This is a genomic window from Rhodococcus sp. NPDC003382 (genome assembly GCF_053589135.1).
Window position 1 is genome coordinate 227,025 of the sequence record NZ_JBSFRH010000001.1, and the last position, 52,890, is coordinate 279,914.

General features: G+C 66.0%; 80 protein-coding genes (2 of these 80 running past the window's edge). 63 read left to right on the forward strand and 17 right to left on the reverse strand.

Features of this window, described 5'->3' with window-relative positions:
- The 3 genes from ACWDUD_RS01105 to ACWDUD_RS01115 all read right to left on the reverse strand — a co-directional run.
- Positions 1-593, reverse strand: partial view of a hypothetical protein gene (locus ACWDUD_RS01105; protein ID WP_450108091.1) — the 5' portion only. Its footprint begins 286 nt before the window's first position; only the first 593 of its 879 coding nucleotides appear in the window; it begins with the start codon at positions 591-593; its stop codon lies beyond the left edge, outside the window.
- A 24-nt stretch (positions 594-617) separates the two neighbouring features.
- A complete protein-coding gene (locus tag ACWDUD_RS01110; protein WP_197257805.1) occupies positions 618-1,055 on the reverse strand; it encodes a hypothetical protein in 438 nt (145 codons plus the stop codon).
- 84 nt (positions 1,056-1,139) lie between these two features.
- Positions 1,140-1,673 carry a hypothetical protein gene (locus ACWDUD_RS01115; protein ID WP_450108092.1) on the reverse strand — a complete coding sequence of 178 codons (534 nt, stop codon included), beginning with the start codon at positions 1,671-1,673 and terminating at the stop codon, positions 1,140-1,142.
- Between the two features lie 231 nt (positions 1,674-1,904).
- Between ACWDUD_RS01115 and ACWDUD_RS01120 the strand changes: the two genes are divergently transcribed.
- The 18 genes from ACWDUD_RS01120 (at position 1,905) to ACWDUD_RS01205 (ending at position 10,383) form a co-directional block, all read left to right on the forward strand.
- On the forward strand, positions 1,905-2,189 hold the full coding sequence (locus ACWDUD_RS01120; RefSeq protein ID WP_197257802.1) for a hypothetical protein: 285 nt from the start codon (positions 1,905-1,907) through the stop codon (positions 2,187-2,189).
- A gap of 32 nt (positions 2,190-2,221) precedes the next feature.
- The gene (locus tag ACWDUD_RS01125) at positions 2,222-2,476 is read left to right on the forward strand and encodes a hypothetical protein (RefSeq protein ID WP_197257800.1); all 255 of its coding nucleotides are present in this window, start codon (positions 2,222-2,224) and stop codon (positions 2,474-2,476) included.
- Entirely contained in the window at positions 2,473-2,877 is a 405-nt protein-coding gene (locus tag ACWDUD_RS01130; RefSeq protein ID WP_450108093.1) for a hypothetical protein, read from the forward strand. Before ACWDUD_RS01125 ends, ACWDUD_RS01130 begins: the two co-directional genes overlap by 4 nt.
- Position 2,878: 1 nt before the next feature.
- Entirely contained in the window at positions 2,879-3,130 is a 252-nt protein-coding gene (locus tag ACWDUD_RS01135) for a hypothetical protein (protein ID WP_197257796.1), read from the forward strand.
- Between the two features lie 187 nt (positions 3,131-3,317).
- Complete coding sequence (locus ACWDUD_RS01140) at positions 3,318-3,662, forward strand: hypothetical protein (protein WP_450108094.1); 345 nt, start codon at positions 3,318-3,320, stop codon at positions 3,660-3,662.
- 114 nt (positions 3,663-3,776) lie between these two features.
- Positions 3,777-4,019 (forward strand): hypothetical protein, encoded by a 243-nt coding sequence (locus ACWDUD_RS01145; RefSeq protein ID WP_197257792.1) that lies wholly within the window; start codon positions 3,777-3,779, stop codon positions 4,017-4,019.
- Positions 4,016-4,525, forward strand: a complete 510-nt coding sequence (locus ACWDUD_RS01150) for a hypothetical protein (protein ID WP_197257790.1) — start codon at positions 4,016-4,018, stop codon at positions 4,523-4,525. Before ACWDUD_RS01145 ends, ACWDUD_RS01150 begins: the two co-directional genes overlap by 4 nt.
- The gene (locus tag ACWDUD_RS01155; RefSeq protein WP_197257788.1) at positions 4,522-5,424 is read left to right on the forward strand and encodes an ATP-binding protein; all 903 of its coding nucleotides are present in this window, start codon (positions 4,522-4,524) and stop codon (positions 5,422-5,424) included. The genes ACWDUD_RS01150 and ACWDUD_RS01155 overlap by 4 nt, the downstream gene beginning before the upstream one ends.
- Before the next feature lie 100 nt (positions 5,425-5,524).
- Complete coding sequence (locus ACWDUD_RS01160) at positions 5,525-5,866, forward strand: hypothetical protein (protein WP_197257786.1); 342 nt, start codon at positions 5,525-5,527, stop codon at positions 5,864-5,866.
- Positions 5,863-6,237 carry a RusA family crossover junction endodeoxyribonuclease gene (locus ACWDUD_RS01165; protein WP_307846662.1) on the forward strand — a complete coding sequence of 125 codons (375 nt, stop codon included), beginning with the start codon at positions 5,863-5,865 and terminating at the stop codon, positions 6,235-6,237. Before ACWDUD_RS01160 ends, ACWDUD_RS01165 begins: the two co-directional genes overlap by 4 nt.
- Positions 6,238-6,553: 316 nt before the next feature.
- Positions 6,554-6,676 (forward strand): hypothetical protein, encoded by a 123-nt coding sequence (locus tag ACWDUD_RS01170; RefSeq protein ID WP_269437725.1) that lies wholly within the window; start codon positions 6,554-6,556, stop codon positions 6,674-6,676.
- Entirely contained in the window at positions 6,669-7,019 is a 351-nt protein-coding gene (locus tag ACWDUD_RS01175; protein ID WP_197257784.1) for a hypothetical protein, read from the forward strand. The genes ACWDUD_RS01170 and ACWDUD_RS01175 overlap by 8 nt, the downstream gene beginning before the upstream one ends.
- Positions 7,016-7,213: a hypothetical protein gene (locus ACWDUD_RS01180; RefSeq protein WP_197257781.1), complete on the forward strand. Its 198-nt coding sequence runs from the start codon at positions 7,016-7,018 to the stop codon at positions 7,211-7,213. Before ACWDUD_RS01175 ends, ACWDUD_RS01180 begins: the two co-directional genes overlap by 4 nt.
- Positions 7,210-7,419, forward strand: a complete 210-nt coding sequence (locus ACWDUD_RS01185) for a hypothetical protein (RefSeq protein WP_197257779.1) — start codon at positions 7,210-7,212, stop codon at positions 7,417-7,419. The genes ACWDUD_RS01180 and ACWDUD_RS01185 overlap by 4 nt, the downstream gene beginning before the upstream one ends.
- On the forward strand, positions 7,416-7,925 hold the full coding sequence (locus ACWDUD_RS01190) for a hypothetical protein (protein ID WP_197257777.1): 510 nt from the start codon (positions 7,416-7,418) through the stop codon (positions 7,923-7,925). The genes ACWDUD_RS01185 and ACWDUD_RS01190 overlap by 4 nt, the downstream gene beginning before the upstream one ends.
- Positions 7,922-8,329, forward strand: coding sequence for a hypothetical protein (locus tag ACWDUD_RS01195; RefSeq protein ID WP_197257775.1), 408 nt, complete (start codon positions 7,922-7,924; stop codon positions 8,327-8,329). Before ACWDUD_RS01190 ends, ACWDUD_RS01195 begins: the two co-directional genes overlap by 4 nt.
- Positions 8,330-8,471: 142 nt before the next feature.
- Complete coding sequence (locus ACWDUD_RS01200; RefSeq protein WP_450108095.1) at positions 8,472-9,500, forward strand: hypothetical protein; 1,029 nt, start codon at positions 8,472-8,474, stop codon at positions 9,498-9,500.
- A gap of 118 nt (positions 9,501-9,618) precedes the next feature.
- Positions 9,619-10,383, forward strand: a complete 765-nt coding sequence (locus tag ACWDUD_RS01205) for a phage antirepressor (protein ID WP_197251779.1) — start codon at positions 9,619-9,621, stop codon at positions 10,381-10,383.
- 86 nt (positions 10,384-10,469) lie between these two features.
- Here the strand turns inward: ACWDUD_RS01205 and ACWDUD_RS01210 are convergent, their stop codons facing one another.
- The gene (locus ACWDUD_RS01210) at positions 10,470-10,814 is read right to left on the reverse strand and encodes a DUF7882 family protein (RefSeq protein WP_450108096.1); all 345 of its coding nucleotides are present in this window, start codon (positions 10,812-10,814) and stop codon (positions 10,470-10,472) included.
- A gap of 346 nt (positions 10,815-11,160) precedes the next feature.
- On the reverse strand, positions 11,161-11,370 hold the full coding sequence (locus ACWDUD_RS01215; protein WP_450108097.1) for a hypothetical protein: 210 nt from the start codon (positions 11,368-11,370) through the stop codon (positions 11,161-11,163).
- A gap of 261 nt (positions 11,371-11,631) precedes the next feature.
- Between ACWDUD_RS01215 and ACWDUD_RS01220 the strand changes: the two genes are divergently transcribed.
- Complete coding sequence (locus ACWDUD_RS01220; RefSeq protein WP_450108098.1) at positions 11,632-11,895, forward strand: hypothetical protein; 264 nt, start codon at positions 11,632-11,634, stop codon at positions 11,893-11,895.
- Entirely contained in the window at positions 11,892-12,575 is a 684-nt protein-coding gene (locus ACWDUD_RS01225) for a hypothetical protein (RefSeq protein ID WP_450108099.1), read from the forward strand. Before ACWDUD_RS01220 ends, ACWDUD_RS01225 begins: the two co-directional genes overlap by 4 nt.
- Here ACWDUD_RS01225 and ACWDUD_RS01230 read toward each other — a convergent pair.
- On the reverse strand, positions 12,556-12,885 hold the full coding sequence (locus tag ACWDUD_RS01230; RefSeq protein WP_450108100.1) for a hypothetical protein: 330 nt from the start codon (positions 12,883-12,885) through the stop codon (positions 12,556-12,558). The two genes, ACWDUD_RS01225 and ACWDUD_RS01230, sit on opposite strands and share 20 nt — an antisense overlap.
- Positions 12,886-13,144: 259 nt before the next feature.
- On the opposite strand from ACWDUD_RS01230, the gene ACWDUD_RS01235 reads away from it, so the two are divergent.
- The 25 genes from ACWDUD_RS01235 to ACWDUD_RS01355 all read left to right on the forward strand — a co-directional run bounded on the left by ACWDUD_RS01235 (position 13,145) and on the right by ACWDUD_RS01355 (position 35,363).
- Positions 13,145-13,687, forward strand: a complete 543-nt coding sequence (locus ACWDUD_RS01235; protein WP_450108101.1) for a helix-turn-helix domain-containing protein — start codon at positions 13,145-13,147, stop codon at positions 13,685-13,687.
- Complete coding sequence (locus ACWDUD_RS01240; RefSeq protein ID WP_450108102.1) at positions 13,684-14,958, forward strand: phage terminase large subunit; 1,275 nt, start codon at positions 13,684-13,686, stop codon at positions 14,956-14,958. Before ACWDUD_RS01235 ends, ACWDUD_RS01240 begins: the two co-directional genes overlap by 4 nt.
- Positions 14,955-16,574 (forward strand): hypothetical protein, encoded by a 1,620-nt coding sequence (locus tag ACWDUD_RS01245; protein WP_450108103.1) that lies wholly within the window; start codon positions 14,955-14,957, stop codon positions 16,572-16,574. Before ACWDUD_RS01240 ends, ACWDUD_RS01245 begins: the two co-directional genes overlap by 4 nt.
- Positions 16,575-16,845: 271 nt before the next feature.
- Positions 16,846-18,039, forward strand: coding sequence for a phage minor capsid protein (locus tag ACWDUD_RS01250; protein ID WP_450108104.1), 1,194 nt, complete (start codon positions 16,846-16,848; stop codon positions 18,037-18,039).
- A gap of 307 nt (positions 18,040-18,346) precedes the next feature.
- Positions 18,347-19,021 (forward strand): hypothetical protein, encoded by a 675-nt coding sequence (locus ACWDUD_RS01255; protein WP_450108105.1) that lies wholly within the window; start codon positions 18,347-18,349, stop codon positions 19,019-19,021.
- Positions 19,022-19,036: 15 nt separating this feature from the next.
- On the forward strand, positions 19,037-20,236 hold the full coding sequence (locus ACWDUD_RS01260) for a P22 phage major capsid protein family protein (protein WP_197251788.1): 1,200 nt from the start codon (positions 19,037-19,039) through the stop codon (positions 20,234-20,236).
- A gap of 152 nt (positions 20,237-20,388) precedes the next feature.
- Positions 20,389-20,805: a head-tail connector protein gene (locus ACWDUD_RS01265; protein ID WP_248676367.1), complete on the forward strand. Its 417-nt coding sequence runs from the start codon at positions 20,389-20,391 to the stop codon at positions 20,803-20,805.
- Entirely contained in the window at positions 20,802-21,131 is a 330-nt protein-coding gene (locus ACWDUD_RS01270) for a hypothetical protein (RefSeq protein ID WP_450108106.1), read from the forward strand. Before ACWDUD_RS01265 ends, ACWDUD_RS01270 begins: the two co-directional genes overlap by 4 nt.
- A gap of 9 nt (positions 21,132-21,140) precedes the next feature.
- Positions 21,141-21,455 carry a hypothetical protein gene (locus tag ACWDUD_RS01275; protein WP_450108107.1) on the forward strand — a complete coding sequence of 105 codons (315 nt, stop codon included), beginning with the start codon at positions 21,141-21,143 and terminating at the stop codon, positions 21,453-21,455.
- Between the two features lie 118 nt (positions 21,456-21,573).
- Complete coding sequence (locus tag ACWDUD_RS01280) at positions 21,574-22,011, forward strand: minor capsid protein (RefSeq protein ID WP_450108108.1); 438 nt, start codon at positions 21,574-21,576, stop codon at positions 22,009-22,011.
- A 12-nt stretch (positions 22,012-22,023) separates the two neighbouring features.
- Positions 22,024-22,773, forward strand: coding sequence for a phage tail tube protein (locus ACWDUD_RS01285; RefSeq protein ID WP_450108109.1), 750 nt, complete (start codon positions 22,024-22,026; stop codon positions 22,771-22,773).
- A gap of 74 nt (positions 22,774-22,847) precedes the next feature.
- Entirely contained in the window at positions 22,848-23,270 is a 423-nt protein-coding gene (locus ACWDUD_RS01290) for a DUF7426 family protein (protein WP_450108110.1), read from the forward strand.
- Between the two features lie 5 nt (positions 23,271-23,275).
- Complete coding sequence (locus ACWDUD_RS01295) at positions 23,276-23,512, forward strand: hypothetical protein (RefSeq protein ID WP_197251795.1); 237 nt, start codon at positions 23,276-23,278, stop codon at positions 23,510-23,512.
- The gene (locus ACWDUD_RS01300; protein WP_450108111.1) at positions 23,512-23,904 is read left to right on the forward strand and encodes a DUF7426 family protein; all 393 of its coding nucleotides are present in this window, start codon (positions 23,512-23,514) and stop codon (positions 23,902-23,904) included. The genes ACWDUD_RS01295 and ACWDUD_RS01300 overlap by 1 nt, the downstream gene beginning before the upstream one ends.
- A gap of 3 nt (positions 23,905-23,907) precedes the next feature.
- Complete coding sequence (locus ACWDUD_RS01305) at positions 23,908-28,248, forward strand: phage tail tape measure protein (protein ID WP_450108112.1); 4,341 nt, start codon at positions 23,908-23,910, stop codon at positions 28,246-28,248.
- On the forward strand, positions 28,249-29,058 hold the full coding sequence (locus ACWDUD_RS01310; protein WP_450108113.1) for a hypothetical protein: 810 nt from the start codon (positions 28,249-28,251) through the stop codon (positions 29,056-29,058).
- Complete coding sequence (locus tag ACWDUD_RS01315) at positions 29,055-30,608, forward strand: Gp37-like protein (protein ID WP_450108114.1); 1,554 nt, start codon at positions 29,055-29,057, stop codon at positions 30,606-30,608. The genes ACWDUD_RS01310 and ACWDUD_RS01315 overlap by 4 nt, the downstream gene beginning before the upstream one ends.
- A gap of 9 nt (positions 30,609-30,617) precedes the next feature.
- On the forward strand, positions 30,618-31,352 hold the full coding sequence (locus tag ACWDUD_RS01320) for a peptidoglycan-binding protein (protein ID WP_450108115.1): 735 nt from the start codon (positions 30,618-30,620) through the stop codon (positions 31,350-31,352).
- 113 nt (positions 31,353-31,465) lie between these two features.
- Positions 31,466-31,882, forward strand: a complete 417-nt coding sequence (locus ACWDUD_RS01325; RefSeq protein WP_450108116.1) for a hypothetical protein — start codon at positions 31,466-31,468, stop codon at positions 31,880-31,882.
- Positions 31,882-32,187, forward strand: coding sequence for a hypothetical protein (locus tag ACWDUD_RS01330; protein ID WP_248676378.1), 306 nt, complete (start codon positions 31,882-31,884; stop codon positions 32,185-32,187). The genes ACWDUD_RS01325 and ACWDUD_RS01330 overlap by 1 nt, the downstream gene beginning before the upstream one ends.
- 1 nt (position 32,188) lies before the next feature.
- A complete protein-coding gene (locus ACWDUD_RS01335) occupies positions 32,189-33,160 on the forward strand; it encodes a glycine-rich domain-containing protein (protein ID WP_450108117.1) in 972 nt (323 codons plus the stop codon).
- A gap of 12 nt (positions 33,161-33,172) precedes the next feature.
- Positions 33,173-33,448 carry a hypothetical protein gene (locus ACWDUD_RS01340; RefSeq protein ID WP_248676777.1) on the forward strand — a complete coding sequence of 92 codons (276 nt, stop codon included), beginning with the start codon at positions 33,173-33,175 and terminating at the stop codon, positions 33,446-33,448.
- Positions 33,445-33,789 (forward strand): LtfC-like domain-containing protein, encoded by a 345-nt coding sequence (locus tag ACWDUD_RS01345; protein ID WP_450108118.1) that lies wholly within the window; start codon positions 33,445-33,447, stop codon positions 33,787-33,789. The genes ACWDUD_RS01340 and ACWDUD_RS01345 overlap by 4 nt, the downstream gene beginning before the upstream one ends.
- A gap of 16 nt (positions 33,790-33,805) precedes the next feature.
- Positions 33,806-34,144 (forward strand): phage tail fiber protein, encoded by a 339-nt coding sequence (locus ACWDUD_RS01350; RefSeq protein WP_248676760.1) that lies wholly within the window; start codon positions 33,806-33,808, stop codon positions 34,142-34,144.
- A 1-nt stretch (position 34,145) separates the two neighbouring features.
- Positions 34,146-35,363, forward strand: a complete 1,218-nt coding sequence (locus ACWDUD_RS01355) for a hypothetical protein (RefSeq protein WP_450108119.1) — start codon at positions 34,146-34,148, stop codon at positions 35,361-35,363.
- A gap of 156 nt (positions 35,364-35,519) precedes the next feature.
- Here ACWDUD_RS01355 and ACWDUD_RS01360 read toward each other — a convergent pair whose 3' ends face one another.
- The 9 genes from ACWDUD_RS01360 to ACWDUD_RS01400 all read right to left on the reverse strand — a co-directional run bounded on the left by ACWDUD_RS01360 (position 35,520) and on the right by ACWDUD_RS01400 (position 43,245).
- Positions 35,520-36,317 (reverse strand): DUF2510 domain-containing protein, encoded by a 798-nt coding sequence (locus ACWDUD_RS01360; protein WP_450108120.1) that lies wholly within the window; start codon positions 36,315-36,317, stop codon positions 35,520-35,522.
- Between the two features lie 1,212 nt (positions 36,318-37,529).
- The gene (locus ACWDUD_RS01365; protein ID WP_450108121.1) at positions 37,530-38,054 is read right to left on the reverse strand and encodes a hypothetical protein; all 525 of its coding nucleotides are present in this window, start codon (positions 38,052-38,054) and stop codon (positions 37,530-37,532) included.
- A complete protein-coding gene (locus ACWDUD_RS01370) occupies positions 38,047-38,553 on the reverse strand; it encodes a helix-turn-helix domain-containing protein (protein ID WP_450108122.1) in 507 nt (168 codons plus the stop codon). The genes ACWDUD_RS01365 and ACWDUD_RS01370 overlap by 8 nt, the downstream gene beginning before the upstream one ends.
- Positions 38,554-38,591: 38 nt before the next feature.
- A complete protein-coding gene (locus ACWDUD_RS01375) occupies positions 38,592-39,044 on the reverse strand; it encodes a hypothetical protein (protein WP_450108123.1) in 453 nt (150 codons plus the stop codon).
- Positions 39,045-39,180: 136 nt separating this feature from the next.
- The gene (locus ACWDUD_RS01380) at positions 39,181-39,852 is read right to left on the reverse strand and encodes a DUF2637 domain-containing protein (protein ID WP_450108149.1); all 672 of its coding nucleotides are present in this window, start codon (positions 39,850-39,852) and stop codon (positions 39,181-39,183) included.
- 306 nt (positions 39,853-40,158) lie between these two features.
- Positions 40,159-41,283 (reverse strand): tyrosine-type recombinase/integrase, encoded by a 1,125-nt coding sequence (locus tag ACWDUD_RS01385; RefSeq protein WP_197257809.1) that lies wholly within the window; start codon positions 41,281-41,283, stop codon positions 40,159-40,161.
- Positions 41,284-41,286: 3 nt separating this feature from the next.
- The gene (locus ACWDUD_RS01390; RefSeq protein WP_450108091.1) at positions 41,287-42,165 is read right to left on the reverse strand and encodes a hypothetical protein; all 879 of its coding nucleotides are present in this window, start codon (positions 42,163-42,165) and stop codon (positions 41,287-41,289) included.
- A 24-nt stretch (positions 42,166-42,189) separates the two neighbouring features.
- Positions 42,190-42,627 (reverse strand): hypothetical protein, encoded by a 438-nt coding sequence (locus ACWDUD_RS01395; RefSeq protein WP_197257805.1) that lies wholly within the window; start codon positions 42,625-42,627, stop codon positions 42,190-42,192.
- Between the two features lie 84 nt (positions 42,628-42,711).
- A complete protein-coding gene (locus tag ACWDUD_RS01400; RefSeq protein WP_450108092.1) occupies positions 42,712-43,245 on the reverse strand; it encodes a hypothetical protein in 534 nt (177 codons plus the stop codon).
- A gap of 231 nt (positions 43,246-43,476) precedes the next feature.
- Between ACWDUD_RS01400 and ACWDUD_RS01405 the strand changes: the two genes are divergently transcribed.
- From ACWDUD_RS01405 to ACWDUD_RS01490, 18 genes are all read left to right on the forward strand, one after another.
- Complete coding sequence (locus ACWDUD_RS01405; RefSeq protein WP_197257802.1) at positions 43,477-43,761, forward strand: hypothetical protein; 285 nt, start codon at positions 43,477-43,479, stop codon at positions 43,759-43,761.
- A 32-nt stretch (positions 43,762-43,793) separates the two neighbouring features.
- On the forward strand, positions 43,794-44,048 hold the full coding sequence (locus ACWDUD_RS01410; protein WP_197257800.1) for a hypothetical protein: 255 nt from the start codon (positions 43,794-43,796) through the stop codon (positions 44,046-44,048).
- A complete protein-coding gene (locus ACWDUD_RS01415) occupies positions 44,045-44,449 on the forward strand; it encodes a hypothetical protein (RefSeq protein ID WP_450108093.1) in 405 nt (134 codons plus the stop codon). The genes ACWDUD_RS01410 and ACWDUD_RS01415 overlap by 4 nt, the downstream gene beginning before the upstream one ends.
- 1 nt (position 44,450) lies before the next feature.
- Entirely contained in the window at positions 44,451-44,702 is a 252-nt protein-coding gene (locus tag ACWDUD_RS01420; protein ID WP_197257796.1) for a hypothetical protein, read from the forward strand.
- Between the two features lie 187 nt (positions 44,703-44,889).
- Positions 44,890-45,234: a hypothetical protein gene (locus ACWDUD_RS01425; RefSeq protein ID WP_450108094.1), complete on the forward strand. Its 345-nt coding sequence runs from the start codon at positions 44,890-44,892 to the stop codon at positions 45,232-45,234.
- 114 nt (positions 45,235-45,348) lie between these two features.
- The gene (locus ACWDUD_RS01430; RefSeq protein ID WP_197257792.1) at positions 45,349-45,591 is read left to right on the forward strand and encodes a hypothetical protein; all 243 of its coding nucleotides are present in this window, start codon (positions 45,349-45,351) and stop codon (positions 45,589-45,591) included.
- Positions 45,588-46,097 carry a hypothetical protein gene (locus ACWDUD_RS01435; RefSeq protein ID WP_197257790.1) on the forward strand — a complete coding sequence of 170 codons (510 nt, stop codon included), beginning with the start codon at positions 45,588-45,590 and terminating at the stop codon, positions 46,095-46,097. The genes ACWDUD_RS01430 and ACWDUD_RS01435 overlap by 4 nt, the downstream gene beginning before the upstream one ends.
- Complete coding sequence (locus ACWDUD_RS01440) at positions 46,094-46,996, forward strand: ATP-binding protein (RefSeq protein ID WP_197257788.1); 903 nt, start codon at positions 46,094-46,096, stop codon at positions 46,994-46,996. Before ACWDUD_RS01435 ends, ACWDUD_RS01440 begins: the two co-directional genes overlap by 4 nt.
- A 100-nt stretch (positions 46,997-47,096) precedes the next feature.
- Complete coding sequence (locus ACWDUD_RS01445; RefSeq protein ID WP_197257786.1) at positions 47,097-47,438, forward strand: hypothetical protein; 342 nt, start codon at positions 47,097-47,099, stop codon at positions 47,436-47,438.
- Entirely contained in the window at positions 47,435-47,809 is a 375-nt protein-coding gene (locus tag ACWDUD_RS01450) for a RusA family crossover junction endodeoxyribonuclease (protein WP_307846662.1), read from the forward strand. The genes ACWDUD_RS01445 and ACWDUD_RS01450 overlap by 4 nt, the downstream gene beginning before the upstream one ends.
- A gap of 316 nt (positions 47,810-48,125) precedes the next feature.
- On the forward strand, positions 48,126-48,248 hold the full coding sequence (locus ACWDUD_RS01455; RefSeq protein ID WP_269437725.1) for a hypothetical protein: 123 nt from the start codon (positions 48,126-48,128) through the stop codon (positions 48,246-48,248).
- Positions 48,241-48,591: a hypothetical protein gene (locus ACWDUD_RS01460; RefSeq protein WP_197257784.1), complete on the forward strand. Its 351-nt coding sequence runs from the start codon at positions 48,241-48,243 to the stop codon at positions 48,589-48,591. Before ACWDUD_RS01455 ends, ACWDUD_RS01460 begins: the two co-directional genes overlap by 8 nt.
- A complete protein-coding gene (locus ACWDUD_RS01465; RefSeq protein ID WP_197257781.1) occupies positions 48,588-48,785 on the forward strand; it encodes a hypothetical protein in 198 nt (65 codons plus the stop codon). Before ACWDUD_RS01460 ends, ACWDUD_RS01465 begins: the two co-directional genes overlap by 4 nt.
- Positions 48,782-48,991 (forward strand): hypothetical protein, encoded by a 210-nt coding sequence (locus ACWDUD_RS01470; RefSeq protein ID WP_197257779.1) that lies wholly within the window; start codon positions 48,782-48,784, stop codon positions 48,989-48,991. Before ACWDUD_RS01465 ends, ACWDUD_RS01470 begins: the two co-directional genes overlap by 4 nt.
- Entirely contained in the window at positions 48,988-49,497 is a 510-nt protein-coding gene (locus ACWDUD_RS01475; RefSeq protein ID WP_197257777.1) for a hypothetical protein, read from the forward strand. Before ACWDUD_RS01470 ends, ACWDUD_RS01475 begins: the two co-directional genes overlap by 4 nt.
- On the forward strand, positions 49,494-49,901 hold the full coding sequence (locus ACWDUD_RS01480) for a hypothetical protein (RefSeq protein ID WP_197257775.1): 408 nt from the start codon (positions 49,494-49,496) through the stop codon (positions 49,899-49,901). Before ACWDUD_RS01475 ends, ACWDUD_RS01480 begins: the two co-directional genes overlap by 4 nt.
- A 142-nt stretch (positions 49,902-50,043) precedes the next feature.
- On the forward strand, positions 50,044-51,072 hold the full coding sequence (locus tag ACWDUD_RS01485; protein WP_450108095.1) for a hypothetical protein: 1,029 nt from the start codon (positions 50,044-50,046) through the stop codon (positions 51,070-51,072).
- A 118-nt stretch (positions 51,073-51,190) separates the two neighbouring features.
- The gene (locus ACWDUD_RS01490; protein ID WP_197251779.1) at positions 51,191-51,955 is read left to right on the forward strand and encodes a phage antirepressor; all 765 of its coding nucleotides are present in this window, start codon (positions 51,191-51,193) and stop codon (positions 51,953-51,955) included.
- Positions 51,956-52,041: 86 nt separating this feature from the next.
- On the opposite strand, the gene ACWDUD_RS01495 is transcribed toward ACWDUD_RS01490, so the two are convergent.
- Together ACWDUD_RS01495 and ACWDUD_RS01500 are read right to left on the reverse strand one after the other, a co-directional pair.
- The gene (locus ACWDUD_RS01495) at positions 52,042-52,386 is read right to left on the reverse strand and encodes a DUF7882 family protein (RefSeq protein WP_450108096.1); all 345 of its coding nucleotides are present in this window, start codon (positions 52,384-52,386) and stop codon (positions 52,042-52,044) included.
- A 346-nt stretch (positions 52,387-52,732) separates the two neighbouring features.
- Positions 52,733-52,890, reverse strand: the 3' portion of a protein-coding gene (locus ACWDUD_RS01500) for a hypothetical protein (protein ID WP_450108097.1). It continues 52 nt past the right edge of the window; the window shows 158 of its 210 coding nt (coding positions 53-210); the start codon falls outside the window, past its right edge; its stop codon occupies positions 52,733-52,735.

The following is a 52,890-nucleotide window of genomic DNA, read 5'->3' on the forward strand; positions in this document are numbered from 1 at the left end:
ACGAACTTGACATGTTCTCGCGACGGGAAGGTCGAGGTGACAGCTTCGAGTTCCGGAACCGGGGTCCCGGCGTAGTCGCTGCAATTGCTCATGTCGATGGAGGATGCTGCGATCGGCGCCGGCGAGCACGAAGCGCGATTGGGAAGTGGTTCGAATTCATATCCGCCGACGGTTAATCCAGTGCGGGCTGCTCCCAGTGAGTCCAGGGCGAATTTGCCGTTGGCTTGGCGCGCGCCGCCCTCTGCTTTCTGGCTGTCCCCACAGTCGACCTGGACGTGCCATCCGCCCACGTCAGAACTCTTGTACAGACGTCGCACTTCTTGAAAGGCGTTGCGCAGCTGCTGATCTGTGTAGTCCTGGGCGACGATCATTACGAGGTAGCCCTCGCGCTCCTCGCGCAGCCAGTATTCGGCGACGTCAGTATTGACGGCTGTCGTTGATGGACGTTCGGAGGTCGTGCTGGGATTGGCCGCTTCGGACGCAACGGCGGTGGCTGTGGTGCTGGCAGGAGTGGCAGTGGGCTCGGCATCGGACGAGCAAGCTGTAAGCGTGAGCGCCCCAGCGAGTGTGGTGGCGAGCGCGTATCTACGCATGGTCTTCCTTCCAGGGGTGATCATTCAGTTGGTCCGGCGAGCGATCTGGCGTTCGACCCACTTCCGTTCGCCGGCGGTCAGGGTGCGTATTCGGGTCAGGAGGATGTCGTGGTCGACCCACAGCTCCTCGGCGGCCTCGTCGTCGGCGCGCCCCTGGCACCACATGAGCGCGTCGACGAGCTCGGGCAGGCGGATCATCCGGCGGGCGGTGAGCTCCTCGACGACGTGTTCCTCGCGGGCCGCGAAGAACGGGTGCGGGGGTACGGGTCCGCGTTCGAGGTGGTTTATCTCGTGTGTGAGGGTGGAGCGCCGTTCTGTCTGCGAGCTGGTCTTGTCGATCTCGATGCCGCCTCGGGTGAGACGGCCGAGATTTCCGTGGGTGGGGCGGTCGACGAAGTGGACGTCAACGTGCGGAAAGTGTTGGTGCAGATGCCTCCATGGATTCCACTTGCGGCGGGACATGGAGGGATTAGAACACTTGTTCGAAGTAACTTCCACGTAACACGCTGATCTTGTAGCAGGTTGCTACACGGGAGATGGCGGTGATTAAGCGCCATCCTCCGGTCCGTCCGGGTCGGGGTGATCCCACGGTTCGCCTTCCAGTCGCCGGCGCTTCCGTTCCCGCGTCTCGCCCTTGCGTGCCGCCAGCTCGTAGCCCTCGGGCTCCTCGACGTCTTCAGGTCCCTCAGCGTCCTCGGGCTCATCGTCGACAAGGCGCAGGCCTGGATCCTCGGCGGGCAAGTCTCCACCCCTGGTGTCGTCTTGGTCGTCACGCCCTTCAAGCATTCCGTCGATGACGCGGAGGATCGCTTCTCGTTGACTACGTGACAGTCGGTGCGCCTTCTGGGGGAGCTTGAAGGGCTCGCGGACAGGTTCGCCGCGGAGCTCCCATGCCTTCTTGACGGTGATGCCGAGTGCATCCGCGATCAGTTCGGCGGTGCCCTCTTCGACGCCCTCGCCCTTCACGAATCGGCTCACGCGGTCGGCGTAGATCCCCGCGGATTCGGCGACCTTTCGCATGCTGCGGCCGGCGAACACTTCTTCCCATTGGGGCGGTAGTCCCGCTCGTTTCTTCGTCACGTCTACGAACCCTGCCTGTAGCTGTCGGTGTTGCCCAACTTCTTGTGTAGACAACGTGTCTACAAATTACCTGGCACAACGGACAACAACCTGGAGCTTCTGTGCCTCGACAGACTCCCGACTTGTAGACACCCCCGTCTACATGTTGTACTGTCGCACACAACGCACAACAAACCGTCTACACTTCGAAAGGCAGGGGAAATGCAGCACTACACAGACGGGAGGTTCTGGGTGAAGCTCATCAGCTCGAAGGCGTTCAGCCAGTACGTCGAGCACCGCGGATTCACGGTCCGTTCCCTTGCGGCGGCAACGGACAAGGAGCTCAAGAAGGCGAAGGCCATGCGCGGCGACAAGCCTGCTGGGTGCTCCCGGTCCCTCATCGGCCACCTGATGTCCGGGCATAGGAACACCTGCTTGCCGCATACCGCTCGCGCGATCGAAAGGGTTCTCGATGCGCCCGCAGGCTCTCTTTTTGTGCCCCAAGTGTTGCCCGTTGTTCGCAACACTGCTGCATAGCTTCCGATCCACTCAACCGAAAGGAGCAGTACGTGACGTCGACTCTCACCCGCGAGATCCCGCTGTCGATCGAGGACACCGCGCGGATGCTCGGCTGGCAGGGGCCCGGCACCCACACCTCGCCCTCGTACAACACCGTCCTCAAGGCCTGCCAGCGCGGCGATCTGCCCGCCTATCAGGCGGACGGACCAAACGGAAAGCGCAAGTGCCGCTGGATGATCCTGCCCTCTGATGCCATCGCATGGCGCAGCGGCAGGCTACCCGCCCGTACGAAGTCGCTCCGATGAGCACCTCGACCGACAAGCGCCCAGCAAAGGAAAAGGCCGCCCCGTATGCGGCGGGACGGCCTGACATCGAAACCCTGGAAGGAAATCGGATGCCTTACAACCTTACCTCAGACGATCTCGAAGTCGAGATCGGCGAGCTGATCGACCACTACCGAGTGGGCGCCCGCAGCACCAACTTCGGAGTTCTCTCCATCCAGCGATTCGCCTGCAACGGCAGCTGGTCGGTGCGCTTGCTCGTCGACGGCCGCTTCACGGGCGAGCACGTCGACATCTGGATCGACACCGACGGGCGCGCCTGGCATGCGATCAACGCCGATGGCCCTGAGCTGGCGACTGCATTGCTGAACGCCCGCAATCGTTTCGTCGAGTCGGCTCCGGTCGAGATGGCGAAGGGGGCCTGACATGTCGATCCTCACCCGGCCTCTCACCGACGCCGAACTCAAGGCCGCCGGCATCGAGCCCGCTCCGATCGCGCACGAGACCTTCACGCAGGTGTTCGCTGTCCACGACGGGGAACTCGAGATCGTCGACGAGGACAAGGGCGACGACACTCCTCCTGGCCCGGCGCGTATCGGTCTCGCCGTGTGGGCCTGGGCGATCACCTTCGGTGGCGCAGTCGGTGCTCTGATCTTCGCCGCGGAGGTGGCGTCGTGACCATCTTCATCGACAGTCCGGTCCGGTCGACGAACCGCGAGCGCCGCACCTGCACCTGCGCAGGCACGGCCCCGGGATTCCCTCAGCACGAGATCGGCTGCGGAACCACAGCCTTCGAGCCCGTGGGCACGCGGTGCTGCGGTTGGGCAGACGGCATCTGCGACGGTTGCCCGAAGGCGGTGGCCTGATGGCGAAGCGACAGAGCGTCCACATCCTTGAGTCTGCGCAGTTCGGTGACACCACGATGCCGGAGTACGTCATCGAACCGGCACGCCGCACCGTCGCCGCCAACGCCCGCAGCGTCGAGGATGCACGCCGGCTCCTTGAGATGCTCGGCCTCATCGAGCCTGTCATCACCGCAGAGGTTGCCGCTGGGCCGGTGAAGTGCCAGCGCCGCTGCGAGCAATGCGGGAAACCGATGCGGAACCAGGGCGAGGACCCGGGCATGTGGCCTGGGACTGTCGCCATCCGCGCCAAGGGCATGTGCGGCCCCTGCTACGACCGCGACCTGCAGGCACGCAATGCGTCGTGAGTGCACCTGCGGTGCAGCCGGGTTCGGGCATGAGCCCGGCTGCACCACGAGGCAGGACACCGACACCGACAACCACCTCGAGCTGTTGCTCGACAACGACCGAGAGGAACTGACATGGCCGTTGCCATGAGCCGGGCGCAGATCGTCGAGACGGCCCGCACCCGCGGTTGCTACCTGCGTATCCGTCACGGCAAGCACATCTCCCAGCCGCTGCCCCCGGGCCGTCCGTGGGCCGTGCAGATCGCCTTCCGCAACGTCATCAACCGTGAGGCGCTGGCAGGTTCGTTTCCCACCCACGAGCAGGCTGTCGAGTTTGCACTCGGCCGGCTCGCCGAGCTGAAGGACTTCGCACGATGAGTGCCGTCGAGAAAACTGTCCGCAACCTTGCCGCGATCGCCGCTGCGAAGAAGTTGCTGGCCGAGGCGGAGGACCGCGAGAAGGCCGCGCTGGCATCGCAGGTCACCCGCGGCACGAACTACGCGTACACGCTGGCAGGGGAGGAGCTCGGGTACGCGACGGTGCCGAAGCCGACGCAGCCGAAGCCGGTCGTGACGATCACCGATGAGGCGCAGGTGTTCCCGTGGCTGGTGGAGGCGTTCGGGCCGGACGTGATCGAGGAGCGTGTGGTGCTCACCGACCAGGGGCGCGCCTCGCTTGAGGCGTACGTCCTCGAGGCGCACAAGGCCGCCGGGTCGGAGGACTACTTCGACCTGCCGGGCGTCTCGGTGTCGGTGCCGCCCGCGAAGGCCCCGACACCGCGGTTCACGCCCGCGAAGAACGTCGTGGAGCTGGTGCGTGGCATGGCCGCCGCCGGCGAGTTGAACCTCGGCGAGGTGCTCGCACTCGAAGGTGGTGCGCAGTGACCGCTCTCAGCTTCGCGCCCGCCACCAAGGAGGCCAGCAAGGCCAGGATCGCCCTCTGCGGTCCGTCGGGTTCCGGCAAGACGTACACCGCCCTTGCGCTCGCGACCGCACTGTCGGATCGCGTCGCGGTGATCGACACCGAGCGAGGTTCCGCCTCGAAGTACGTCGGGCTCAACGGCTGGGCGTTCGACACCGTTCAGCCGGACTCGTACAGCCCACGGTCGCTGGTGGACCTGCTCGGCTTGGCGGCCGGCGGCGGGTACGGCGTCGTCATCATCGATTCGCTCTCGCACTACTGGGAGGGCGCGGACGGGATGCTCGAGCAGGTCGACCGTAAGTCCGGTGCCAACAAGTTCACGTCGGGATGGAAGGACATGCGACCTGAGGAGCGTCGCATGATCGACGCCATCATCTCCTTCCCTGGGCACGTGATCGTCACGCTCCGCACGAAGACGGAGTACGTGATCGTCGAGAACGAGAAGGGCAAGAAGGAGCCGCAGAAGGTCGGTTTGAAGCCGATCCAGCGGGACGGCATCGAGTACGAGTTCGACCTGATCGGTGAGTTGGATGTGCAGAACACGATGCGAGTGACGAAGTCCCGCATTCACACACTCACCAACGTGGTCATCCCTCTGCCCGGTGAGGAGCTTGCCCACCAGATCGACGCTTGGCTGTCGGATGGTGTGCAGGTACCGACGGCGGCCGAGTTCCGCAAGCGCGCTCTGGATCTCACGGGAAACAAGGCTGGTCTGCTCGCGCTGTACGCGGAGGTGAAGGGGCATCGGATGCTCGGTTCTCCGACGACCGACGCCGAAGGCCGGCCGGGTGTGCTCGGCGATCTGATCACCTACCTGGGTTCACAGGCTGCCGCGAAGCTCGCCGCGGTGCCGAACGACTGAACACCTGATCTTGCCGGGTGGCGGTGTGCCGACGGAGTCCTGATCCGGCGCACCAGATGTGCGCACCACACCGCCCCCGGCATCCCTTTGGAGGCAAGGAATGAACCAATCTGAACTGAAGGGGCTGATCGCCGCGGCGCTGATGCCCGGCGCGCCGGAGCTGGTTGCCGACACCGCCGCGAACCTCGCGCGCACAATCCTCGAGCGGCACGAGGTGGTCGAGCTTCCCGCTTCGTCGTTCGAGGATGAGCACGGCGTCACCTGGTCCGACTCGTCCGGTGGCTTCCAGCTCGCGACGGTCGCAGGGCCGGAAGTCTGGGTGGCGGGGGAAATCCTGTCGCCTGACGAGCTGCAGGAGACTGCCGCTGCGCTGCTGGCTGCTCGCCGCCTGGTGCTTGCCGAGCGTGCCGAGGTGCGCAAGACGGCGGGGGTCGTCTGGTGAGCGTCGACATCGTGCTCGAGCTGCCGTACGAGAAGCCTCCGCTGTCGATGAACGACCGCCTGCACTGGCGAAAGAAGGCCGTGATCACCGCGTCGATCCGCGAGGTCACACACATGCTCGCCAGGCAGGCGAAGGTGCCGACCGGCCGCGGCCGCGTCACGGTGTGCCTGCACTACCGGCCGCGCGACAACCGTCGGCGCGACGCCGACAACCTCATGCCGGTGCTCAAGGCAGCATGCGACGGTCTCGTCGACTACGGGCTCACCGCCGACGACACGCCGGAGCTGATGCAGAAGCTCATGCCCGTAATCCACGCAGCAGAGAAGGGCCGCCCCGGCTCCCTCTGGCTCACGATCGGAGATCCCCAGTGACCCAACCCATCAGCGCGTACACCGGAGGAGATCCGGGCGCGGACCCGGCGCACGAATGGAAGCACCACACCCAGGCGAGTGAGACCGCTGCGGATCCGCCTGGTGAAGCTTCCGGTTCGCACCGGCTGACGGTCACGCGCACAACTTCATCGACAGTGGTGAAGTCCGGAGCGGTCGCCGATGCAGTGCGGCGGCGCTGCGATCGTCTCCGCGAGACGGGGACTGTGGCGACGGTCGCTGAGAGCCTGGACGGCTATGTCGTGCGGTTTACCGACGTCGACGGGGCTCGTGTCGTCCTGACCTACCAGGAGGGGAAGTGAAGTCCGCCGTGCGCATCGCCGGTGTCGCTGGCCTGTGCATCGCCGGGTGGCTCACCGTCGCCGCCTGGACCATCGACCGAGCCTCACAAACCCTCTACGAGTGGAGCGACCATGAGTGACCGAGACGAACTTCTCGCTGCGATGAAGGCGCACTCGATGCGGTCCTGGACTGATGGCGTCGGATCTGTATGCGCGTGCGGCTGGGAGGGACGCCTCCTCAGCGCTCACACCGTCGACGAGCTCCTCGCCGCCGGCTACCGCAGGGCCCGCGTAATCACCACCGTGCAGGAGCTCGCCGACATGCGTGACGGCACGGTGATCATCGGCCCGGACGGGCTCGTCGGCGAAAAGCGGGACTTCCCGCTCGATCTGGCCGTCCGCTACGTCAACGGCACCACGGAGACGAACGCGGACATTCCGATGCCCGTCACGGTCCTCTACACCCCCGAGGAGTCACGGTGAGCGACTACTGCCCAGCCCGCCACGACGACACACCCGGCCACGCCTGCCTCTGCGTGAAAGACACCGGCCACCGCCGGGAGCACCTGTGCCTGTGCGGCTACGAGTGGGACGTCTCCCGGAAGATCAGGACCGGCTCGAATCACTGGCAGCTCATCGGCGACACCTGGCGATGGATCACCGGGGAGGCGTCGTGAGTCACGTCGAAACCGTCGAAACCGCCCTCGACCACGCCATCCACGAAAACGACGAACTCCGCGCTGTCATCGACAGCATCCGCGACTACGCCCAGCTCCTGCGGGCGATGGCCGACGAGGTACGGCAACTCGATGCGGTCTACCAGGCCCGCGTATACGACGACATCGCCACAACCCTCGAACGCAAGATTGGAGACAAGCTGTGAGTGATCCGACGACACCCGAAGGCCGCGCCGAACTGCGCGACAAGATCCGCGCCGCATGGCCCGCCCGAGCGCTCACTCACGGCCGCGGAATGCACGTACCGCCCGTGCGCGACGGAGGCAACACAGCGGCGTGCATCGACCTCGCAGTCGAACTCGCCGTCGAACACTTCGCCCCGGCGCCGTGCGTCATGACGCACACCCCGCCGTTCGACTTCGCGCAGTGTGAAACCCACGACGAGACGTTCCCCCTCGGAGAGTCTTGCCGGTTCGATGGGCGCGACATGGTTGAGGTCTTGTTCGAGGCTGTCGACGAGCAGCGCGGCCGGGCCGTGCGCGCCGAGCTCGAGCGGGACCGCGCCGAGGCTGCACTCGCCCGGGTGCGCGAGTACGTCGACGACCTAGCGAACGTGCCGAACGTCGGCTACGACAGCAGCGAGCAGTGGGAGTTGGACACCAGGCGAGAGGTTGCCCGCGAACTACGTGCAGTGCTGGACGGTGACCGGTGACACCCGATCAGCTCCGGCTCCTCGCCGAACTCCATCCCCGCCAAATCCTCGGACTCGCCGACGCACCCGACTACTGGTGCCCACAAATCCGCGACACCCGCGGCGGCGGAACCCCAACCGACCCGGAATGGCACGCCGCCGGCCTCTGGCGCAAAACCTACACATGGGGCATCGCCATCACCCAGCCCGGCGACTACATGGAAGAACGCGGCATCACCGCACCCGAACACACCGTGACCCTCACCTGGCGGCAAATCACGGCCTGGGCAGAAGCGCTGCCCGAGGAACGCCGCATCGCAGCGCGGAAGGCACGCATGTCGATCCACGCCGCCGACGAGAACACCGCGGTCGCAGAGCTCTTCGCGCCAGCCGTCGGGGCTGAACCGGAGATGACGTTGTGGTGACCGAGTGCCCGGTGTGTCGCCGGAGGGTGCACGCGTCCGAGTACACCGGCCGCGTCACCCGGCACGACGACACCGCGGGAAGTACCTGCCCGATGAGCGGGCACCACATCCCGCTCGAACAGCTCGAAAGGAGGGCCGCCTGATGGCGTCCACCGGGAAAGACCACGCCCGCATGAACCTCGGGATCTGGGGCGACGACGACTGGCTCGACTGCACCCCACCCGCGCAGCACCTGTACTTCGTGCTGTGGAACTGGCCGACTCTGTCGTACTGCGGTGCGGGGGACTGGCACCCGGGCCGCATCGCCTCGAAAGCGAAGGGATGGACGCCGGCTGCGGTCGAGCGTGCCGCCGCCGAGTTGTCCCGGGATCTGTTCCTGCTCATCGACGAGACGACAGGGGAGTTCCTGTTGCGGTCGTGGATCAAGCACGACGGCCTGTGGAAGGTGCCGAACATGGCCGTGTCGATGGCGAACGCGCGTGCCGAGTTGGCGTCTCGGACGTTGCGAGGGGTGATCGTGCACGAGGTGTCGAAGGTGCGTGCCACGCATCCGGGGTTGTCGTCGTGGGAGCGGGCCGCGGTGGTGTCGATGCTGGAGCAGAAGGCAGTGGATCCGGCGTCTCTGGAGCCGTTCACCCCGGCCGGTAACCCCAGCTCCAACCCCATTGCTAACCCCTCCGCTAACCCTTGGCCCAACCCCTACGCCAACCCTTCGGTTAACCCCACGCCCAACCCCCCGGCTAACGAAAACCCAAGGGATGGGGTTAACCCCGCGTCCAACCCCGGCCCTACTCCTGCTCCTGCTCCTACTCCAGAAAGAAAGAGTGGTTACGTAAGTACGGAAGGAGACAGCGCGCGCGAAGACGAACCACCCTCCCTGAATTGCATCGACCATCCGGACGGCACCGAGCGGCCGTGCTTCGCCTGCGGCGAGGCCCGCCGCCGGCGCCGCACCTGGGAGGACGAGCGGAAGCGTGTGGCTGCCGAGGCTCGCTCGGAGCAACTCCGTGCTGCGGCCCAGAAGCGCGCCAGAGCGATCGCGGAGTGCTCCCTGTGCGACGAGGACGGTTACGTCGATACGGCCGTCTGCGGACACGCTCAGGCCCCGGAGCGGCGTCCGAGCCTCAAGGACCTGTATCAGCAAGCGAAGGCCGAGAAAACACGCGCCTAGATGAGCGTTGTTGTGTTGCGAACAACGCACAACATTCGCGTATGCTCGAAGCCTGACCGCGAAAAAGCCCCGCCGGAGCGCGAACTCCGCGGGGCACGAACACCGAGGAGACCGCTCGATGTCACTCGCAAACGTTACCGGAGACCTGGTCCCGTTCGCATACGGTGCGACCACGGTCCGGACCATCACCATCGACGGCGAACCCTGGTTCGTCCTGCTCGACCTCTGCGCAGTCCTCGAGATCGCGAACCCGCGCAACGTCGCGGCGCGTCTCGATCCGGATGCCGTCCGCCAGGCGGACGTCACCGACTCGCTCGGTCGCAGGCAATCCACGACGATCGTCAACGAGTCCGGCATGTACGAGGTCGTCATCCGCAGCGACAAACCCGAAGCCGCCGCATTCCGCCGGTGGATCACCACCGACGTCCTCCCGACCATCCGCCGCACGGGCAGCTACAGCACCCAGCCCGCACTCGCCGGCGCCGAGCTCCTCGCGCACGCCGTCATCGAGGCACAGCAGATGCTCGCCGCCAAGGACCAGCGCATCGCCCAACTCGAACCCAAAGCCGAGTTCTACGACGAACTCATGGACGCCGACGGCACCTACTCGATGGCCGCGACCGCGCGCATCCTCGGCTGGGGCCGCAACGTCATGATGGCCCAGATGCGCCGCCTCGGCGTCCTCCAGACCAACAACCTCCCGTACCGGCGATACGACCACCACTTCAAGGTCACGCCCGGCACATACACCAACCGGAAGACCGGCGAGACCGTGCCGACCGCGACCACCTCGGTGCGCCCCAGCGGGCTGGAGTTCCTGCGGAAGAAGCTCGACTCCGTGCGCGAGCCTGTGCAGCGCGAGCTGAACGGAGCGCAGGCATGAGGCTGACCATCACCATCGGCCGCAACACCCCCGCACCCCTCGCGCACGACGACATCCGCGCCATCGTGCGCGAAGAGCTCACGCGACTACTGCGCGTCGACGCCTGCAGGCATCCGCTCGAATGCGAACGGGAGCCAGCCCTTCGCATCACCGATCACCACCACAGCGACACTCTCGATCGCCTCCAGGTGAAGGGCGATGACACTCTCCTTCACCTTGGCCGTCTCGCTCTCGTCGTAGACGAACTCCAACGGGATCGACGGATGCATCCACAAGAAGTCTCGGAACACGTCTCCGTCGCCATCAGTGCCGACGAGGCCCATCGAGAAGCACTTTCCGGTAGGGAACGCGACCGTTACGAGTGCATGAACTTCCGCAAGCACGTGCGGAGCCAATCCGATGCGCTTCCCGTTGTAGACAAGTGTCGCCATGAAACTTCTCCTTCTGCTGATGATGTTGGCGCACACAGCGTAGGAGACCGAGCGGCTGTGGGGGCCCACATGAAGCCCCCACAGCCGTCCACAGCCACTGCCCTGGACGGCGACCAGTGACCGCGCCCAGGACCCGGATCCGGGCGTCCCTGCTCCTCGCCGCACTGTTCGCCGGCGGACTCATCGCCGGAGCCTGCCACCCCACTGAACCGGTTGCCATCGGCGAATACCACGCACCTGTCGACTCCTGGGAAAACCAATGAGCGACATCAACATCACACCGGAGGTCCTCACGCACGATGACGCATACGTCATCGTGCGTGATGGGAGCGGCGCAGTCGGTGGCCTACTGGTCGGCGCTTTCCCGGGTTTCCAAGGCGTTGAGTCGGGTTTCCAGTTCGGCGATTCCGTTCAGCAGGGACTGTGCGAACATGCCGGGCAAGCGAAACCCATTGATGCCAGTGTTGGTCTGGGCGGCGGTGCGAATCTCGATGGCGACTCGTTTCGTGACGGGCAGATCATCGGGGATTTCGCTACCAAAATCGAAGTTGCTCATAGTGCTTCTCCTTCTGCTGATGATGTTGGCGAACACAGCGTAGGAGGCAAACAGGTTACGAGGGGTGCCGACGCGCCTTCCGTGACCGACGCCCGGGACGGCTGCGGCTCGTGACCCGCCTCCCGACGGCCCTCACCGCCTGGGTGCTCATCATCGCCATCGCAGCACTCAGCCTCGCCGCCATTTGAACCCCGGCCCGCACCGACTACTCCCGGTGCGGGCCGGAACCATCCCCACCCACCGCGAGAAAGGCCCCAGCGCATGCCCGCCGCCTACACCAACCTCGACCAGGCCAACGCCCGCATCGACGCACTCGAAGCCGAACTCGCCGCCACCGCCGAAGCCGCCCGCTTCGCCAGCAAGGCCGCCGAGAAAGCCCGCGCCGAAGTCATGGAACTCAAAATGACCGCCAACGCACCCTCCGGCACCGACTACCCACCCGCCGTCGCCGAAACAGTCGCCAAGAACCTAACTCCCGAAGTCCGCGACGCACTCCGCGACATCCTCAACCGGGCCGACGCATGAACGGATACCTCACCCGCGCCGAGATCGCCAAGCTCGACGCCATTCTCCGCACCGTCCCTTGGCTCGCACGCCAACTCAACATCACCACGCTGCGGCAGGATCGCATCAGCGGCGCACCCATCCCCACCATCGTCGCTGGCCCCCCTGGAGTACAACCGCTCCCATACAACGCGCACGCCCGTTCTGTCGCTGACCACCTTCACGCCACCCTGGTCGTCTGGGTGCGACACGTGCTTGAGCAGCGCGGCATGGACTACCACGGCGACTCGACCACGGCCGGCATCGCCCGCTGGCTTCGCACCCACATTGATGCCCTCGCGCTGACCGAGGACTCCGCGCGCGCCCTCACTGACATCCACGGGGCCACCCAGTCGGCCTGGGATGCGATCGACCGGCCCGACGAGAATATCCGTCCAGTTGACCCTGATGCCCTTGAGCGCGCGCGGAACCGGGAACTTCATGCCTCAGCCATCGAGAAGCTCGCCAGAGAACTAGGTGATGAATACCGCGGTCTGACGTACCGGCGTGTGATAACCCTCCGCAACGCCGGGCACTTTCATGCACAGCGCTGCGTAGTACTGACACGCGCCGAGGTCTATCGAGTCGGTGATGTGCTGGATGCGCACCTGGCGCACCCACAGCGTCGGCGTCGTGCTCGGGTTAGTACTCCTTACCGCTGACGACAGCGCCCTCGTGGATTGTAGTGTCGGCTGAATCATCCTCGTGCAAGGCGCCATTAATGATGCCGTGGACGTCCAATTGGCCACCCTTGTTGACTACGTCGCGGTTGCAGATTCCCCGCAGAACGACTCGTCCGCCGGGTGCAATCTCAATACCATCGGCAATGCCGCCGAGGAGAAGAGTTCCGCCGTCTTCAACACGGACAGTCCCGGCGAGGATCCCGGCCAGCGTGTATGTACCCCCAGCGGCGACCACTACATCGCCTTTCGCGACGCCGGACTCTGTCTGATGATCTGAAATCACGCTCATGCGGTGCACACTACTAGGTAGACCGCGTTTGATACGCTCAGCGCGTTGGCGCGAGATGACCCCACCGACAGGGTCACTCGCGCTTCGTCGTTTCCAGACGTCCATCCTCGAAGCGCCACCCCTCGCGAGTGCTCGGATGGACCGCCCACGCCCCGGAATCTCACGCCGGACGAGCGTGGGCGTCAACTTCCCGAGGAGGGCCGAATGAACCACAGGATGGAACGTTCCACCCGCCTCCCATGCGCGCGCGTAGTGGCCCATGGCCGCGTGGACCGATGAGGAGAGCCGGCGCCTTCGCGAACTGCATGAGCAGGGGATGTCGCTGCGGGCGATCGCAGAGGAGATGGGCCGGCCGCAGAGCACGGTGTCTCGGTGGGCGGATCGGCTGGACCTGAGTTTCGACCGGTCGAAGACGAAGAAGGCCACGGAAGCCCGTGTCATCGACACCAAGGCTGCCCGCGTCGAGCTCGAGCAACGGTTGATCGCAGAGGCGAACAAGGTGCTGGACCAGATGTGGGAACCCACGCTGGTGTTCAGCTTCGGCGGTAAGGACAACACATACGAGGAGCACCTGCTTGATCGGCCGACATTCGGCGATCAGAAGGCAATCGTGCAGACCGCGGCCACCGCGCTGAACGCGGCGAACAAGCTCCATGAGATGAACGCCGGCGCCGACGCGGAAGGCGTTGTCAGCGTTCTCGCCGAGGTGCACGCCGCGATCACCGCCATGGCCGACGAAAACCCGGACGAGCCACCCACACCCACAGACGAGGAGCTCGACGCCGAAGAAGAGGGACAGTGACCACCAAGCTCGCCCGACTCGGCCGTCTCACCCCGAAACAGGCATGGTCGATCGGTCGAGCCACCGCAAAGATCTGCATCTGGAATGGCGCAGTCTCAGCCGGCAAGACCATCACCTCACTGTTCAAGTGGATGATGCTCATCCCGACCGCGCCGCAAACCGGCGAGATCGTGATGATCGGCCGGACACGAGACACCGTGTACCGCAACCTGATGACCCAGTTGCAGAACCGGGAGATCTTCGGGGACCTCGCCGACCACGTGCACTACAACCGTGGCGCCCCCACAGCGACGATCCTCGGCCGCACCGTGCACATCCTCGGATCCTCCGACGTGCGCGCCGAAGCCACGATCCGAGGCATGACCATCTCCCTGGCCTACCTCGACGAGGCCACGCTGGTCACCAAGGAATTCTTCGCGATGCTGGTCTCCCGCCTGCGCGTGAAGGGCTTCCGCTGCCAGCTGCTGTGCACCACGAACCCGGATGCACCGAAGCACTGGCTCAAGACCGACTACATGGACCGGGCCCACGATCCCGAGCTGAGCATCGTGGTGTTCAACTTCCGGTTACGGGACAACGCACGCAACCTTGAACGCCCGTACATCCATGGTCTCGAGGCGCAGTACACGGGGCTATGGAAGGCCCGCTTCATCGACGGCGAATGGACGATGGCGGACGGTGTCATCTACGAGATGTTCGACCCGGCCGTGCATGTCGTCGACCAGCTCCCGACGATGCAGCAGCTCCTCGCGATCGGCATCGACGACGGCGTCAACCACCCCGCCGCCGGCATCCTCCTCGGCCTCGGCGCAGACAACCGCCTCTACGCCATGGCCGAGTTCGCGCCACCGGCCGGCACACCCGCCGACCGCGCACGACTGCTACGGCGCTTCGAGAACGAGCACGGCACACCCGACTTCCACTTTGTGGACCCATCGGCGGCCGCGCTGAAGCTGCAGATGAACCGCGAAGGGTTCGTCAACGTCGCGAACGCCGCGAACAGCCACAAGCTGGGCATCGGTGTCGTCGCGTCACTGTTGTCCACGCAGCAGCTCATGATCCACAGCAGCTGCACGAACCTGCTCAACGAGATCCCCGGCTACGTGTGGGATTCGAAGGCTGTCGAGCGTGGCGAGGACGCGCCCGTCAAGGAAAACGACGACTTCTGCGACGCACTGCGCTACGCGGTCGCCACCTCCCAGTTCCAGTGGCGCCACGCCGTGCCGCTACCCGACGACCACCGATTCGACACCGAGGAGACCGCAGCATGACCAGCATCCGCGCGAACATGGCCTGGCCGCCGCCCGAACTGGGCAAGGTCACCGCCCGTGTCGCCGAATGCCGCGTCTGGTGGGGAGGCGACCCCGCCAAGCTCGACGACTTCTACGGAGCCGGCGGCCGCACCTCACCCACCGGCGCCACCCTCAAACGCCGCGCACAAGACGCGTGGGACGCATTCTGGGGCCGCACCCAGCACAACCCCAGCCAGTCCGGGAAACGCCTCCACGCCCCGATCGGCAAGGATATCGCGCAACTCTCGGCCACCTCACTGTTCTCGAAGCCGCCGGTGATCCTCGCCGCCGACGACGAACTCGACACGGTGCAGGCCCGCGTCGACGACCTGTTCAACACCCCCCGATTCCACTCCAGCCTGTACACCGCGGGGGAAACCTCGTCTGCGCTCACTGGTGTGTTCGGCAGGGTGGTGTGGGACGACCAGGTGCAGCAAGGCACGTGGATCGAATGGGTCGACCCCGATCATGCAATCCCCGAATGGTCCAGGGGCCGGCTCAAGTCCGTCACGTTCTTCACCGAACTCGAATCCGATGACCCTCGGGACGTGTGGCGGCACCTCGAACGGTACGAGCGCGGCCGGATCGTGCACGAGCTGTACAAGGGCACCCCACACAACCTCGGCACGCTGCAGGAGCTTGGCGCGCACGAAGCGACCGCGGACATCCGCGTGGAACTTGCTGGGGACGGATACTCGATCGTCGACCTCGGCGTGGACGAGCTTGCTGTCGAGTACGTGCCGAATCAGCTTCCGAACCCTGAGTGGGCGGAGGATCCGCAGCTGCGGAACCTCGGCGCCTCCGACGTCGGCGCGGTCGATCTCGTGCCGCTCTATCACCAGATCGACCGCACCTACAGCTCGCTCATGCGGGACGTGCGCGTCGCTCAGGCACGCATGTTCGCCTCCTCCGAGGTGCTGCAGCACCGCGGCGCCGGCCAGGGCATGTTCTTGCCCGAGGATCAGGAACTGTTCACGCAGGTCGGTACTGGCATCGGTAAAGAGGGCGGCGCTGAGTCCATCTTCCAGTTCCATCAGCCCGCCATCCGGGTGCTCGAGCACGACCAGGTGGGGGAGATGCTGCTGCGTGAGGTGCTGCGCCGCACCGGGTATTCGCCGGTGTCGTTCGGCATGTCCGATGAGGTCGCGCAGACGGCGACCGAGGCCGCGGGCAAGAAGGAATCCACGGTCACCACGACCGAGGGGAAGGCCCGCTACTTCGGTGTCGCCATCCAGCATTTGACCACGGTTGCGCTGCGGATCGACCAGAAGAAGTTCCCGCACCTCGGCGTGGATTTGCACGAGCCGCTCGATGTCGATTGGCCGCCGTTCGCGCAGGAATCCGACCTGTCCCGTGCTCAGACGGTGCAGGCGTGGTCGGTCGCTTCGGCTGCGTCGACGCGCACCAAGGTCCGCTACCTGCATCAGGACTGGACCGAGGAGCAGATCGACGACGAGGTGCAGCTGATCGACGAGGCGAACGTGGTGGAGACGCCGGCGTTCTTCGGCTCGGACACCGGCTTCGGTGGCGACCAGGGCGGCGACGCACAGCCCGAAGGCGAGCAAGCACCCGAGGAGACCGGCGAGGAGGAGTAGCCGATGGCTGAGGCGCACGTCGACCAGGACATGCGAGAGCACGGAACCATCCGATGGTTCAAAGGCGAAGGCCCCATACCCAACCCGCAGCCCTACCTCGGCGACTGTCTGCACATGGGGCAGGGTGTCGTCGGTTGGGGGCCAGACGAACAGCACTACGAGCTGGTGGAGTGCTCCGATTGCGGCGCTCGATCGTGGACGACAACCGAGCGCCAACGCGGCGGCGCTACACCGTGGCTGGTGCCTGGCGAGTAACCCGAGGAGGTAGGCGGTGGCACTCGACCCCGAGGATGCACGCAACATCCCCGCTCACCTCATCGCCCTCTACACCGACGCCGAACTCGCCCTCCTGCGCCTGCTCGCCGAAGCCATCGCCGACGGCATCGACACTGACAACTGGCAACAGGTCCAAGCCTCACGGCAGGTCGAGTTCCGGCAGGCCGCCGAAGCACTCGCCCGGCACCTCCAAGCCGCCATGCCCCAGCTCCTGCAGGACGCCGTGCAGGCCGCAGCCGACCTCGGCGAGCAGGCAGCCGACGAGGACGCCGACCCACAAACACCCGCAGCGGTTAGCGCAGCCGCCGTGGGAACGGCTGCGGCAGTGCCCGGGCGCGCACCGCGTCGCGACCGCGTCCCGGTTCCCCGCACTGTCGCAGCCACACAATCCGCCTGGTCCACCCTCGCCCACGCCACACAGCAGCTCCCCGGAAACGCGGACCGTCTGTACGGGCAGGTGCTCGCACAGATACAGGTCAGATCCCACGAGGCCCCGAAGCTCACCCCGCACACCGGTGGCATCCTCGGCGCACCACGCGCGACCGGCACCCGGCTGGACGCAGCCCAGCAGGCCCTCGACATCCTCACCAAGCGAGGCATCACCGGATTCCGGGACCGCGGCGGCCGAAACTGGTCACTGACCTCGTACGTCGAGATGCTGTCGCGCACAGTGGTGAACGAGGAGCTGCGCGAAGCCCACATCGCCCGGGCCCTCGAGCATGGCCACACGCTGATGGTGGTGTCATCGCATTCGAAGCCGGCACCGCAGTGCCAGCCGTACGAAGGCCAGGTGCTCAGCCTGGACGGCAGCACAGGCACGGTCGAGCTGAAGTCGGCGACGACCGGCCGCCCGGTGCAGGTGCGGATCAAGGCCACGATGCGCGAGGCCATCTCGAAGGGCTTCCGGCATCCGAACTGTGGACATGCCCTCAGCAGGTTTGTGCCGGGTGCGTCACGCACGTTCACGACGAAGCCGGACCCCGAAGGCTATGCGGCGACGCAACAGCAGCGGGCCATGGAACGCGCCATCCGTGACACCCGCCGCCGGCAGGCTGTTGCGGTCACTCCGCAGGCGAAGCGCGAGGCCGCGGCCCGGCTCCGGGCGCAGCGGGAAGCGATCGCCCGGCACGTCGACGAGCATGGCCTGACGCGTCGGCCGCGACGCGAGCAGATCAATCAAGCTCGCTGAGGTTATTCCGGAGCGTCAGGCGGAACGACGTTCCCCATGCAGTTGTGCGATGAGCGGCACTTGTAGAGGCCAGGGCTCTCAGATCTGACCCCACCGTAGTTGTCGGACACCACGTATTCGCGCCACAACAGCTCACCGCACTGGGCACAGGGAACGTTGGTCCGCCGGACTTCCGTTCGAGTAGCCATATCCGCAGCTTACGTGCACTTATGTGCCGCAACACAGACTTCCGCCCTGGGCGGATACCCGACACCGCGACGGTGCGGGGCGACACCGCAGCGCGACGCTGCACACACAAAGGAGCACCATGCGCACCACCACGACACTCACCCTGATCGTCGGCGCCGGATACGGCCTCGACCCGTTCGCCACCTCCGGCCGCTGGCCGAACCGCATGCACCCCCGCCGCGACGATGAGGGACACAGCAACGGCGACGGCGGCCAGACCGGTCATGGCGGCCAGGGCGACGGCACCGGTGGCGACGCAGGTGCCGGCAAGACCAACACCGACGACACCGGCAAGCCCGGCGGCGGTGACGACGAGCAGCTCGGCGAAGGCGGCAAGAAGGCCCTCGACGCCGAACGGGCAGCGCGCAAGGCCGCGGAACAAGAAGTCGCCAAGTACAAGGCGGCAGCCGAGAAGGACCGCCTCGCCAAGCTCGACGACCAGCAACGCGCCGAGGCCGAACGCGACGCCGAGAAGAGCCGCGCCGAGAAGCTCGAAGCCGAGCTCGCCGTCGAACGAGCGGCGCGGAAGCACGGCATCACCGACGACAAGGACCTCGAGCTGTTGGCCGGCGTCCCCGCCGACAAGGTCGAGGCCCTCGCCAAGCGTCTCGCCGCGACCAACGCCAGCGCCAACTCCGCCGGGCGATCCGGCAACGGCGTCGGCGGAAGTAAGTCCACAGCAAGCCCGCTCGACGACCCGAAGAAGTTCGCCGAGAGCCTCGGCAACCGGAAGTCCGGCGTCACCATCTACTAATCCAGGAGAAATTCCGTGACCAACACCATTCTCAAGGCTGCGCAGATCGTGCAGGCCGGGCTCGTCGTGCTCGAACGCGATGTCGTCCTGCCTGGGATCGTCGAGTCCAGCGCCTCGCAGCACTTCTCGGGCCGCAGTCCCGCAAACGACACCGTGTCCATCCGCATCAACGGACGTACGGTCGCCAAGGACTACGCGTGGCGTGACCACACCGCGGCGATCGAGAACTCGGATCTGAACGAGTTCAAGGTCGACGTGAAGCTCGACACCCACCCGTACAACGCGATCGGACTGTCGGACGAGGAACTGTCTCTCGACATCTACGACTTCACCGAGCAGGTCGTTACCCCGCAGACCCGAGCTGTTGCCGAACGTATCGAGGACAAGATCTCCGCGAAGATCAAGGGTGCGACATACCCGTCCGGGTCGAACATCTCCATCTCGACGGACGGGGCGAGCGGACTGGACTTCCACGCCGGAGCGGTCGACGCGCGCAAGGTCCTGAACGACTACCACGTGCCGCAGCAGGGCCGCGTGTTCCTCGTCGGTACCGGTATCGAGGCAATGATCCTCAAGTCCGACCAGTTCCGGAAGTTCGACCAGTCCGGAGACTCGAACGCTCTGCGCAGCGCCACCATCGGAAACATCGCTGGAATGCCGGTCATCGTGTCGCATTCCATCGGTGCATACGAGTCGTACGTGTTCCATCGGTCCGCATTCCAGACGGTGTACCGGGTTCCGGCGTCCCCGCTCGGTGGCGTCGACAGTGCATCCGGGTCGTACGCCGGTATCGCGCTGCGCTGGCTGCGGGACTACGACTCGAGCCACCTGGTGAACCGGTCGATCTTCGACACGTTCTTCGGCATCAGTGTCGTGGAGGACCCGGACGACTACACCGATCCGGATTCGACGTTCTCGCTCAAGCGTGCAGTGAAGATCGTCCTGGGCACCAACGCGTTCACCGTGGACGTCGGCGGCGCGACCGGTGGCACCTTCACACTCACTTTTAACGGCCGCACCACCGGTGCGCTGAACTACAACGCGACCGCAGCGACCATCAAGACCGCGCTGGTTGGCCTCGACGACGGTTTCGGCGCCGACGACATCACCGTCACCGGATCGGCGGGCGAATACACGATCGCGGTCCCGGGCGCACTTTCGGGTAGCGGTGCTTCCCTGACTGGCGGAACCGGCCTCACCGTCACCGCAGTCTGACTGAGCTTGGTGGTTGGTGCGTCAACCGCGTGCCCCGGCAACTCTCGGCACTCACCGCGCGCGAAGGACGACTGGGGGCTTCCACGCCGGGTTCCTTTCGGCCCTTGCAGCGGCGTACCTGCGCACCAACCACCAACCCCCGAGGAGGCTCCATGGCACCCGTCTACGCCACCACCGGTGACCTCGAAACCTGGACCGGCAACCCAGCACCCGACAACGCCGCGGCGCTCCTGCGCGAGGCATCAACGCTCGTCGCGTCCGCGATCATCGCCGATGTCTACCCGACGACAGCGACAGGCCTGCCATCCGAAACGGGCAAGCGCACCGCGGTACGCGAAGCGACCTGCCAACAGGCTGGCTACTGGGCACGGCACAACATCGACCCGACGGCCGGCACTGCCGGGCTCGACGAGGTTGTCACCGCCTCGAGCATCGACGGCGCCTCCGTCTCCACGAACGCTGGAGAGCTCGCCGCGGAGAAGGCGGCCAGCGTCGAGGGTCTCACCTCGTCGGCGCTGCGGATTCTCCGCCTGGCCGGGCTCGGTTCGTCGTGGGTGGACTCGTGGTGACCGACCCGCTGGCGTCGTGGTGGACGTGGCCTGTGCTCGTCGCACGCAAGATCGGCGACGGCCCGTACGGTCCCGCACACGCCGCCCCGGTGGAGGTGCGCGGGAAGGTCACAGCGAAGCGGAAAAAGGTGCTGGCACCGGACGGTTCGGAGGTCATCTCCGAGGCCCGTGTCTCGATGCCCGCCACCACGCCGCTGATCCCGCCCGGGTCGTTGGTGACCCTGCCTCCCGAGTTCGGGGGCCGGACTGCCGAGGTGTTGGCGGAGCAGCTGCACCACGACGGGGCCAGCCGAACCCCGAACTTCTACAGCGTCGACCTCACCTGAGGAGGTGCCGTGAGTCTGAACTTCGATATGGCCCCGATCCGGGCCGCCGCGCAACGCGGCCTCGACGATGCCGCCGAAGTCGTCAAGCAGGAGTCGATCGAGCGCACACCGAAGGAAACCGGCGAGCTGCGCAACGACTGCAAGACAGCGTCGGGGGATCTCGAGGCGGCCGTGTACTACGACCTCGAATACGCGCCCCGCCAGCACGAGGAAGTGGGCTGGCATCACGAGCACGGTGAGGCGAAGTTCCTCGAGAACGCCGTGATCGCGAAGCGGCAGGAGGTGGGGCAGGTCATCGCCCAGGCCATCAGGAGCGCACTGTGAGCGACACGTGGCACCGGCCAGCGCCGGGACCTGACTACTGGAGCTTCCGATGCCTGCGATGCGGGCAACCGGTAGACGCTCACCCGAGTTGGTGGTCCCGACTGTGGCGGAGGTCCCGATGACGACCGCGCGCGCACCCGACACCACCGCCGTAGAAGACGCGCTCGCGGAGCACCTCGCCGCCCTCGGGCTCGTGCGATACGAACCCAACGGCATCTACGGCGCCGGCACGCTCCCCGCGGTGTTCTTCGGCGCGATGCCAGACACCCCGAACGACGCCATCGTCATCAACACCTACAACGACGACCGATCCCGCGACGACGACAACCCGGACTACTACCTGCAGATCCGGGGACGCCGCGCCGGCCGAGATCCTCGCGCCGTCGACCAGCTCATGGACGCCATCTACCGGGCGATCCACGACACCTCCCACCAGATGTGGGGGAGTGTCCGGGTCCTGCTCTGCCGCCGCGTCGTGCGTGCACCACGCGACCCCGACGCGAACGGGCGTTGGACCCGCCCTGATTCGTACTGCATCACTGCCAACCCGTCCTAGGAGGACGACCCCATGACTGCACCCACCCAGGCCCTCGCGTCGACCCTCGCACGCGACTGGATTCTCGAAGCCGAAACCGCTCCCGATGTTTGGACGCGTGTCCGCGGCCTCTCCTCGGTCGCCCCCATCTTCGAGGGCGCCGAGCAGGACGACTCCGACATCGACTCGGAGGGCTTCGCGTCCCAGATCGTCACCGGCCTCGCGTTCCGCATCGAAGGTGGCGGCAAGCGCAAGGGCGAGAACACGTCCGGATTCGTCGACGACCCGGGCCAGAACTTCCTGCGCCAGAAGGGCCGCAAGACTGGCTACGACAACGTCGTGACGGTCCGCATCTACCGGCGCGACGCGCTGCCCGACGCCTACGAAGCCGAGACCACGGTGAAGTGGACCGACTCGCCGGCGTCCGACCCGAACGCGCTGCAGGAGTTCAGCTTCACGCTGTCGGGCCGCGGCAAGCCCCGCGACATCGTCAAGCCGCTCGTTCCGTCCGGTGACCAGAACTTCACCGTCACGATCGGCGGAGCCACTGCGGGCACCTTCACCCTGACGTGGAACACCAAGACCACCGCGCCGATCGCCTTCGATGCAACGTCCGCGGCGATCAAGTCGGCGCTGGCTGCGCTCGACGACGGCTATGTCGCCAGCGATTTCACGGTCACCGGATCGGCGGGTGGCCCGTTCGCCGTCACCGTCCCCGGCGGCGTGCTGACCGGTGACGGCTCCGGCCTGACCGGCGGAGCATTCGCCGTCGCCGCGGCCTGACCGCCCCATGACCACCCGCTGGGAGTGGAGCTGCGCTGCTCCCGGCGGGTGTTTCACCCAACGGAAGGAGTCCGGTGGAGGACCTCGCCACCTTCATGGACCCCGCGCTGCACCTACCGATCGCCGGCCGCGACTACGCGATCCACTGCACTGCCTGGCAGGGGCTACGCGCGCACCAGCTCATCGCCACCCGCCCACGCCTGGACGACGCGCAGGAACGCGCCGAGATCCTCGCGATCCTCGGCGACACCTACCAGCAGATGGTCGACGACGGAATCGGCTGGCCCACCATCGCCCACGCCGGCCGCACCGCCATGCTGTGGTTCGGGCACTCCGAAGCCGCCGGTCAGGCCCACTGGGAGAGCACAGGTGTGCCGGGAAATCCGATACCCCCATCCCCGAAGCAGGCAGGGATGGGGGAGAAGCTCCGCTCGATCTTTCAGCGCCCGGCACCTACGGACCGGATGATCCTGGCGGCGGCCCGTACGACCCCGTAACCGGGGTGCGCGAGTGGTACAACGACGAGCCTGACCGGCCGAAACCTGGCCAGGTCGCACGCACAATCGTCGACTGCCTACATCACTGGACCGACATCGAACTCGACCTGCAAGACAACGGGATCGACCTCGAATCCGGTGTCCTGCACACCCACTCGTGGCGATGGCTGCGCCTGCGCATCACCGCCCTCGCCGCAGATCCAACCTCCCGCCTGCACAAGGCGCTGACGAAAGGCGTGTAGTGGCGCTCAAGGACCTCACCGAAACCGGCTTCGACCCGGACCTCCACCTGCCGATCCGAGGCAAGCGCTACACCGTCCCGGCGCCGGACTACGAGGCAGCGAAGGCCATGCGGGAGATGGTGACAAAGGACGGGATGCCCCCGGTCGAACAGACCCAGCAAGCCATCGACGCCCTCGGGACTGCGTTCGGCGAAATGGTCGCCGACGGCCTGCCCTGGCCGATGATCCTGCACGCCGGCCGCACCGCGATCTTGTGGTTCGGGTTCTCCCCGGACTGGGGCGAAATCCACTGGGCCATGTCGCATCTGCCCCGACAAGCCGACCTCGAGAAGATCCTCGGCCAGCACGCCGAGCTGCTCAAGGCCAGAAAGCAACTGCGCAAGAAGGAGTAGCCCGTGGCACTCGACGTCGGCGAACTCGTAGCCCGCCTCACCCTCGACGACTCCCGCTTCGTCCAAGGCACCGAGCGGGCCCAGCAACAGAGCCAGCGAGCCACCCAGCAGATCTCCAACGGCTTCCAGCAAATCAGCCAGGCAGCGCAGCGCGCCGGCCAAGCCGCCCAGGCCGTCGAGATCAACCGCCGGCTCGAGCAGCAGGCCCGCGACGCAGCCCAGCGCATTCAGGACCTGGAGCGCAACGCACAGCGCGCCGACCAGTCCGTCGACGACATCGTCATGAACACCCAGCTGCTGAACGACGCCCGCCGTGCCGCGCAGCAGATCGAGGAGATCCAGGCTGCCGCACGTCAGGCGGCAGGCGCGGTCGACACCATCGAGCTCGGCAACCGGCTACAGCAGGACCTGCAGGCCGCGCAGCAGGAACTTGAGGACCTGTACCAACAGGCGAGTCAGGGCGGAGGGCCGGCGGGCAGCCGGTCCGGCGGGAACTTCCTGTCCGGGTTCGCTGACGCGGTCGGCAATCTCGGCTCGAAGACCGGCCCGATCGGTGCATCCCTCCTTGGTGTCGCCGCGATCGGCCTCACTGCGGGTGCGGCGCTCGCCGCTGCGATCAAGGACGGCATGTCCGCCGAACTGAACCGGGACCTGTTCCAGGCGCAGACGGGCGTGACGGAAGCGCAGGCCCGGAAATTCGCACAGGCCGCGGGCGAAGCGTACGCCGACACGTTCGGCGAGTCGCTCGAGGCGAACCTCGGCACCGCAAAGGCGGCACTCGGGAGTGGCCTGCTCGATCCGGGCGCGACGCAACGCGATGCGGAGCAGATGATCCGCTCCCTCGACGGTGTCTCCCGCGTCATCGGCGAGGAGATCCCGAGGGTGTCCCGCTCGGCCGCGCAGGCCGTCAAGACCGGGTTCGCCGCCGACGTCAACGACGCATTCGACCTCATCGTCAAGGGCTCTCAGATGGGCCTGAACGTGTCCGAGGACTGGCTCGACACAATCGACGAGTACGGCACCCAGTTCCGGCAACTCGGCCTCACCGGCGCCGAAGCGATGGGACTGATGGGCCAGGCCGTGAAGGCCGGCGCGCGCGACACCGACACCGCAGCGGATGCGCTGAAGGAGTTCGCGATCCGCGCACAGGACGGATCGAAGGCCAGCGCCGAAGGCTACGAACTCCTCGGATTATCGGCAGAGGAGATGACCGCGAAGATCGCGGAGGGCGGCGAGTCTGCCCGTGACGGTCTCGAACTGGTGCTCACGAAGCTGCGCGAGATCGAAGACCCAGTCGAACGGAACGCGGCCGCCGTCGCACTGTTCGGCACCAAGGCCGAGGACCTCGGGCAGGCCATGTACGCCATGGACCTGACAACCGCTGTCCAGTCGATGAACGACTACGAAGGCGCCGCCCGACGCGCCATCGACGTCATGAACGGCAACTCGGCCACCTCTGTAGAGGGCGCAACCCGGGCTGTCAGCATGGCGGCAGATGGACTGAAAGCAGCTCTGGCTGAAGCCTTCGGGCCCCACATCCAGAAGTTCGCAGACACCATCAGCAACAACCGGGCCGGCGTCATCCAGTTCTTCATCGACATCGGCAACAAGGCGTTCGACGGAGCTGAAGCGATCCTGCAGTTCGTAGCGAACGGTATGCGCGGATTCGGAGAATTCGCCAAGTCTGGGTCCGACATGGCGGCGTCCATGCTCGACACGTTCTCTGTGATCGTTGCCGGACTGGATGGCCTGCTCGGGCCGCTCGGTGACCTCATCCCCGGAATGCCCGACTTCGGCGATGTCGCGAAGGATCTGCAGAGCTTCGCCGACAAGGCCCGCGATGGCGGTGTGGCGATCCAGAACGGCATGAACGCTGGGGCTGACGGCATCGAGAACCGCCTGATCCCCGCGGTCGGCGCCGCCCAGGACCGGTTCAACGATTTCGCTGGCGATCTCAAGCTGTCGGCTGCATTCAACGACGAGATCCAGAAGGTCAACGACTCGATTTCCGAAGTCGGAATCGCCATAGACGGCTCGACCGTCAAGATCGAGAACTTCAATGGGGCTCTCGACAAGTCGATTCCGACGCAGGCTCGCCTCGATCAGCAGTTGGCCGGCCTCAAGGAACAGTTCGAGGCGCAGACCCGTACTGGTCTCGAGGCGGGTGCCACGATCGAGGAGCTGACCGGGCAGTACGCCGCAAACCGTGGCGAGCTGATTCAGCAAGCGATGCAGATGGGGCTGACAAATCGGCAGGCCCTCGATCTGATCAACAGCTACGGGCTCGTGCCGAACCTCGTTCAGACGCAGATCCGGCAGCCGGGCATGCCCGAAGCGCACTCAGCGCTCGATGTCCTCCAGGGCAAGATCGAGGAAACGCCCGACGAGAAAGTCATCCTCACCGAAGCGTTGACCCAGGACGCGATCGACGAGCTGAAGCATCTCGGGATCACGGTCAAGGAACTCCCCGACGGGACCGTCGAGGTAGTTGCCGAGACGGACGAGGCCGACCTGACGATGCGGCAGTGGCTTGCCCAGCAGCGCTTCGCTGACGTCCAAGTGCGTGTGCACTACCAGAACCTCCAGGCGCAGAACGATGCGATCGTGTCATCGGCGGCCGCAGCCGCTCAGCGCCAGGCGGAGACTGGGCAATACCAGCGGGTCCATTACGCCGACGGCGGTGTCCGCACGCGCGCCAATGGCATGCTCGACACCGCGCACATCGCTAACGGCCAGGGAAACGGCATCCTCGCCCGCACCCCATTCGGACCGGTCCGATACGCGGAGGGTGAGACCGGGTGGGAGGCCTACATCCCTGGCGCTCTGTCGAAGCGGCCACGCTCCGAACGCATCCTGCAGGAGGTCGCCAAACGCTTCGGATTCGGGCTCATCCGCACCGTGCGCAGCGAGGCCGGGAAGATCTTCAAGGGCGACCCGAAGTCTCTCGACGCCCAGTCCGATCCGACCGGGTGGCGGGCGCTGCTCGGCGGAGACTACTCAGGTCGCACCGCCTCGCTCCTCGGCATCCAGGAGGATCACCCGCTCGTCGACGTCATCCTCAGCGCGCGCAAGGCCATCGCCGAGGGCGACTACGACGGCGCCCTCGCGAACTACGGCATCCACGAGGACAGCCCCATCACGGATCTGCTCCTGCGGCTGAACGAGGGACTGTTCCCGAAGATGGCCGACGGCGGGATCGTCGGGCCATCCGGATTCGACGCTCAGGCGGCGATCGACCGCGCGAAGTCGAAGGCCGGCCGCCCGTACGGGTACGCCACCCTCGACGACTGCTCCGGGCACCTGTCTGACGTGTTCAACGCTGGCACCGGGCAGTCTGTTCGGTTCACGACTGCCTCGGACTTCGCGTCGATGGGCTGGGCTCCCGGCTACGACCCGAATGGATTCTCGATCGGCACCAATGGCGGTGTGGAGATGGACGGCCACATGGCGGGCACTCTGTACGGCGTCAACATCGAGTCCGACGGCAGCAACGGTGTGCAATACGGCGGTGGCGCGGACGGGGCTCTCGACTTCCCGCAGGTGTGGCATTGGCCCGGCGCCACGATGGGCGACGACCCGTCGACCGAGCGTCGCGGCATGACCGGCGAGGACTCGTCGGCGGGGCGCGCTGTCGGCGTCACTGACTCGGGTGCGGTGATGTCCACCGATGGGCAGCGGGTGTTCGTCACGAACTGGCCCGACACCCTCGGCGGCAGCAGCAAGGCCGAGGAGAAGCCTGCCGACGAGCGCAAGCCGATCCTGACCGCCGGACTCAAGGTGTTCGAGAACGGTGGGCTGCGGGCCCCTCAGGACGCGTTCATCGCCGGCGACGGCGCCGAGCTCGTGCACTTCGCCGAGAAGGGCACCGGCGGCGAGGGATACATCCCGCTCGCACCGTCGAAACGCCCCCGGTCGGTGGCGATCACCCGCGAGATCGCCAACCGCTTCGGGTTCGAGCTGGTGCCGATGGCCGACGGTGGCCTCACTGGCTTCGGCGGATATGGCGGCCGCAGCCCCGCATCGTTCGACGTGCCACTCACCCCGGACGGCTGGGCCGGAATGTCCGCGAACAAACGCCGGGCCACGATGTACAACCTCGCCGCCCTCGGGATCGGCGGAGCGTTCGCGCTCGCATCCGGGTTCGACGCAGACGGCCGGTTCACCGGACAGTTCGACACCGGCGCCAACTCGCATCCGGCGCTGGAGAAGGGCTTCCAGATGCTCGTCGAGAAGCTCGAGGAAATCCGGGCCGCTGCCGCCAACCCGGACCCCGTGGACGTGCAGGTCGACGTGGACCGCGGCGCCGGGACCGCCAACCTCTCGATCATGAAGGCAGGGATGTAGATGGCGAGGCGGTACGTCCTCGAATGCGAAAACGGGCAGGTGTGGGACTTCACGTCCCCCACCTGCCCGCTCTCGTTGCGCACCGATCCGACCGGCCTCGAAGGCGCGGAATTCGCGTTCGACGACCAGAAGAACGTCGACCAGGCCGGCGTCACATGGCGGGCGCGCATGGACGAGCCGAACCTGATCGGCCTGGACGTGAAGATCGCCGTACCTGACCCGGCGACCCGGGTACGGACCGCGCAGCAGTGGCGGCATTCCCTGGGCCGCGGCAAGCAGATCCACCGGTTCTGGACGATCACCGACGAGGCCGGACGCCGTTTCCAGGATGTGCGCCTGGCGTCGAAGCTCGGGCCGCTGAACTACACGCTGCTCCGCAACGCCGGGATCGTGCTGTCCGACCCAGTGATGCTGCGCTCGGACGAATCGTGGTGGCGGCGAATCCCGGTCGTGAAGACCTTCACCCCGGCCAACTTCGCGACCGCCGCGGTGCGCACCCACTCCGACGAGCCGGTATGGCCACACCTGCGGATCACCGGCCCGATCACCCTCCCCACGATCGGCTGGATGGGGGAGACCGTGCCGCTGCCGACGATCGCCGCCGGGGACTACCTCGACATCGAGACAGACCCGGACTGGTTCCAGATCAACGACAGCACCGGCGCCGACCGGTCGTGGGTCGGCCGCCGCTGGTACAAGCAGATCCCCGCCGGCCGACTCACCGTGCCGATCGCCATCACCGGCACCGGCACTACCTCAGCAACGAAGGTGGAACTCACCGTGCCCCAGCTGCACTGGACGGCCCTGTGACGGCCGCGTACACGCCCGGCTATCCCCGCCCCACCCGCGACGACGTCACCGGATTCGACATCGAGATCGGCCAGCCGGACGCCCTGTCGTGGAGGCCGCTCGGTGGGTACATGACCGCCGAATTCGAATGGCACTGGTACCTGCCCACTTCGGCGGTGATCCAGATCAAGCCGGATCATCCGATGGCCGCGTACCTGGTGAACTGCCGGCGCCGCGTCATCCACGTGCGCACGTACCGGAACGGCATCCCGTGGGATGGCCGGATCATGCGCGCGAACATCAAGGGCAAGCCCGGGCGTGAGGTCATCACCCTCTACTGCATCAGCAACCTGATGTGGATCCTGCGGGGCCTGGCGTGGGTCAACAACATCACGCCGCCAGAGTTCCAGCTGTCGCTGACCGGGAAGCAGAACGTGAAGTGGGGGCCGCCGGACTTCGTGTTCAAGGCGTACCTCGCCGAGACCATGACCCGGCTGCGAAAGCCCGTGTGCGCGGCACTTCCACTGCGCTACACCGTGCCGACGCTGCCGGATCTCGACGACATCGACACACTCGACGACCTGCTCGACATCGTCGCCGACGCCCTCGATGACTTGTGTGTCCTGCAGGCCCGGTTCACGCAGCTCGATGAGCTGTTCAAGCAGACCGTTGAGACGCAGGAGATGGGTCTGTCGTGTCATCTGTGGACGCCGCTGGACGGGCCATCGCCGCATGTCTTCAACACGACCAGCCTGTCTCAGCTCCAGTCGGTGTTCGACTACACGTCGGACAACTTCCTGAATTTCACCAACCCCGGGAACATTCTGGGGCTGGCTAATCCGGACGACTGGGGAAAGATGACCCGCTCCGGGTATGTGTTCGATACCCACGTCAAGCGGGACATGCGCAAGATCCAGTTCCGGCTGGACTCCACCCAGGTCGAGTACTACGAGCGGGACGTCGAGCACGCCGACGCGCACAAGGTCGCGGTCGGTGGCAAGGCCCCGGAAATCATGAACCAGGCCATCGAGTGGGGCGCCAACTTCGCACTTCAGCTCATCCTCAACGCCCTGTTCCCCGGCCTGAACCTCGGCACGATCCTCGTCGGCGACCTCTTCGACAACGTGTTCTTCGCCTACCAGCAGTTCTGGGATCCGGACCTCGAGGACGACCTCGGGGAGCACGGGTTCGGTGAGGTGTTCGGCGACAACACCGCCGCGTGGTCGCTCGACAGCTTCGCGGTCGGGCAGGCCGAGCTCAAGAAGCACTCCGGCTCCGACGCAGTGAAGATCCAGCTCTCGTCCGGTGCTGCCGGCCGCGGCTACTGCATGGGCGTCGACGACGGCACCGGCCGCCGGTACCGGGTCGGGGACATCGTGACCCTGTGGGATCGCGGCGTCGAGATCGAACAGTGGATCTCGGCGGTGAAGATCACCGACCGCGGTGACGGCCGGATGGTCGAGACCGTCACATTGGGCGAGGACAAGGCCCTGAAGGACGGCTGGGAGCGCGTGATCGCGCATCTGCAGAACTTCGCAGGTACCGCCCGCGGTATCGCCAACAGCGTCTAGGAGGACGCCATGTCATTCCGAAAAGCCTACGGCTACAGCCACAGCGAGAACGGGTGGCGGATGTGCAACCGCGACGAGTGCGTCGTGGCGAACCCGCTGCCGTACACCAACACCGCACCGATCCGAGCCGGTGACGCCGCGACGATCCTCAACGCGTGGATCATCTGGTACCACCGCAACGTCGAACCGCTGACGTCCCCGGTGTGGGGCTGGTCCAACGAGAACGCGGTCGGCAACTCGAACCACCTGTCCGGCACCGCGGTCGACATCAACGCCCCGAAGTACCCGTGGGGTCTGCGGTCGATGCCGGCCGCTCGCATCGCGAAGGTCCGCGAAGGTCTGCGCCTGTTCGAAGGCTCTGTGTTCTGGGGCGCCGACTGGGGCCGTGCAGATGAGATGCACTACCAGATCGGCTGGCGTGAGGGCGATCCCCGCGTTGCGGCGTTCGCTGCCAAACTGAACGCCGGGCACCTCGGGATCTACAGCCCAGGCCCGGCCGCGCCCGCACCGGCGCCCGCACCGACAGTGTCGCGACCGACGATCTCCCGCGGCTCCACCGGCGACCACGTGCGCTACCTGCAGACGCTGCTCAATCGCGCGTACCCGCTGTACTCGCGCCTCGTCGTCGACGGCGACTTCGGCCCCGCAACCGAGAGCGTTGTGCGGGAATTCCAGCGACGCGCAGGCCTGGCCGTCGACGGTGTTGTCGGCCCGGCCACCTGGCGCCGGCTCGGTGTCTCGTGACACGGCTCGCCATCGTGGCCGCCGTCGTTCTGTCCTTCACCCGTTGGGGCCGGTTGCATGCGCGGATCCTGCGCGCTGACCGGTCCGAGCGTTACCCCTCGTAGGAGGCACCCATGTCGGACGGAAACGTCATCGACATCATCACCAGGCAGGTCGTCGAGAAGGTCGCCGCCGAGGTCGACGCCCGGATCGATGCGGGCGTGAAGATCGTCACCGACGAAGCGCACCGCCGGATCGACGGATACCTCGCCGAACTGCCGCGGCCGGTCGAGGCGGAGCTGGTCGCGCAGGAGCCCGCACCCGCCAAGGTGGACGCCCGGAATCGGGCCTGGCGCACCACCGTCCAGGGTGCGGTCGCTACCGTGCTGGTCGCGGTGCTGCTCGCGCTCGCCGAACTGCTCGGCACCGGCACTCTCGACCTCACCACCGGCGGCGCATGGAAGGCCATCGCGGGCACTGTCGGCGGCGCGGCCCTCATGGCCGTTCTTGCGTACGTCCAGCGGCTCGTCAGCCCGCCGAGGGACCGCTGATGGGGGAGTGGCTGCTTGCGTTGTTCTCGCCTGAGCGGATCCAGGCGTTGGGCATCGCGGCGACAAGCCTGTTGACGGCATGGATGACTCGGCAGGCGGCAGTCATCAAGCGGCTCCAAGCCGAGGTCGCCGAACTCAAAGCAGGACGCGCAGAGGACCAGCGGAAGTTCCGTCGAGCGATCTGGCTCATCCGCGACTTGCTGTCGTACGCCACTGCTCTCGAACTGTTGATGGAGCGGCACATCCCGCATGTGACCCCGCCGCAGCGCCCCGAGATCCCCGCCGAGCTGCTCGAGGAGGTGTGACGTGGAGAAGCTCCCACGCAAACGCCCGTCCGGTCACACGGACCCGATGGCGCTGATCGCTCAACACCTGCCAGGGCTCGTAGTCGATCGGATCAATCTGTTCATCCACGATCTCTTGGATCAGATGGACGGCGCGACCGGCGGCATATTCAATCTCGACGATCTCGCCGATCGCCTGTACGGCACCGAGCGTGGCCTGCAGACGAACGTGCCGCGACTCGACAACAGGATTGACCAGATCGTCCTCGAGAACATGCAGGCCCAGCTTGCCACCTACAGCTCAACGGACTGGTGGTACAAGCCCACAGACGCGAAGTTCATCAGGGTCGTAGCGATCGGCGGGGCGTCCGGTGGAGGCCGCGGAAACAACGGTGGAAACGGCGGATACGGCCGCGGCGGACGGGGCGGCTATTCGGGCGGCTGGGCGGTGTGGGAGTTCGACGCGGCAGACGTACCAGCGTCGGTGCTGTGCACGGTCGGCCCGGGCGGCGCCGGCGCCACAACGGACGGCGGGCATGGTGCAGACGGTGGCCTGTCCAGCTTCGGTGACCTGATCGCCGCTACCGGTGGATCGTCTATCAATCAAACGTACGGCGCGGCCGTCAACCCGCTGCACGACTTCACATTCCACATTCGCGGAGGCAACGGTGCATCCCTCGCCATTGCTGGCGGTAACGGCGTGCCCACACCCGGTGGGGACGGTCCGTTCGCACCCGGTGCTCCCATCGCGAACATTCTGGCGACCGGTGACCACGGCCTGCCCGGCGTGTCGGCCCTCGTCGGGCAGCTCGGCCTAGGGTCCGCAGGTTCAGGCGGAAACGGAAAGAACGGGGCAGGCAACGGAGGCAATGGGGGCCCCGGTGGTTGGCCCGGCGCCCCGGGTGGCGGTGGCGGCCACTACGAAATCGGCTTCGCGGGCAACGGCGGCAACGGTGCCGGCGGCGCCATCTTCGTGACCACCCGCTTCTACTGACAGGAGAATCCCATGGGCACAGCAACACTCGTCGACGGGGACCTCGGTGGGCATCCGGGCCCGGCGCGCCTGTACCGCATCGACCCACCGATGGCGGGCGCCGACCACATCGTGATCTACACCCGCCCACCCGCCTACGGGCAGCAGGGCCAGGTCGTGGTCGTCCTCGCCGATGACACCGGCGCGGTCCTCGGTCGTGACGTGCGTCCGCAGGCGGGCACACACGTGTCGCCGAATCCGTCGCACACGCTGGCGCTGCAACTCGCCGGATACGAGGTGGCGGCGTGAGCGGATATACCCCGATCGTCGAGCCGCTGATCCTGACCCGCGGCGCCGACTACGTGCACCGCTACAACCGGCACCCGAACGACCCGCCGTTCCCCGACGGCACGACCGCCGAGATCGTCATCACCGACGGCTCGGAGGTCGGCGCCCCCGTGATCGCGACGTGGCCGGCACTCGAGGTCACCGCGGACTACATCGAGTTCTGGGTGCAGTCCGAGGATGCCGACCTGATCGACGAGGGCCTGACCTACCAGGTGTACCCGCACTATCCGGTCGAACCGCCGGCCACCGACACCCTCGACTTCTGTTGGTACGAGGGCCAGATCGAACGCACACCCCGCTAGGAGACACCCCGTGAAAATGAGCACCGCTGTTCGCGAATCTCTCGCCGTCGAACTGTCCACCCTGGGTGCGACGTTCTCGGCGCACACCGCCGACCCCGGAACGACCGGTGACTCCGAGGTCACCGGCGGCAGCTACGCCCGCAAGACCCTGACGTGGACCGCGGGAGCGTCCGATGGTGACGTGGTCGGGTCCGAACTCGAGTTCGACATTCCCGCGTCGACGACCGTGACGCACCTGTCGTGCTGGAACGGCTCGACGTTTCAGTGGTCGCATCCGCTTGACAGCTCGGCGGTGTTCACCACGGCCGGGAAGCTGCGCGTTCCGGTGACGCTGCGGGTCCCGCAGGGCACGTAGCGTGGGCGCCTCGATCGCGCTGCGCCCGGCGCTGCCGGAGTCGACCGCCTCGGCGCCGGCCGCGAGCACGACGGTGGCCCCGCGCCCGGTCGTCGGCGTCACGATCGCGGCGCGCCCGCAGCTGGCCTCCTCGCAGTCCCCACGACCGCGGCTGCCGGAGACGACCGCGCCCGCCGGGCACATCCAGCCGGCCATCGTCGGTGTGGTCGTGCGCGCGCTGACCGTCGAGATCGACGCCGCGGTGCTGGTGGCGGCGTGGCCGATCCGCTACGCGGTGCTGACCGCGAACGTCGTGGTCGACGCGCAGATGCCGACGACGGTGGTGCCGATCCTCGAGCGCACCCTCATCGTCGAGGCTGCACCTGCCGCGCTGCTGCCGGCCTGGCCGATCCGGTACGCAGCATTGACCGCGCAGGTGCCGGTCGGTGCGCTGCTGCCCGTGCTCGGCGACGAACTCACCCGCCACCTCCTGGCCGAGGTCGCGGTCGAGGTGAGCATCCCCGCCGTGGTGGTCCACACCCGGTCGCTCGTCGTCGAGATCGACGTCGACGTCGACGCCGCGGGGACGGTGGTCCTGGCCCGGGAGCTGGTCGCCGCGGCGGCTGTGACCGCAGTGGCGCCACCTGCCGCAGTGCACACCCGCGCCCTGGTCGCCGAGGTCATACCCGCAGCGCTGGCCCCGGCCGTCCCGGTCCTCGCACGAGTCCTGGTTGCCGAGATTCCCGCCGCCGCACTCATGCCGCCGGTGCCGGTGCACACCCGCGCTGTGGTCGCCGAGGTCGCACCGACCGCGCTCGCACCCGCCACGGTGGTCACGTTCGCGGCGATGGGCGTCGACAAGGTCGGCACCCAGGACCCAGGCCGCAACACCTGGACGCGAGTCACCGGCTGGACCGTGCGCTCCGGCTACCCGGACACCGTCGAATCCGGCGGTGCCCTCATCGCCGAAGGCACCGGCGCGACCACGATCACAGCTCGCGTCACGTTCAACACCGGGGCGATCTTCGTCGAGCGACGAGCCCGTCTGATGGTCAACGGCAGCCAGGTTGCCATCAACACGCAATCGGGTCTCAGCACGGTGAAGGATGTGGGCCTGTCGTTCTCGACGACGCTGTACGACGGCGACCAGGTGTGGGTCGAGGCGTATCACGCGGCGACGACCGCGAACGAGCGGAACGTGCTCGCCGGCGCGACGAACACCTTCCTGTATTGGGACTAGGACGTCGACCCGGCGATTCCGTAACGCTCGGTCTGTTCTGTCCGATATGCCCGGTGGCCGTAGAGACCCACCCCCGATCGGTCTCTACGGCTGCTTAAGCGCCCCGCCTCCCCCCGACGCTGGAGGCGGGGCGCGCTTTCGGCGGTTAAGCAGCGGCTAGCCGACAACCTCAATCATCCGCAGGCCTACCTTCGGGACCACGGTGGAACCACCTATCTGGGTGTCATATGAGTAGGTGCCGGCGACCTCGACGTACATCTTGACGATGTCGCCCTCGACGACGTTGGCGAGAATGGCTGGATCGTAGGCGACTACCAGCGTGTTCTGGTCGTAGGAGTACTTGCTGTCCTGCCACGCGGGGGATGTGTTGGCGAGAAACTTGTCGGTTCCGGTGATGGAATCGAACTGGAAGATGTTGCCGTACAGGACAATCCTTCGGCCTGTCGCAGCGGAGGGGTTCTTCGCGATTAAGGCGAAGTCACGGTCGGTCAGCGTCTCGTAAGACGCGGGATTTCTGCGCGCTTCCTCTTCTGCACGAGCGGCGGCTGCCGCAGCCTCTTGCTCCTGCCGCCGAGCGGCAGCGGCAGCTTCAGCCGCCTGGCGTTCGGCTTCTGCCTCCTCCGGAGTCTGCGTTCTTGGCGCCGCACTGCTCGTGGTCGTGGTCCCACCAGAGGCGCTGCGAGTCGAGGATGAGCTGTCATTGCCGCCGCCAACGAGTCCAATGACAACGAACACCACGACGACTGCACCGACGATCCAGGGCCACTTCGGCTTCTTCTTGGGTGCTTGCGGATCCCCTGCCAGCGGAGCCACGTGCGGCGTGACTGCCACCGGGTTCGATGGCAGCGGATTCTCCGGAAGGGGTCGGGTGACGCCGGTCCATTGCTGTCCGTCCCAGAAGCGCAACTGGGTGGCGTCGGCGGGATCGGGATGCCAGCCGGGGGGAGGGTTCATGCGACTTTCCATTCTGCGAGGTTTGACCGAGTCGCATTTCGTACGTAATGGTTGGTTCGTTACAGTGTTACCGCAGGTCACGGCTATCTTGTGCGGTGCGGGTTCGGTGATGATTCGGCAGAATCCTGCAGCTGGCTGGAGCATCGAATTGCGAACGCCCGTAGGAGGCCGGAGCGTTCGCTCGCGACCTACGCGACTCTCATCGCCAGCCAGCGAAGCGCTCATCACTTGCGCAGCTGCGGCCCCGCTGGTGAGGGGAGGGCGCGTTATCCGCCCAGGGCCAGCAGGACTACCAGGATGATCGTGACCCTGAGCGCAACGGCGACTACCGGGTCGCCGCGCCGTGAGTTCGTGTCACCGAATAGGGGTTCGTCGCGGAGTCGCCGCTTCGGGGTCATTCGGCTCCTGCCGCAATGAAACCTCACTGGTCGGTTTGTCAGCGATGTGTTCCTCGACCACTCGGCGGTCGCTGGCGTGGCGGGGGGTGAGGGGAGGGTCCATGTGCCGCCCAGGCATGCCCCTGTCACTGCCCGGGAGGTACTGGACCCATGTCCAATCATGGCAGGGCAGCCCGCATCTGCGGTAGATCTTCGGGGAAGAAAGACCCCGTCGACGGATGCGGGGGGCGCCGACGGGGTCTGAATCGCCGCGCAGGGGATGGGCGGCGATAGTGTGGAGTCAATCACATCGCTGAGGGGGTCGGGAAATTGCTTTTGCCTAACGAAACTCCCGTTTTCACCCCATGCCGCCGCATGCCGTGAGGGCTCTATAGGGCATCCCGGGCCGTTCGGATAGAACCGCCTGGCCCGCGATCTCGTCCAATCCGGTATGGATGAGCGGCAGCAACGGGTGCGGTATTTGCTTCGCGCGATGGGAATACTCAAGCGCGCCGAGATGCTGGATGCGGGCCGGCGCTTCCCGAGCTCGGAGCTCCACCGGCCCGCGGATCAAACTCTACCGAGCGTCGAACATCTGTGCGAATGTATCGGCATGCAGTCCGTCGAGCGCAGCCCGCGCACCTGCCCGAACGGGCACCCGCTCGGTGCGCACCGGGTGCTTGTCGGATGGGTGCCATGCGACTGCACAACCGGTGCCGGCGGACACCGAACCTACGAGTGTCGGAGGTGCGGCGTCACGATCGTCCGGCCGCCGCACATCGGCCCGCCGCGGCCCGGCGTGAAGTGGTTGTAAGCAGGTGCACGACGCAACCGGTTAGACGCTTGCTTCTGCCGCTTTCGCGACCCGTTCGCCAAGTTCGATCCTTGCGCCGCGGAAATAGTCGATGGGCAGCGTTAGCACGGGGAGCTCCATCGTCCGTGCTTGTTGGTCGATCGCCGGCCGAATATAGGAGACCAGGTAAGGCAGACCGACTTCCTGAACAAACAGCGTGCCGACGTCGTTGATCTGATCCTCAATAAATGGTCCGAGTTCGGCGGGACGTTTGCCGTCTTTCCAGGTGAATTGCGCTGCGCAGTCGACCCTGATGATTGAGTCTTGTCGGACTACCTCGATCTTCAAGCGGACCGCGAACCGGCTTCCCGTGTCTTCGGCCTGCAGATCCGCTTTGACCTCGACGTGCACGGTCGTGTCGTCGTCATCCGTGCTGTCGGTGTCGGGATCGAGCTGGTCATCATCGGATTCGATTCTCTGAGCCGACAGCTCATAGAATCGCATAGCGACGGCGCCAACCCAGTCTTCCATGTCTGCAACGGCGAGCTGTGCTAGCTGGTCAGGCATGTTCGGTGTCCTCCACGATGTATCCCTCGATCACGATGTGCCGCGGGGGTGCTACGACGGTGATCCCGTTTAGATGCGGGGCCATAAATGTTGCGTCAATGTGCCGAACCCGCCGTTTTGCGCCGGATTCAACAAACGCACTCGAGCGCGGCACGACGGAGGGTTTAGTGGCCACCTCGATCCACTTACCATCATGAATGACTCGCTCGCCAGAGGCATCCTCGACGATGTGCCGCACACGCGCACCGACAGCCGCCGCGTATCGACGAATAGTCGACAGATGCGGGTCCGCACCCAGACGTTCGAAGTTCGAAACGGCTGACTTGTTTCGGCCGAGAGTCTTCGCAATGTCGTCCTGCGTGAGGTCCTTGGCGATTCGCAAGGATATGAGGATCTCGATCATGTCGCGATCGGCGCGCACCAGCTCCGCGGAGAGAACCGCGAACGTGCTGGACACATCGATGCCTAACTCAGCTTCCAGCTCCTCGAACATGCCCATGGGTTGAGGTTAACCGCAACTGGGGATCTGTGTCACATCTACGGCAACTCAGCACGTAGACTGTCGCGCCAGTCACCATATCGACGGTCTGCCTCGTCAATGTGATCGTTCTGCGCAGCTTTCCAGTCAGGGTCGTCGCGTCGCTTCGGTCCGTACAGCAAGGCGAGGAGAACGGTCGCTTTTTCCGCTGGCGCGCCGAAGTAGAGTCGGTGCTGTTCGTTTCCCTCGTCCATCTTCAGGTGGCCTAGCTGGTTGGCTGCGCGACGCATCGGCCACTTGAAGCCTCGACCGTCGGGGCCTTTGTCGTATGGCAAGCCTTCTCTGGCTGCCCGCTCCATCAGGTCCCTGAGTTCTGCCCACAATGCGGGATCTTCCCGGACAACGTCGCGAAGTTCGTCGAGGAAGTTCCTCACCCGTTGCCACTCGGTGCGGCCACGGAACAGCTGAAACCACTCATCGTCTTCGCACACACCAACTGTCGCAGTCGTCATCGCACCCCTTCAGACATGAGTCTGAATCATCGCATGATCGCGTGTGAAACTGCAGGATCGGAGGCAGTGTTGCGGTCAAGTCGTCGCGTTACGTGACGAACGCCCCCGTAGGAGCCGGGGGCGTTCGCTCGCGACCTTACGCGACACTCATCGCGAGCCAGCGACGCACTGTCGCCTCCGAGCGACCGATCTCATCGGCGATCGCATAGTTGCTCAACCCTGCCTCGTGGAGCTGGCGCGCGCGATGACGCAGTGCGTCACGCTCATCGACCGGTGCGTCATCGTGGCCGTTGATGGGCGCGGGTTCGGCCGCTGGCACGACTGTGAGCTGCGCTGATGCGGGCGACGCGGGTGCGTCATCACTGTCTATCGGCTCGGCAATAATATTTTCCGGCCGATTCTTGTCATCGGATATCGCAGCACCGGCGAGTGCCCTGGCGCGTACGATCGCCAGGTGCGTCAACGCGAGCGCCGCGACTGGCGGAACGACCGCGACGGCTGCGGCAACCCCGGGATGCACCGGCCCTGGCGGCAGCAGCAGGTGTGCGACGTTCCCGGCGATCGATACCCCGACTGCCGCCCACAGCAGGAACCAGGCGTACCGCCGCGCCGGTCCCGCGTCGAGCGTCACCGCTGCCCGCGTCGCCGCGATGATCAGCCCGTCGACGACGAGCGGCCACACCGCGGCCTGCCAGTCGCCGAGCCCGGACCGCGCCGCGATGTCCGCGAGCGCCGAGTAGGACAGGCACAGTGCCGCGGCGCCGAGCGCATAGATGAGTGCTGCGTCGTCGCGGGACACCCGAACCATCTTCACGTCATCCCCTCCAGTCGATCGAATCCAAGGCCCTCGCAGGGTAGGTCGGGAATCGGACAGATTCCGGACAGTCGGAGAGGGGGAAACCGATGGAACCGGATGGTTGCCGTCATATGAGGACATATCGAGTTCCCAGGCCACCCCGGGTGCGACTCACCTACCTGCGAGAACCGCTGGGGCACGAGTGGTTTCGAAACCCTCCGCGCCCACCTTTGCCCCTTGCCTGTTTACGCAGGTGAGGGGCGATTTTTCTACTTCCAGACAGAACCGCTCAAATGGCGGCGGACAGTTTTCGGACAGTCAAGCCGAGATCGCACCCCGTCGCGCACGGTCCAACGCGTCCGCCACGAGGTCGAGATCATCGTCGAACAAGTCGGCATACACGTCGAGTGTCATGGCCGCGGACGCGTGCCCGAGCATCCGCTGCACCGCCTTGACGTGAGCACCGGCCGACACCGCGAGCGATGCCGCTGTGTGACGTAGATCGTGTGGGGTCAGCTCGGGAACCCCGGCGGCCTTCGCGGCGGTCCGGAACCACGACCGTTGCCGCGGCCGCCGCATGAACCCGCCGTCGGTTCCCGGGAACACGAGATCGTGGCGGTCCTTCCCCTCACACAGCGCCGCCAGGTCCTCGACGAGGAACCTCGGTACTGGGATCGACCGTTCCTTCATCGACTTCGTCGTCCCGACCATCACATTCGCCCCGACCTCCACCGCGTTGCGGGAGACGATCAGCCGGCGCCGCAGCAAGTCGAGGTCGCAGACGCGAAGTCCGATCGCCTCACCCCACCTCAGGCCGCAGTACGCCAGCGTCAGCACCAACGCCGACTTGTCCCCGGCGGCACCCGCCATTTTCGCCACCTGTTCGTGGGTGAGATAGATCTTCCGCTTGGGGCGCTTGCGCGGCAGGTTCTCGATCTTCCGGGCCTTGTTCGTCACCAGCTTCCGGTCCCGCACTGCGCGGTCGAGGATGCCGGCGAGCACGGCGTGGGCGCGGATCGTGGTGGTGGCCGAGGCTGCCTTCTTGATGACGACGTCGGGGTCGTTGGGGTCGCGGATCTCGGTGACCAGGTCGGCGATCCACTCTTCGACGTCGCTGATCTCGATGGATGCGATCGGCTTGTTTCCCCACCGCGGTTCGACGTGTGTGCGCCAGGCGGAATCGAGGCCGACATATGCCGATGGCTTGAGGCGTGACTTCTTGGCGGCAAGCCAGGCTGGCGCGAGCTCGGCGACGAGAGTGCGTCCGTCCCTGGGGTCGACGTACTCGCCGTCGGCTTTGCGGACTTCGATGCGGGAGGCGAAGTCTCGGGCGGCCTCGGCGTTGGTGAATCCGGACTTGCTGCCTTGGCTGCCGTCCGGTTTCATGTACCGGACCTTGTAGCGGGTGCCTTTCGTGGTGCTGTACGACTTGACGGTGGCCATCGGTTAGGGCTGCTCTCGCCAAGCGCTCCGAACAGCAGCAGGATCTCCCGTGCCGTCGAACTTGTAATCCTGGTACCGGTCGACGCGGATCTTTCCCAGAGTCTCTTTGCCGTAGAAGTTCCAGACCGACATCGATCCCACCGCCTCTGCGTACGGCGTGACCCGGAGTGCGGTTGCCAGTTCCGTCGCGAAGTCTTTGAACTCGTCGCCGTCCAGCTCGGGCGCGCAGATGTAGAAGATGGCCGACACCATGCTCGGATCCTCTTTCCATTCGAGGGTCTGGGTGGTGACGAACTTGACATGTTCTCGCGACGGGAAGGTCGAGGTGACAGCTTCGAGTTCCGGAACCGGGGTCCCGGCGTAGTCGCTGCAATTGCTCATGTCGATGGAGGATGCTGCGATCGGCGCCGGCGAGCACGAAGCGCGATTGGGAAGTGGTTCGAATTCATATCCGCCGACGGTTAATCCAGTGCGGGCTGCTCCCAGTGAGTCCAGGGCGAATTTGCCGTTGGCTTGGCGCGCGCCGCCCTCTGCTTTCTGGCTGTCCCCACAGTCGACCTGGACGTGCCATCCGCCCACGTCAGAACTCTTGTACAGACGTCGCACTTCTTGAAAGGCGTTGCGCAGCTGCTGATCTGTGTAGTCCTGGGCGACGATCATTACGAGGTAGCCCTCGCGCTCCTCGCGCAGCCAGTATTCGGCGACGTCAGTATTGACGGCTGTCGTTGATGGACGTTCGGAGGTCGTGCTGGGATTGGCCGCTTCGGACGCAACGGCGGTGGCTGTGGTGCTGGCAGGAGTGGCAGTGGGCTCGGCATCGGACGAGCAAGCTGTAAGCGTGAGCGCCCCAGCGAGTGTGGTGGCGAGCGCGTATCTACGCATGGTCTTCCTTCCAGGGGTGATCATTCAGTTGGTCCGGCGAGCGATCTGGCGTTCGACCCACTTCCGTTCGCCGGCGGTCAGGGTGCGTATTCGGGTCAGGAGGATGTCGTGGTCGACCCACAGCTCCTCGGCGGCCTCGTCGTCGGCGCGCCCCTGGCACCACATGAGCGCGTCGACGAGCTCGGGCAGGCGGATCATCCGGCGGGCGGTGAGCTCCTCGACGACGTGTTCCTCGCGGGCCGCGAAGAACGGGTGCGGGGGTACGGGTCCGCGTTCGAGGTGGTTTATCTCGTGTGTGAGGGTGGAGCGCCGTTCTGTCTGCGAGCTGGTCTTGTCGATCTCGATGCCGCCTCGGGTGAGACGGCCGAGATTTCCGTGGGTGGGGCGGTCGACGAAGTGGACGTCAACGTGCGGAAAGTGTTGGTGCAGATGCCTCCATGGATTCCACTTGCGGCGGGACATGGAGGGATTAGAACACTTGTTCGAAGTAACTTCCACGTAACACGCTGATCTTGTAGCAGGTTGCTACACGGGAGATGGCGGTGATTAAGCGCCATCCTCCGGTCCGTCCGGGTCGGGGTGATCCCACGGTTCGCCTTCCAGTCGCCGGCGCTTCCGTTCCCGCGTCTCGCCCTTGCGTGCCGCCAGCTCGTAGCCCTCGGGCTCCTCGACGTCTTCAGGTCCCTCAGCGTCCTCGGGCTCATCGTCGACAAGGCGCAGGCCTGGATCCTCGGCGGGCAAGTCTCCACCCCTGGTGTCGTCTTGGTCGTCACGCCCTTCAAGCATTCCGTCGATGACGCGGAGGATCGCTTCTCGTTGACTACGTGACAGTCGGTGCGCCTTCTGGGGGAGCTTGAAGGGCTCGCGGACAGGTTCGCCGCGGAGCTCCCATGCCTTCTTGACGGTGATGCCGAGTGCATCCGCGATCAGTTCGGCGGTGCCCTCTTCGACGCCCTCGCCCTTCACGAATCGGCTCACGCGGTCGGCGTAGATCCCCGCGGATTCGGCGACCTTTCGCATGCTGCGGCCGGCGAACACTTCTTCCCATTGGGGCGGTAGTCCCGCTCGTTTCTTCGTCACGTCTACGAACCCTGCCTGTAGCTGTCGGTGTTGCCCAACTTCTTGTGTAGACAACGTGTCTACAAATTACCTGGCACAACGGACAACAACCTGGAGCTTCTGTGCCTCGACAGACTCCCGACTTGTAGACACCCCCGTCTACATGTTGTACTGTCGCACACAACGCACAACAAACCGTCTACACTTCGAAAGGCAGGGGAAATGCAGCACTACACAGACGGGAGGTTCTGGGTGAAGCTCATCAGCTCGAAGGCGTTCAGCCAGTACGTCGAGCACCGCGGATTCACGGTCCGTTCCCTTGCGGCGGCAACGGACAAGGAGCTCAAGAAGGCGAAGGCCATGCGCGGCGACAAGCCTGCTGGGTGCTCCCGGTCCCTCATCGGCCACCTGATGTCCGGGCATAGGAACACCTGCTTGCCGCATACCGCTCGCGCGATCGAAAGGGTTCTCGATGCGCCCGCAGGCTCTCTTTTTGTGCCCCAAGTGTTGCCCGTTGTTCGCAACACTGCTGCATAGCTTCCGATCCACTCAACCGAAAGGAGCAGTACGTGACGTCGACTCTCACCCGCGAGATCCCGCTGTCGATCGAGGACACCGCGCGGATGCTCGGCTGGCAGGGGCCCGGCACCCACACCTCGCCCTCGTACAACACCGTCCTCAAGGCCTGCCAGCGCGGCGATCTGCCCGCCTATCAGGCGGACGGACCAAACGGAAAGCGCAAGTGCCGCTGGATGATCCTGCCCTCTGATGCCATCGCATGGCGCAGCGGCAGGCTACCCGCCCGTACGAAGTCGCTCCGATGAGCACCTCGACCGACAAGCGCCCAGCAAAGGAAAAGGCCGCCCCGTATGCGGCGGGACGGCCTGACATCGAAACCCTGGAAGGAAATCGGATGCCTTACAACCTTACCTCAGACGATCTCGAAGTCGAGATCGGCGAGCTGATCGACCACTACCGAGTGGGCGCCCGCAGCACCAACTTCGGAGTTCTCTCCATCCAGCGATTCGCCTGCAACGGCAGCTGGTCGGTGCGCTTGCTCGTCGACGGCCGCTTCACGGGCGAGCACGTCGACATCTGGATCGACACCGACGGGCGCGCCTGGCATGCGATCAACGCCGATGGCCCTGAGCTGGCGACTGCATTGCTGAACGCCCGCAATCGTTTCGTCGAGTCGGCTCCGGTCGAGATGGCGAAGGGGGCCTGACATGTCGATCCTCACCCGGCCTCTCACCGACGCCGAACTCAAGGCCGCCGGCATCGAGCCCGCTCCGATCGCGCACGAGACCTTCACGCAGGTGTTCGCTGTCCACGACGGGGAACTCGAGATCGTCGACGAGGACAAGGGCGACGACACTCCTCCTGGCCCGGCGCGTATCGGTCTCGCCGTGTGGGCCTGGGCGATCACCTTCGGTGGCGCAGTCGGTGCTCTGATCTTCGCCGCGGAGGTGGCGTCGTGACCATCTTCATCGACAGTCCGGTCCGGTCGACGAACCGCGAGCGCCGCACCTGCACCTGCGCAGGCACGGCCCCGGGATTCCCTCAGCACGAGATCGGCTGCGGAACCACAGCCTTCGAGCCCGTGGGCACGCGGTGCTGCGGTTGGGCAGACGGCATCTGCGACGGTTGCCCGAAGGCGGTGGCCTGATGGCGAAGCGACAGAGCGTCCACATCCTTGAGTCTGCGCAGTTCGGTGACACCACGATGCCGGAGTACGTCATCGAACCGGCACGCCGCACCGTCGCCGCCAACGCCCGCAGCGTCGAGGATGCACGCCGGCTCCTTGAGATGCTCGGCCTCATCGAGCCTGTCATCACCGCAGAGGTTGCCGCTGGGCCGGTGAAGTGCCAGCGCCGCTGCGAGCAATGCGGGAAACCGATGCGGAACCAGGGCGAGGACCCGGGCATGTGGCCTGGGACTGTCGCCATCCGCGCCAAGGGCATGTGCGGCCCCTGCTACGACCGCGACCTGCAGGCACGCAATGCGTCGTGAGTGCACCTGCGGTGCAGCCGGGTTCGGGCATGAGCCCGGCTGCACCACGAGGCAGGACACCGACACCGACAACCACCTCGAGCTGTTGCTCGACAACGACCGAGAGGAACTGACATGGCCGTTGCCATGAGCCGGGCGCAGATCGTCGAGACGGCCCGCACCCGCGGTTGCTACCTGCGTATCCGTCACGGCAAGCACATCTCCCAGCCGCTGCCCCCGGGCCGTCCGTGGGCCGTGCAGATCGCCTTCCGCAACGTCATCAACCGTGAGGCGCTGGCAGGTTCGTTTCCCACCCACGAGCAGGCTGTCGAGTTTGCACTCGGCCGGCTCGCCGAGCTGAAGGACTTCGCACGATGAGTGCCGTCGAGAAAACTGTCCGCAACCTTGCCGCGATCGCCGCTGCGAAGAAGTTGCTGGCCGAGGCGGAGGACCGCGAGAAGGCCGCGCTGGCATCGCAGGTCACCCGCGGCACGAACTACGCGTACACGCTGGCAGGGGAGGAGCTCGGGTACGCGACGGTGCCGAAGCCGACGCAGCCGAAGCCGGTCGTGACGATCACCGATGAGGCGCAGGTGTTCCCGTGGCTGGTGGAGGCGTTCGGGCCGGACGTGATCGAGGAGCGTGTGGTGCTCACCGACCAGGGGCGCGCCTCGCTTGAGGCGTACGTCCTCGAGGCGCACAAGGCCGCCGGGTCGGAGGACTACTTCGACCTGCCGGGCGTCTCGGTGTCGGTGCCGCCCGCGAAGGCCCCGACACCGCGGTTCACGCCCGCGAAGAACGTCGTGGAGCTGGTGCGTGGCATGGCCGCCGCCGGCGAGTTGAACCTCGGCGAGGTGCTCGCACTCGAAGGTGGTGCGCAGTGACCGCTCTCAGCTTCGCGCCCGCCACCAAGGAGGCCAGCAAGGCCAGGATCGCCCTCTGCGGTCCGTCGGGTTCCGGCAAGACGTACACCGCCCTTGCGCTCGCGACCGCACTGTCGGATCGCGTCGCGGTGATCGACACCGAGCGAGGTTCCGCCTCGAAGTACGTCGGGCTCAACGGCTGGGCGTTCGACACCGTTCAGCCGGACTCGTACAGCCCACGGTCGCTGGTGGACCTGCTCGGCTTGGCGGCCGGCGGCGGGTACGGCGTCGTCATCATCGATTCGCTCTCGCACTACTGGGAGGGCGCGGACGGGATGCTCGAGCAGGTCGACCGTAAGTCCGGTGCCAACAAGTTCACGTCGGGATGGAAGGACATGCGACCTGAGGAGCGTCGCATGATCGACGCCATCATCTCCTTCCCTGGGCACGTGATCGTCACGCTCCGCACGAAGACGGAGTACGTGATCGTCGAGAACGAGAAGGGCAAGAAGGAGCCGCAGAAGGTCGGTTTGAAGCCGATCCAGCGGGACGGCATCGAGTACGAGTTCGACCTGATCGGTGAGTTGGATGTGCAGAACACGATGCGAGTGACGAAGTCCCGCATTCACACACTCACCAACGTGGTCATCCCTCTGCCCGGTGAGGAGCTTGCCCACCAGATCGACGCTTGGCTGTCGGATGGTGTGCAGGTACCGACGGCGGCCGAGTTCCGCAAGCGCGCTCTGGATCTCACGGGAAACAAGGCTGGTCTGCTCGCGCTGTACGCGGAGGTGAAGGGGCATCGGATGCTCGGTTCTCCGACGACCGACGCCGAAGGCCGGCCGGGTGTGCTCGGCGATCTGATCACCTACCTGGGTTCACAGGCTGCCGCGAAGCTCGCCGCGGTGCCGAACGACTGAACACCTGATCTTGCCGGGTGGCGGTGTGCCGACGGAGTCCTGATCCGGCGCACCAGATGTGCGCACCACACCGCCCCCGGCATCCCTTTGGAGGCAAGGAATGAACCAATCTGAACTGAAGGGGCTGATCGCCGCGGCGCTGATGCCCGGCGCGCCGGAGCTGGTTGCCGACACCGCCGCGAACCTCGCGCGCACAATCCTCGAGCGGCACGAGGTGGTCGAGCTTCCCGCTTCGTCGTTCGAGGATGAGCACGGCGTCACCTGGTCCGACTCGTCCGGTGGCTTCCAGCTCGCGACGGTCGCAGGGCCGGAAGTCTGGGTGGCGGGGGAAATCCTGTCGCCTGACGAGCTGCAGGAGACTGCCGCTGCGCTGCTGGCTGCTCGCCGCCTGGTGCTTGCCGAGCGTGCCGAGGTGCGCAAGACGGCGGGGGTCGTCTGGTGAGCGTCGACATCGTGCTCGAGCTGCCGTACGAGAAGCCTCCGCTGTCGATGAACGACCGCCTGCACTGGCGAAAGAAGGCCGTGATCACCGCGTCGATCCGCGAGGTCACACACATGCTCGCCAGGCAGGCGAAGGTGCCGACCGGCCGCGGCCGCGTCACGGTGTGCCTGCACTACCGGCCGCGCGACAACCGTCGGCGCGACGCCGACAACCTCATGCCGGTGCTCAAGGCAGCATGCGACGGTCTCGTCGACTACGGGCTCACCGCCGACGACACGCCGGAGCTGATGCAGAAGCTCATGCCCGTAATCCACGCAGCAGAGAAGGGCCGCCCCGGCTCCCTCTGGCTCACGATCGGAGATCCCCAGTGACCCAACCCATCAGCGCGTACACCGGAGGAGATCCGGGCGCGGACCCGGCGCACGAATGGAAGCACCACACCCAGGCGAGTGAGACCGCTGCGGATCCGCCTGGTGAAGCTTCCGGTTCGCACCGGCTGACGGTCACGCGCACAACTTCATCGACAGTGGTGAAGTCCGGAGCGGTCGCCGATGCAGTGCGGCGGCGCTGCGATCGTCTCCGCGAGACGGGGACTGTGGCGACGGTCGCTGAGAGCCTGGACGGCTATGTCGTGCGGTTTACCGACGTCGACGGGGCTCGTGTCGTCCTGACCTACCAGGAGGGGAAGTGAAGTCCGCCGTGCGCATCGCCGGTGTCGCTGGCCTGTGCATCGCCGGGTGGCTCACCGTCGCCGCCTGGACCATCGACCGAGCCTCACAAACCCTCTACGAGTGGAGCGACCATGAGTGACCGAGACGAACTTCTCGCTGCGATGAAGGCGCACTCGATGCGGTCCTGGACTGATGGCGTCGGATCTGTATGCGCGTGCGGCTGGGAGGGACGCCTCCTCAGCGCTCACACCGTCGACGAGCTCCTCGCCGCCGGCTACCGCAGGGCCCGCGTAATCACCACCGTGCAGGAGCTCGCCGACATGCGTGACGGCACGGTGATCATCGGCCCGGACGGGCTCGTCGGCGAAAAGCGGGACTTCCCGCTCGATCTGGCCGTCCGCTACGTCAACGGCACCACGGAGACGAACGCGGACATTCCGATGCCCGTCACGGTCCTCTACACCCCCGAGGAGTCACGGTGAGCGACTACTGCCCAGCCCGCCACGACGACACACCCGGCCACGCCTGCCTCTGCGTGAAAGACACCGGCCACCGCCGGGAGCACCTGTGCCTGTGCGGCTACGAGTGGGACGTCTCCCGGAAGATCAGGACCGGCTCGAATCACTGGCAGCTCATCGGCGACACCTGGCGATGGATCACCGGGGAGGCGTCGTGAGTCACGTCGAAACCGTCGAAACCGCCCTCGACCACGCCATCCACGAAAACGACGAACTCCGCGCTGTCATCGACAGCATCCGCGACTACGCCCAGCTCCTGCGGGCGATGGCCGACGAGGTACGGCAACTCGATGCGGTCTACCAGGCCCGCGTATACGACGACATCGCCACAACCCTCGAACGCAAGATTGGAGACAAGCTGTGAGTGATCCGACGACACCCGAAGGCCGCGCCGAACTGCGCGACAAGATCCGCGCCGCATGGCCCGCCCGAGCGCTCACTCACGGCCGCGGAATGCACGTACCGCCCGTGCGCGACGGAGGCAACACAGCGGCGTGCATCGACCTCGCAGTCGAACTCGCCGTCGAACACTTCGCCCCGGCGCCGTGCGTCATGACGCACACCCCGCCGTTCGACTTCGCGCAGTGTGAAACCCACGACGAGACGTTCCCCCTCGGAGAGTCTTGCCGGTTCGATGGGCGCGACATGGTTGAGGTCTTGTTCGAGGCTGTCGACGAGCAGCGCGGCCGGGCCGTGCGCGCCGAGCTCGAGCGGGACCGCGCCGAGGCTGCACTCGCCCGGGTGCGCGAGTACGTCGACGACCTAGCGAACGTGCCGAACGTCGGCTACGACAGCAGCGAGCAGTGGGAGTTGGACACCAGGCGAGAGGTTGCCCGCGAACTACGTGCAGTGCTGGACGGTGACCGGTGACACCCGATCAGCTCCGGCTCCTCGCCGAACTCCATCCCCGCCAAATCCTCGGACTCGCCGACGCACCCGACTACTGGTGCCCACAAATCCGCGACACCCGCGGCGGCGGAACCCCAACCGACCCGGAATGGCACGCCGCCGGCCTCTGGCGCAAAACCTACACATGGGGCATCGCCATCACCCAGCCCGGCGACTACATGGAAGAACGCGGCATCACCGCACCCGAACACACCGTGACCCTCACCTGGCGGCAAATCACGGCCTGGGCAGAAGCGCTGCCCGAGGAACGCCGCATCGCAGCGCGGAAGGCACGCATGTCGATCCACGCCGCCGACGAGAACACCGCGGTCGCAGAGCTCTTCGCGCCAGCCGTCGGGGCTGAACCGGAGATGACGTTGTGGTGACCGAGTGCCCGGTGTGTCGCCGGAGGGTGCACGCGTCCGAGTACACCGGCCGCGTCACCCGGCACGACGACACCGCGGGAAGTACCTGCCCGATGAGCGGGCACCACATCCCGCTCGAACAGCTCGAAAGGAGGGCCGCCTGATGGCGTCCACCGGGAAAGACCACGCCCGCATGAACCTCGGGATCTGGGGCGACGACGACTGGCTCGACTGCACCCCACCCGCGCAGCACCTGTACTTCGTGCTGTGGAACTGGCCGACTCTGTCGTACTGCGGTGCGGGGGACTGGCACCCGGGCCGCATCGCCTCGAAAGCGAAGGGATGGACGCCGGCTGCGGTCGAGCGTGCCGCCGCCGAGTTGTCCCGGGATCTGTTCCTGCTCATCGACGAGACGACAGGGGAGTTCCTGTTGCGGTCGTGGATCAAGCACGACGGCCTGTGGAAGGTGCCGAACATGGCCGTGTCGATGGCGAACGCGCGTGCCGAGTTGGCGTCTCGGACGTTGCGAGGGGTGATCGTGCACGAGGTGTCGAAGGTGCGTGCCACGCATCCGGGGTTGTCGTCGTGGGAGCGGGCCGCGGTGGTGTCGATGCTGGAGCAGAAGGCAGTGGATCCGGCGTCTCTGGAGCCGTTCACCCCGGCCGGTAACCCCAGCTCCAACCCCATTGCTAACCCCTCCGCTAACCCTTGGCCCAACCCCTACGCCAACCCTTCGGTTAACCCCACGCCCAACCCCCCGGCTAACGAAAACCCAAGGGATGGGGTTAACCCCGCGTCCAACCCCGGCCCTACTCCTGCTCCTGCTCCTACTCCAGAAAGAAAGAGTGGTTACGTAAGTACGGAAGGAGACAGCGCGCGCGAAGACGAACCACCCTCCCTGAATTGCATCGACCATCCGGACGGCACCGAGCGGCCGTGCTTCGCCTGCGGCGAGGCCCGCCGCCGGCGCCGCACCTGGGAGGACGAGCGGAAGCGTGTGGCTGCCGAGGCTCGCTCGGAGCAACTCCGTGCTGCGGCCCAGAAGCGCGCCAGAGCGATCGCGGAGTGCTCCCTGTGCGACGAGGACGGTTACGTCGATACGGCCGTCTGCGGACACGCTCAGGCCCCGGAGCGGCGTCCGAGCCTCAAGGACCTGTATCAGCAAGCGAAGGCCGAGAAAACACGCGCCTAGATGAGCGTTGTTGTGTTGCGAACAACGCACAACATTCGCGTATGCTCGAAGCCTGACCGCGAAAAAGCCCCGCCGGAGCGCGAACTCCGCGGGGCACGAACACCGAGGAGACCGCTCGATGTCACTCGCAAACGTTACCGGAGACCTGGTCCCGTTCGCATACGGTGCGACCACGGTCCGGACCATCACCATCGACGGCGAACCCTGGTTCGTCCTGCTCGACCTCTGCGCAGTCCTCGAGATCGCGAACCCGCGCAACGTCGCGGCGCGTCTCGATCCGGATGCCGTCCGCCAGGCGGACGTCACCGACTCGCTCGGTCGCAGGCAATCCACGACGATCGTCAACGAGTCCGGCATGTACGAGGTCGTCATCCGCAGCGACAAACCCGAAGCCGCCGCATTCCGCCGGTGGATCACCACCGACGTCCTCCCGACCATCCGCCGCACGGGCAGCTACAGCACCCAGCCCGCACTCGCCGGCGCCGAGCTCCTCGCGCACGCCGTCATCGAGGCACAGCAGATGCTCGCCGCCAAGGACCAGCGCATCGCCCAACTCGAACCCAAAGCCGAGTTCTACGACGAACTCATGGACGCCGACGGCACCTACTCGATGGCCGCGACCGCGCGCATCCTCGGCTGGGGCCGCAACGTCATGATGGCCCAGATGCGCCGCCTCGGCGTCCTCCAGACCAACAACCTCCCGTACCGGCGATACGACCACCACTTCAAGGTCACGCCCGGCACATACACCAACCGGAAGACCGGCGAGACCGTGCCGACCGCGACCACCTCGGTGCGCCCCAGCGGGCTGGAGTTCCTGCGGAAGAAGCTCGACTCCGTGCGCGAGCCTGTGCAGCGCGAGCTGAACGGAGCGCAGGCATGAGGCTGACCATCACCATCGGCCGCAACACCCCCGCACCCCTCGCGCACGACGACATCCGCGCCATCGTGCGCGAAGAGCTCACGCGACTACTGCGCGTCGACGCCTGCAGGCATCCGCTCGAATGCGAACGGGAGCCAGCCCTTCGCATCACCGATCACCACCACAGCGACACTCTCGATCGCCTCCAGGTGAAGGGCGATGACACTCTCCTTCACCTTGGCCGTCTCGCTCTCGTCGTAGACGAACTCCAACGGGATCGACGGATGCATCCACAAGAAGTCTCGGAACACGTCTCCGTCGCCATCAGTGCCGACGAGGCCCATCGAGAAGCACTTTCCGGTAGGGAACGCGACCGTTACGAGTGCATGAACTTCCGCAAGCACGTGCGGAGCCAATCCGATGCGCTTCCCGTTGTAGACAAGTGTCGCCATGAAACTTCTCCTTCTGCTGATGATGTTGGCGCACACAGCGTAGGAGACCGAGCGGCTGTGGGGGCCCACATGAAGCCCCCACAGCCGTCCACAGCCACTGCCCTGGACGGCGACCAGTGACCGCGCCCAGGACCCGGATCCGGGCGTCCCTGCTCCTCGCCGCACTGTTCGCCGGCGGACTCATCGCCGGAGCCTGCCACCCCACTGAACCGGTTGCCATCGGCGAATACCACGCACCTGTCGACTCCTGGGAAAACCAATGAGCGACATCAACATCACACCGGAGGTCCTCACGCACGATGACGCATACGTCATCGTGCGTGATGGGAGCGGCGCAGTCGGTGGCCTACTGGTCGGCGCTTTCCCGGGTTTCCAAGGCGTTGAGTCGGGTTTCCAGTTCGGCGATTCCGTTCAGCAGGGACTGTGCGAACATGCCGGGCAAGCGAAACCCATTGATGCCAGTGTTGGTCTGGGCGGCGGTGCGAATCTCGATGGCGACTCGTT

Coding starts and splice junctions, on each gene's coding strand:
- ACWDUD_RS01320 (WP_450108115.1), top strand. CDS start 30,618: ATGTCATTCCGAAAAGCCTACGGCTACAGCCACAGCGAGAACGGGTGG.
- ACWDUD_RS01460 (WP_197257784.1), top strand. CDS start 48,241: ATGAGTGACCGAGACGAACTTCTCGCTGCGATGAAGGCGCACTCGATG.
- ACWDUD_RS01495 (WP_450108096.1), bottom strand. CDS start 52,386: ATGGCGACACTTGTCTACAACGGGAAGCGCATCGGATTGGCTCCGCAC.
- ACWDUD_RS01140 (WP_450108094.1), top strand. CDS start 3,318: ATGGCGAAGCGACAGAGCGTCCACATCCTTGAGTCTGCGCAGTTCGGT.
- ACWDUD_RS01230 (WP_450108100.1), bottom strand. CDS start 12,885: ATGAGCGTGATTTCAGATCATCAGACAGAGTCCGGCGTCGCGAAAGGC.
- ACWDUD_RS01145 (WP_197257792.1), top strand. CDS start 3,777: ATGGCCGTTGCCATGAGCCGGGCGCAGATCGTCGAGACGGCCCGCACC.
- ACWDUD_RS01150 (WP_197257790.1), top strand. CDS start 4,016: ATGAGTGCCGTCGAGAAAACTGTCCGCAACCTTGCCGCGATCGCCGCT.
- ACWDUD_RS01225 (WP_450108099.1), top strand. CDS start 11,892: ATGAACGGATACCTCACCCGCGCCGAGATCGCCAAGCTCGACGCCATT.
- ACWDUD_RS01490 (WP_197251779.1), top strand. CDS start 51,191: ATGTCACTCGCAAACGTTACCGGAGACCTGGTCCCGTTCGCATACGGT.
- ACWDUD_RS01350 (WP_248676760.1), top strand. CDS start 33,806: ATGAGCACCGCTGTTCGCGAATCTCTCGCCGTCGAACTGTCCACCCTG.
- ACWDUD_RS01200 (WP_450108095.1), top strand. CDS start 8,472: ATGGCGTCCACCGGGAAAGACCACGCCCGCATGAACCTCGGGATCTGG.
- ACWDUD_RS01365 (WP_450108121.1), bottom strand. CDS start 38,054: ATGCCTGACCAGCTAGCACAGCTCGCCGTTGCAGACATGGAAGACTGG.
- ACWDUD_RS01160 (WP_197257786.1), top strand. CDS start 5,525: ATGAACCAATCTGAACTGAAGGGGCTGATCGCCGCGGCGCTGATGCCC.
- ACWDUD_RS01415 (WP_450108093.1), top strand. CDS start 44,045: ATGAGCACCTCGACCGACAAGCGCCCAGCAAAGGAAAAGGCCGCCCCG.
- ACWDUD_RS01425 (WP_450108094.1), top strand. CDS start 44,890: ATGGCGAAGCGACAGAGCGTCCACATCCTTGAGTCTGCGCAGTTCGGT.
- ACWDUD_RS01445 (WP_197257786.1), top strand. CDS start 47,097: ATGAACCAATCTGAACTGAAGGGGCTGATCGCCGCGGCGCTGATGCCC.
- ACWDUD_RS01330 (WP_248676378.1), top strand. CDS start 31,882: ATGGGGGAGTGGCTGCTTGCGTTGTTCTCGCCTGAGCGGATCCAGGCG.
- ACWDUD_RS01220 (WP_450108098.1), top strand. CDS start 11,632: ATGCCCGCCGCCTACACCAACCTCGACCAGGCCAACGCCCGCATCGAC.
- ACWDUD_RS01245 (WP_450108103.1), top strand. CDS start 14,955: ATGACCAGCATCCGCGCGAACATGGCCTGGCCGCCGCCCGAACTGGGC.
- ACWDUD_RS01370 (WP_450108122.1), bottom strand. CDS start 38,553: ATGGGCATGTTCGAGGAGCTGGAAGCTGAGTTAGGCATCGATGTGTCC.
- ACWDUD_RS01215 (WP_450108097.1), bottom strand. CDS start 11,370: ATGAGCAACTTCGATTTTGGTAGCGAAATCCCCGATGATCTGCCCGTC.
- ACWDUD_RS01375 (WP_450108123.1), bottom strand. CDS start 39,044: ATGACGACTGCGACAGTTGGTGTGTGCGAAGACGATGAGTGGTTTCAG.
- ACWDUD_RS01395 (WP_197257805.1), bottom strand. CDS start 42,627: ATGTCCCGCCGCAAGTGGAATCCATGGAGGCATCTGCACCAACACTTT.
- ACWDUD_RS01380 (WP_450108149.1), bottom strand. CDS start 39,852: ATGGTTCGGGTGTCCCGCGACGACGCAGCACTCATCTATGCGCTCGGC.
- ACWDUD_RS01360 (WP_450108120.1), bottom strand. CDS start 36,317: ATGAACCCTCCCCCCGGCTGGCATCCCGATCCCGCCGACGCCACCCAG.
- ACWDUD_RS01485 (WP_450108095.1), top strand. CDS start 50,044: ATGGCGTCCACCGGGAAAGACCACGCCCGCATGAACCTCGGGATCTGG.
- ACWDUD_RS01385 (WP_197257809.1), bottom strand. CDS start 41,283: ATGGCCACCGTCAAGTCGTACAGCACCACGAAAGGCACCCGCTACAAG.
- ACWDUD_RS01430 (WP_197257792.1), top strand. CDS start 45,349: ATGGCCGTTGCCATGAGCCGGGCGCAGATCGTCGAGACGGCCCGCACC.
- ACWDUD_RS01135 (WP_197257796.1), top strand. CDS start 2,879: ATGTCGATCCTCACCCGGCCTCTCACCGACGCCGAACTCAAGGCCGCC.
- ACWDUD_RS01420 (WP_197257796.1), top strand. CDS start 44,451: ATGTCGATCCTCACCCGGCCTCTCACCGACGCCGAACTCAAGGCCGCC.
- ACWDUD_RS01130 (WP_450108093.1), top strand. CDS start 2,473: ATGAGCACCTCGACCGACAAGCGCCCAGCAAAGGAAAAGGCCGCCCCG.
- ACWDUD_RS01210 (WP_450108096.1), bottom strand. CDS start 10,814: ATGGCGACACTTGTCTACAACGGGAAGCGCATCGGATTGGCTCCGCAC.
- ACWDUD_RS01310 (WP_450108113.1), top strand. CDS start 28,249: ATGGCGAGGCGGTACGTCCTCGAATGCGAAAACGGGCAGGTGTGGGAC.
- ACWDUD_RS01265 (WP_248676367.1), top strand. CDS start 20,389: ATGGCACCCGTCTACGCCACCACCGGTGACCTCGAAACCTGGACCGGC.
- ACWDUD_RS01205 (WP_197251779.1), top strand. CDS start 9,619: ATGTCACTCGCAAACGTTACCGGAGACCTGGTCCCGTTCGCATACGGT.
- ACWDUD_RS01285 (WP_450108109.1), top strand. CDS start 22,024: ATGACTGCACCCACCCAGGCCCTCGCGTCGACCCTCGCACGCGACTGG.
- ACWDUD_RS01390 (WP_450108091.1), bottom strand. CDS start 42,165: ATGCGTAGATACGCGCTCGCCACCACACTCGCTGGGGCGCTCACGCTT.
- ACWDUD_RS01280 (WP_450108108.1), top strand. CDS start 21,574: ATGACGACCGCGCGCGCACCCGACACCACCGCCGTAGAAGACGCGCTC.
- ACWDUD_RS01235 (WP_450108101.1), top strand. CDS start 13,145: ATGGCCGCGTGGACCGATGAGGAGAGCCGGCGCCTTCGCGAACTGCAT.
- ACWDUD_RS01110 (WP_197257805.1), bottom strand. CDS start 1,055: ATGTCCCGCCGCAAGTGGAATCCATGGAGGCATCTGCACCAACACTTT.
- ACWDUD_RS01175 (WP_197257784.1), top strand. CDS start 6,669: ATGAGTGACCGAGACGAACTTCTCGCTGCGATGAAGGCGCACTCGATG.
- ACWDUD_RS01340 (WP_248676777.1), top strand. CDS start 33,173: ATGGGCACAGCAACACTCGTCGACGGGGACCTCGGTGGGCATCCGGGC.
- ACWDUD_RS01325 (WP_450108116.1), top strand. CDS start 31,466: ATGTCGGACGGAAACGTCATCGACATCATCACCAGGCAGGTCGTCGAG.
- ACWDUD_RS01255 (WP_450108105.1), top strand. CDS start 18,347: ATGCGCACCACCACGACACTCACCCTGATCGTCGGCGCCGGATACGGC.
- ACWDUD_RS01435 (WP_197257790.1), top strand. CDS start 45,588: ATGAGTGCCGTCGAGAAAACTGTCCGCAACCTTGCCGCGATCGCCGCT.